The following is a 57,671-nucleotide window of genomic DNA, read 5'->3' on the forward strand; positions in this document are numbered from 1 at the left end:
CGTCCTGCACGTCGAAGCGCCCCGGCTCGCCCGAGGTGGTGAACTGGAAGGTCTTGCCGTTGAAGAGGATGTCGGCGTCGGTGATGCGACCGTCCGACACGAACCACAGGGGCGTGATCGCCACGACCCCTGACGAACCGGGGAAGTAGCCAGACGAGCCGGCCTCGTCGAACCAGACCAAGTGGATGTCGTCAGCGGCCCAGTCCGTGCGCGCCTTCGAGCCGGGGTTGGTGTTCTCGATCAGGTTCGCGCCCGAGCCGGGCACGACGTTCCAGGCGTCGATGGCGTTGCGCACCGCCGTCTCGTGGCTGCCGTCGAGGATGTCGTCGGAGCCGGCCGAGTTGATCGTCACCCCCACCGACGCGGGGTTGGCCCAGTAGAGGGGAGAGCCGTTGCTAGGGTGAAGGATGCGGATGTGAGCGCTGGCGGTGTAGCCGAGCGCGACTGCCAGCAGGCAGCCGAAGGCGAGACGACGTCCCATGGGCTCAGTCGTCCTGCGAGCCCGAGCCGCTCGCGCGGCGGTGGTTGACGGCGGCCTCGACCTCGGCCGACAGCTCGGCGTAGGGTCGCGACTCGAGTCCGAAGTCCGCGCTGCGACCGCCCAACAAGCGCGTCGCGTCGCCATCGCGCAGGGCGCGCCGCACGCCGTTGCGATCGGTCAGGAGCGAGTACTTGCCCTGGGTCAGGCCCACCGGCAAACGGCGCCCGTCGGGGCCGCCCTCGGTCAGGAACAGCAGCACCTCCTCGCCTTGGGCCAGGCCGGGCAGGCCGGGCACGATCATCCCGCTGCCGTCGGAGCGTTGGCCGCCGGGCAGGAGGAAGCTGCGCTGGCCGACGCCCTCGCCGAGGTAGTCACGGGCCAGGTCCACGGTGATCTCGGTGTCGATTCCGCCGTCCGTGCGCTCGACCGTGCGGCGCTCGACGACGCGCCCCTCGACGACCCAGTCCGAGCGGTCGACGAGATCCTGAATGTCGAGCCTCAGGACGGTTGCGGCGTCGGTCGTCCCGCTCGAGCGGGCGAGTCCCCAACCGACGAGGATCGAGAGGGCGATGGCGGCGGCGGAGGAGATCGGTCGCATGGCGTGCGGAGCGGAGGTGGGGAGATCCTCACACCCCGTGTCGATCGACCCCGCCCGAGCCTCGACTTGAGCGAGGCAGCGCGCCGATTCGCCGTCGGCGGCCGCCCTCGAGCGGAACGCTGCCCCGCGCCGTGGTCACCGCCGCCGAAGACGGAAGAGGCGGCCAGATGGCCTCAACCGTGGGCGCTGGGTGTGCCGATGTTCGCCGGGTCGCGGGCTTCAAGGCTTCATCGGAGCCGCCACGCCCTTCGCCGCCCTCCGACGTTCCGGTCGAGCATCCGGAGCCCGATCACCACTGACTCCTCCCCGCAGATGAGCTCCGAACTGGTTCGCAACATCCTGGCGGACAACGTCTCGATTCCGTCCCTCCCCTCCGTCGTGGTGCGTATCAACGCGCTCTTGGAGGACCCCAATGCGGGTACCCGCGAAGTCGGTGCCGAGATCGCCAAGGACGCGCCCCTGGCCTCCAAGGTCCTGCGGCTCGTGAACAGCGCCGCCTACGGCATGCGGCAGAAGGTGGTCTCGACCGAGCAGGCCTCGGCCGTGCTGGGCATGCGCGCCCTGCGGAACCTGGTCTTGCAGGTCTCGGTGGTCGGCCAGTTCAAGCACCTCGAACAGACCGGCTTCGATCTGGACGGGCTCTGGCGGCACGGGATCCTGAGCGCCCAGTTGAGCCAGAGCCTGGCCAAGCTCTCCGGCACCAAGGCCGTGCTGCAGCCCGAGGAGTTCTACACCTGCGGCCTGTTGCACGACCTGGGGCAGGTGCTGCTGCTCGAGCACGTCGGCGAGAGCTACCTGCTGGTGGTCAAGAAGGCCGTCGACGAGGGCCGCTCCCTGTTCGACGTCGAGAACGAGGTGATGGGCTTCTCCCACGCCGAGATCGGCGCTCGGGTGGCGCTGCGCTGGGGCCTGCCGGGGGAGATCGTGAGCGCGATCCAGTTCCACCACGGCCCCGAGGACGAGATCGAGGCCGAGCCCACCGTGGGCATCGTCGACCTGGCCAACCGCACCGCCCACGCGATCCTCGAGCAGCGCGACAAGGTCGAGGCCCTGGCTTGCCTGGACGCGGAGCGCGCGGCGCTCTTGCGCCTGGACCAGGACGCCTTCGCCAACCTGGTCGACAGCGCCTCCGAATCGGCCGCCTCGATCGAGGTCTGAGATCCAGGGCGGGCCCCCGACCCGGGGCCCGCGGCGGGGGTAGGGTTCGGGTGGACCGCGAGTCCATCCAAACCCATGAGAGCCCACGACACCCTCCACGTCCTCTGCCGCAAGCACGGCGTGCCGGCGAGCTACGGCCGGCGGCTGCTGCCCCTCCTGGAACGCGCCCACGCAGCCCCGCCGGAGGTCCGGGATCGTCTGGTCCGCCTGGTCGAACTGAATCTGGTGCGCGAAGCCAATCGCCGCCGCGAGCTGGCGAGCCCCGTCGACGACGGTGCGGAGCAGGCCCTGGTGGCCGTGGCCCGCGCGCTGCACCGCTGGATCCCGCCCACGTGGCTGGACGGCTTGGTCGACCGGCCCAGCTCCTGAGGGCCACTCGCCGGGCTAGTGTCCTGGATCAGAAATTCGGCGTCACTTCCCGGGCTCCGATCGCCGCTGGCGTCGCCAGCGCCTCCTCCGAGTATCGCAGCGGATACGCGTCGTCGGCGCGCCTAGCCAGCATCGATCGGACCTCCGGGCAGTGACGCCGAATTTCCGATCCAGGACACTAGGCGTTCGTACGGTGCCAGGCACGAAACCGCCGCCTAACGCAATGGCTCCGGGCGCCTTCGGCGCCCGGAGCCTTTGCGTTAGGCGGCGGGTTCGTGCCTGGCACCGTACGAACGCCTAGCCGCGTCCGCAGTGCCGAGGTGGCAGTGCCGGGCTGACTCAGTCCTCCGAGCGCAGCTCCTCGAGGTAGCCGATCAAGGCGCGCACCTCGGCCCGCAACTCGGCCACCTCACCGCGCACGCCGGACAGCTCCGCTTCGAGCTTCGCCGCGCGCGCCACCGCCTGGTCGCGTTCCCGAGCCATGCGCTCGAGCTCGGCCTGCAAGCCGCCGGAGCCCTGGGACCCCTCGAGCCTGCGCTCGAGTTGCTCGGCCATGCGGCCCGAGCGCTGGGCCATGTGGTCGGCCATGCGCTCCGCGTGGACCTCCATGCGCTGGGCGAAGTGCTCGATCGAGTTCCCGAACTCGTCCTCGAAGTCCTCGAAGGCGTCCTCGAGGCGCTCGCCGAAGGTCTCGAAGCGGCTCTCGAGGTGCTCGCCGAAGTGCTCCATCTCGTCGCCGAAGGCCTCCATTCCGCCGCCGAAGGCTTGCCGGTCGTCGTCCTCCCACTGGCCCATCTGCTCGGCCCAGTCTTCGAAGGCCTCGGCCCATTCCTCGTCGCCGTCCCATTCGGCACCGAAGTCGTCCATGGACCATTCGAGCTCGTCCTCGAACTCCATCGACTCGGCCCAGTCGGACTCGATGTCCTCGGCCCAGTCCTCGAACTCCTCGGTCCAGTCGCCGTTGAACTCGGCCCAATCCTCGGGGCTCATCTCGGTCCAACCGCCGGAGCCGTCGCCCATGAGGAAGCGGGTTCCGCCCTCGAGGTGCTCCGGACTCGGCGGCGGGATCTGGAAGTCGAAGGCCGACGCGGCCGCCGAATCCATCGGCCGCGCTCCGAGCACGACCTCGAACACGAGCGTGTCGCCGTCGCGCTGGACCTCGAGGCGAGTCTCATCGCCTACCCTGCGGTCGCCAATGGCGTCGATCAGCTCGGCGGTGGAACCGATCTTGCTGCCGTCGACACGGGTGATCAGGTCGCCTGTGAGCAGTCCCGCGCCCTGTGCCGCCGCGCCGTCCACGGTCTCGGTGATCAGCGCGCCCCCCTCGGCCTGTCCCAGGGAAACGCCCAGGAAGGGACGTCCCCCGAAGATCGGGGCGAGGGTCGGCGCGAGGGGTTGCGGCGGAGTCGGCTCGGCGAAGATCGGCTCGTCGCGGGTCCCGAGCCGGGATTCGACCAGGACGGCGTTGCCGCCGCGCTGGACGACCAGCTTCAAGGTGCCGCCCACGCCGGCCTCGGCGATGGCGTCGAGCAGGTTCTCGGGCGAGGTGACCTGGATCCCGCCGGCCATCTTGAGCACGTCGCCGGCGAGCAGGCCACCGGCCTCGGCGGCCGAGCCCTCGACTACCTCGTCGACGACCACGGTCCCGTCGTCGCCGCCGAGCACCACGCCCAGGAAGGGGCGCTCGTCCTGCCCCACTGCGGCGGGTTTGGCGGGAGCGGGGGCCACCGACACCTGGGCCGCCGGAGACGGGCTCGAGGCCTCCGAAGCCCCAGCCTGCGGGCCCAGGGGCAAGGATCGGATCCGCGCGAGCGCGGCCGGCTCGGCGGCCGTCGCTTGACCCGCGACGGCCGCTGGTGTGGCGACAACCACCGGTGCGGTGGCCGGGGCAGCGGCGAAGACGGGCGGCGGCGCCGGCACGGTCTGCTGGAGGGCCAGGGCGGCGGAGACGGTGAGCAGAGTCAGCATGGGAATCCCTCTCGATTGTCGGCGCCGGGCGGGCGTTCGACGGGGGGTCGGCCGCGGGGGCCGGGCTGCGGGCCGCTGGGGGTGGGTGCGGCCAGCCGGGAACGGAGATCCGGGCCTACGGAACGCGGGAGCGACCGTTGGGCTCGGGATGGGCGGGGAACGCCTTGGCGGCGCGGGTCCTTGGACCCGCGCGCGCCCGCGAAGCTATTCGGAATCCGACCCCGCTCCTTTCGGGTCGCCCGCGCTTCGAATCGCGCCGCCCCCCCCCCGATCCCCGGATCAGCCGATCGAGCGGTCGGTGAGGCGTCCCATGCGGGGCAACTTTCCGACCAGGGGCAGGGCGTAGTCCAGGAAGGCCGGACTGACGTCGTTGTCGCCGAGCAGGAACTCCTCCGGCAGGTCGCGGGTGTTCTTGGCCACGTCGGACAGGGCCGCGACCTCGTAGGCCACCTCGTAGGGCTCCTGGCTGGTCCGGCGGATGACGACGGTGCCGTGCTGGTGCTCGCCGTCCGTGGCCACGCGCACGGCCGTGCGACCGACCTCGCGCGCCTCGGCCGCGTCGACCTCGGAGACCAGGCCGGCGAAGGAGCGCTGCAGGTAGCCGAAGGTGTCGGCCCGCACGCGCAGGCTCGAGCCCAGGCGCTGCTTGATCGCACCGGCCAGGAAGTCGCCCAGGGCGCCGGAGCCGGAGAGCTGGGCGTTGCCGTGGCTGTCGACCTCGTCAGTCTTGAAGATCAACTCGCCGCCGGGGCCGTGGATGCCCTCGGAGACGGCGATCAGGCAGCGACCGAGGTCGGAGTAGACGCGGTCCACGTCGCCGGCGAAGCGCTCCAGGTCGAAGTCGCGCTCCGGCATGTAGATCAGGTGCGGACCGTCGTCGCTGAACTGGCGCGCGAGGGCGCTGGAGGCCGTCAACCAACCGGCATTGCGTCCCATCACGACATCCACCTTGATGCCGGGCAGGCTGCGGTTGTCCTGGTTGTCGCCCATGAAGGCCTGGGCCACGAAGCGCGCTGCCGAACCGTAGCCGGGGCAGTGGTCGGTCACGCGCAGGTCGTTGTCGATGGTCTTGGGGACGTGGAACAGCTTGACGTCGTACCCCTTCTCCACGGCGAGCTCGTTCAGCAGGTGCGCCGTCTCGGCCGAGTCGTTGCCGCCGATGTAGAAGAAGTAGCGGATGTCGTGGCGCTCGAAGGCCGCCAGGACCTTCTCACCCTCCCCGCGCGTGGGCTTCTTCCGCACGGACCGCAGGGCCGCGCAGGGCGTGTTGGCCACGGCCTCGAGCGTCTCGCGCGACTCGGCGCCGAGATCGATCAAGTCGTCGTCGAGGATGCCGCGCACGCCGTGGACGGCCCCGAAGACCCGCCCCATGGCCGGATTGGCCACGGCCTGCTCGACGATGCCGATGAGGCTTTGGTTGATGACGGCCGTGGGGCCGCCGGACTGACCGATGAGGACGTTGCCGGTCGCGTTCGCCATGGGGCTGCGGGGAGCTGGTTCGGGGGGGGTCGAGGTTGCGGATGGTCGGGACGCCGAGAAGTGGGCCTCGGTGGCCGCGACCCTAGCGCCCCGGAGCCCCGGCCGGGAGTCCGTCGACGCCCTAGCGCGCTGATTCCGAAGTTCGGCGGCAGATCGCTTCGGCAGGGGGCAGAGCCTTGCCTTTCGATCCGCGGTTGCTAACCTCTGCCGCTCGTCCCCTGCCCGGGTGGCGGAATTGGTAGACGCGCTAGACTAAGGATCTAGTGGGGCAACCCGTGCTGGTTCAAGTCCAGTCCCGGGCACCAATACATCAGGCCGCGGTGCTGGAAGCCCACGCTTCCGGCGCCGCGGCCTGTGTTTTTTGGGGGCGGCGTCCTGCTTCTTAGGGCGGCATGCTCGAGAGGGCCCGTCGAGTGAGTTGACCTCGAACCGACGGACGCCTGCGGCCCACGCGGACGGACGCCTGCGGCCCACGCGGACGGGCGCCTGCGTCCCACGCGGACGGACTCCTGCGGCCCACGCGGACGGACTCCTGCGGCCCACGCAAACCGTCCGGGCAAGCTGTCCCGGCCCTCCGTCAATCATCGAGGGGCGCGATCAGTCGAGCCTCGAGCTGGAAGTCCTTGAGCTCCAGCCGCAGTTGGACCAGGCCGTACTTGATCAACTCGATCGAGTCGAGCATGCGCTCGGCGTAGCCCGCCAGGGCCGGAACCCGCTGGGCTCGGTACTGCCTGCGAAACACCTCGATCTCCTCTTCAACCAGGGGATCGATCTGCTCCTGCACTCCGGGTGTCAGGGCGCCCCAGACCTCCTCGGGGTAGCGCTCCTTCAGCACCGACTTCTCGATCCGCTGGCGCTCCAGGGTCCAGTCCACGTCGCGGAAGGCGTTGTCCTCGGCCTTCTGTCGCTCGATCGCGCGCAGGCCCGCGCCGATCGCGCGCGGATTGATCCAGACCGCGACGGTCGCGCTGGGCAGGCCGGCGTTGACCAGCCCCTGGAAGGGGCCGAAGTCCGAGAGGCGACCGCTGCGCTCGCCGGACTGCCCGTACTGCGTCCCGTAGTAGGTCGCCAGGACCTGACCGAGCATGCGGAAGTTGTTGCTCACGATCAGGAAGTCCTGGTCGCTGGCGCTGGCGATGTGGCCGGTGCCGGGGACCAAGGGTGCCCAGTACTCGAAGATCGAGTTGCCCCCGTCGACCTCGTTGACGAACACGCCTGCGGACCCCGACTCGGCGCCGCGAATTCCGAAGCGGGCCTGGTTGCCGTTGATCTTGCCCCGGATCGCCTCGAGCTTCTCGAGGTTCTCGACCCACAGGACAAGGGTCCAGGCCATGGTCGGCAGGCCGTCGCTCGGCGGATCCGACTCGAGCGTGGCGTAATCGTTCTCGCGCATGAAGAACGCGAAGCGGTCGTCGAAGATCGTGGCCAGGTCCTCGACCCAGGCGTCGACACCGTCGAAGCCGAACACGGGCCGCAGGATCTCGGTCTCGAGGTTGCTGCGGGCGGCGCGTTCGATCGAAGACAGGTACGTGCCGAGCAGGGACTCGAGGTCGGCCTCACCGTAGAGGAACAGCCCCACGTCCTCGGGCGCGAAGCGCGCCACGTCGTCGAGCATGGCCTGCTGGTCCGCGTCCCGCTGGCGGTAGACCTTGCGCTGGAGCGGGGTCATGGAGTCCGAGTTGAACTCCCCCTCGATCTCGATCGAGAGGCCGCGCTTGAAGCCGATCAACCCCGTCATCTCGCGCATCAGCGAGTACTGGAACATGCGTCCCAGGAACGCGGTGGGCGCCTCGGGGCTGGTGGCGTTGGGCCCGTCCATGGGCCAGCCGAAGCGCGACGCCACGTCGGCGTAGTCGATCGCGAACTTGACCTCGTCCCCGTCGCGCACGTTGGTCGTGACGTTGTCGTGGAAGCTCGCGCTCTGCCCGAGGGAGTCCTCTCCCGCGCGTGCGTTGAGGTCGCGCGCCGCGACCACCAGGCGTGAAGCGTTGGAGACCACCAGCACGTCGCGCACGCGTGTGACGAACAGCGAGCCCTGGATTTCGCCGCCGGAGATGACGGTGTGGTCCTCGTTGCTCTCGACCTTGAGCCCCTGGGCGTCGAGCCCCAGCAGGCCGGGGTAGTCCAGCATCGAGACGCCCAGCTTGCCGACCCAGTTGGTCCGCAGGTAGGCAGCCCATTCGGACCGCTCGAAGGTGTCCGCGGTGGCGTAACCCGCCAGGGCCATCTCGCGCCCCCCCACCACGGCCAGGGGGTCGACCGGGATCGGCAGGGCCGCGAGCTGCTGCTCCAGATCGGTGAACCACTGGTCCAGCCCCAACTCTTGGGCGCGGGCCTGCCATTCGGGACTGGCCAGGATCCGCTGGCCGCGCTCGCTGCGCTCCATGCGCCGCATGAAGTCCAGCTTCGGGAAGCTCGAGAACTCCCCCTCCAGGTCGCTCTTGGCCGAGAAGTAGTCCACGTCCCGCGGGACGAGGGTCGCCAGGTCGAACTCGTAGTCGCTCTCGAAAGGGCTGAAAACGAAGGTCGAGAAGGCGAAGTAGCCTGTGAAGAGGAGCACCGCGGCGGCGATCCCGACGATCTTGATTATTCGGCGTTTCATGCGGCTCGAGCTCGAGGCGGGCGCCACAGGGTAGCGACGCGATCGGGGCCCAGTCGCGGACCGCCCGAGGGATGACGTCGCAGGGCCCTGAATCTTCCCGACTGGGGCGACGGCCGACCGTATCCTCCGCGCCATGCGACTGTCAGCGCGAGCCGAGGGCGTGGCCCTCTCGATCACCTTGGCCCTGGACGCCCGCGCCAAGGAGTTGGCGGCCTCCGGCCGAGACGTGGTCAACATGGCCGTGGGCGAGCCCGATGCCCCGGCGCCGGCGGTGGCCCGCGCGGCCGCCGTGGCGCGGGTGGAGAGCTGCGACGTGCGCTACACCCCCGCCGCGGGAACGCCGAGCCTGCGCCGCGCCCTGGCGGCGCACGTCACGGAGACCCGCGGCCGCCACCACGGTCCCGAGCAGATCGTCGTGTGCCACAGCGGCAAGCACGCCCTCTCGGGCGCCTGCACCGCCCTGTTCGATCCCGGCGACGAGTTGCTGATTCCCCAGCCCTCTTGGGTCTCCTACGTGGAGATCGCGCGGGTCACGGGCCTGGTCCCGGTGCCCACGGCGGGGCGCCCCGATTGCGGCCCCGACCTCGAGGCCCTCGCGGCCGCGTGCACGCCGCGCACCCGCGGGGTGCTGATCAACTCGCCCTGCAACCCGAGCGGCTACGTGTGGTCGCGCGGGGAGCTGGCGACCCTGGTCGAACTCGCCGAGCGCCACGACCTGTGGATCGTCAGCGACGAGATCTACCGCCGCCTGGTCTACGGCGAGCGCCCGTTCGTCAGCCCCGTCGAGCTCGGCGACGCCGCGGCCGCGCGCACGGTGATCGTGGACGGGGCCAGCAAGACCTACGCCATGACCGGCTACCGCATCGGCTTCGCGGCCGGGCCCGCCGCCGCCATCGCCGGGATCGCGCGGGTCCACAGTCAGATGACCGGCTCGCCCAACACGGTCTCCCAGGCCGCCTACGAGGCCGTACTCGCGCCGGAGCCGCCGGAGGTGGCGCACATGGTCGAGACCTACGCCCGGCGTCGAACGCTGCTGTTGGACGGGCTCGAAGCCCTCGGCCTGCGCACGCCGGTCCCCCACGGCGCCTTCTACGCCTTCCCCGACGTCAGCGAGCACCTCGGCGGCGCGGCCGACAGCGGCGAGTTCTGCGCGCGCCTGCTCGAGGAGCAGGGCCTGGTGCTGGTGCCCGGAGCGGCCTTCGGCGCACCCGCCCACGTGCGCCTGTCCTACGCCCTCGACGACGAGCGCATCCGCGTCGCCCTCGAGCGCCTGGCGACCTTCATCGGCCGCGCCTGAGCCCCGCGCGGGATCTCGGGCGCGGAAGCGTCACGGCCCCGGCGTCTGCGTCGCGAGCAGAGCCAGGAGCTCCGCTCGCAGGCTGGCCAGGTGTTGGGCCGCGACGACACTCAGGTTCGCTTCGCCGCCGGCCAACAGGTTGACCTGCTCGAAGGGATCCTGGCTCCGATCGAAGAGCTGCGCCTGGCCGCCGTGGGCGGTGATGATCAGCTTGTAGCCGTCCAGGTCCTCCACCGACTTGCGATCGAGGGTCGGGATCAACCCACCGACGGCGTTGCTGAAGACGTTGCCGAGGGGCTGGCTCGGGTCGACGATCACGGCCTGGGCCACGATCGAGTTGAAGCCGAAGCCGCTGAAGACGGCACCCACCACGGGCAGGTGCAGACTGCCGAGAGCATTCGTCGCCAGGGGCAAGAGCACCACCAGGGGCGAGGGCACCAGCGTCCCGCCCACCAGGGGAATCGGCTGGGCGCCGACCCCGACCACCAGCAGCCCCGGCGCCAGGGGCGGGGCCCCGTCGAGGGTCAACATCAGGAGGTTGCCGTCGACCAGTCCCTGGCCGCCCGCGCCGCACAGGGCCAGGACCGGCGGCGAGGGCCCCGGTCCCGCGAAGCCCAGGTCGGTCTGGCACACCGCGGGCAGGCTCGGGTCGGCCGCCACGAGCTCTTGGGGCGAGGGCACCCCCTTGCCGACGCCGTTGCCCCAGAAGCGCTCGCTGAAGAGCACGCTGCGCTCGGAGACCGCGGTCGGATTCGCGAGGTACGGCACCAGCGAGCGCGAGTCGATCGTCTTGCCGATCGTGGCCGGGTTGACCCCGGCGATCTCGGCCACGGTGGCGAACAGGTCGAGCACCTGCACCAGCGCCTGGCACTCGCCGGGCGCGGACACGGTCGGGCCACTGATCAAGAGCGGCACGCGCACGCCCCCGTCGAACAGGGTGTGCTTGCCGTGGGTGGGATCGAAGGGCGGCTCGATGCCGGGCCCCGCGGTGCCGTTGTCCCCCACCACGATCACGGTCAGGTCACCCGCGGGCGCGCCGACACCGCTGAGCAGGCGGCCGATCTCCGTGTCCAGGGCCTCCACCATGGCGCGGTGCTGCCAGTGGGCGGGGTTGCCGGGCGGGATACTCGCGGGATTGACCGAGTGCAGCGCCGCCGGCGGCCAGTGGAAGGGCGAATGCACCGCGTGGAAGGCGACGTAGGCGAACCAGGGCTCGGTCTGTTGGGAGATCCAACCGAGGGCCGAGTCGACCGTGGCCGAGGTCAGGTACTGGGTCGAGACCGATTCGACGCCGTCCACGACCCGCGGCCAGTTGGTGTAGGACGCCGGATTCGAGGCGACGATGTCGAGGTTGCTCAGACAGCCGTCGTAGTGGCCGAAGCCGGCGTTGTTCGGCGCCAGGGCTCCGTCCGCAGCGCCTCCCAGGTGCCACTTGCCGAAGGCCGCGTGGACGTACTGGCCGCCCGTGTCGAGCAGCTCGGGCAGGATCGTCTCGGAAAGGGGCAGGCCGGTCTCCGTCGCGCCGCTGCCGATGGCGTTGCCGACGCCGGTGCGGAAGCCGTGGCGCCCTGTCATCAGGGCCGCCCGCGTGGGCGAGCAAACGGGATTCGACCAGGCCTGCCGGAACAGCACCGACTGGGCCGCGAGGGCGTCCAAGTTGGGCGTGGGCGGCGGGTTCGTGGCCTCGGCGTAGACGCCGAGTTGGTCGACGCCGACGTCGTCGAGGACGATCAGCAGCACGTTCGGCGGCGTCGTTCGCTGGCCCTGGATGGCGGAGGCGGACGGGGCGACGACGAGGGCCAGGAACACCGCGCTAGCGAGCGCGCGACGGGGGTCGATCATCTTGGTTGGATCGGGCGGGCGGTAGCCGACCGCGCAGTCGTCCGGTTCACTCGGTACAGACGCGCGGGATCAACTCGTGGGCCAGATAGTCGCCCACGATCGCATGGCAACGGGCATTCGGGTGGCGGTCGTGGGGATGGACTTGCAGGGATTTTCCGTCCTGGCCCAAGAGGGGCTCGAGGAGGTCGAAGAAGGGCACCCCGCGCTCGGCACACATGGCCCCGAGGGTGCGGGCCTCCTCGGCGAAGGGGTAGTGCTCGTCGAGCTGCACCAGGGTCGGGTACATGGATCCGACCAGGTCGAAGCCCTGCTCCCGCGAGAGCGTCACCAGCCGATCGAGGGAGCGACCGACCATCTCCCGACCGGGCGAACCCTCGCTCCAGTCCAGCTTGTAGCTCTCGTACATCAGCCCGCCCCGCAGCCAACCGTGCAGGCGGTGGGCGATCATGTCGACCAGCACCGACCGCCGGCGCAAGGCCATGGTGCGCGCGCGGGCCGGGGTCAGCCCCTCGGTCTCGCCCGCGTCCCAGACTCCCGAGGTCAGCCCCAGGCGCTCGATCCACTGGGCCCGCTCGGAGGGCTCGTCGCTGCGACCGGGCGCCGCTTCGATGTTGCGGCCGGAGGCGTCGGGGATGGTCGAGACCAACAGCACCAGGTCGGGCTCGAACCGCGCCACGTTGAACTCGAACCAGGCCACCTGCTGGCTGGTGTTGTGGGCGAACACGCCGCAGTTCATGACCTCGACCCGGCAGTCGAGGCCGGCCGCGGCGAAGCGCCGCTCCATCACCTTGGGCAGGCTGTCCTCGAGCTCCACGCCGGTGCCGTAGGTGACCGAATCGCCCAGCACCGCGATCCGGAACACGCCCTGCGGCTTGGGCCGCGCGTAGGACTCGGCCCGATCGCGGAAGCCGTCGCGGTTGATGGCGTAGTGGACGGTCCGGTCCGGCACGTCGCCGAAACCCGGGTACAGCACCTCGCCGCTGGTCGACGGCTTGAGCGTGTCGTACAGCCGCGGGGCCTTGTCCGGCGCCACCAGCGTGCGGATCGGCAGGCGGTTGTTGGGCCCCCGCGGCGGCACCCCCAGCCCGGCCACGCGGGCGCCGATCTCGAGCAGCACCAGGGCCACGACCAGGGCCGCGGTCCAGCGCAGGAGGGCCAACCCGGCGCGAATCGGGAAGGGACGATGGCGCGCCGGCGCGGCGAGCGGGGACGGAGAGTCGGAGGCGTGATCGGCGGGCATCGTCCAGGGGGGCTCGGGGCCCCAGACTCTACCCCGTGCGCCCCGCCGCGGCCCGGGATAGAGTTAGCGGCCGGAAGGCCCCCCATGCGATTCCTCCGCAACGTCCTGATCATCTTCGTCCTGCTGGTCGCCCTCTTGTTCCTCGTGAACCTGCTGGGCGGCAGCGACTACCTGCCGTTCGACTACGGCGGGTTCTGAGCCGGAGTCGCCGCGCGCCATGCGTCCCAGCCTCGCCCGACGATTGGGTGGTGCCGCCCTGTCGCTGCTCGCGGTGGTGGCGCTCTTCGCGGCGCTCGAGTTCGGGCTGCGCGCCGCCGGGATCGCCGAGCCGCCGAGCTCGACCCTGCGCTACCAGCAGGTCTACCCGCCGCTCCTGCGCCCCGACGAGCTGCCCGACGGGCGCCAGGTCCTGGCCACGGTCGACCCGCGCCTGCCCTACCAGTGGATCGCGCCCGGCGACGACGTCTTCCGCGTGGCTGTCTTCGGGGGTTCGGCGGTGGCCGGCCTCGGCTCCGCCCCCGGCGCGACCTTCGCGCGCGAGCTGGAGACGATCCTGCGCGCCGCCTACCCGGACACCGCCGTCGAGGTCTTGAACCTGGGTGTGGTGGCCCTGGCCTCGGGCCAGGTGCTCGAGTTGGTCGAAGACCTGGCCGCCCACGGCGAGCTGGACCTGGCCGTGATCTATTCGGGCAACAACGAGTTCCTGGAGCTGCACAGCCGCGTCTTCGCCGAGCACACAGGCGCCGCCCCCGGTCCGCTGGCCGCGGCCCTACGCAGCTCGCGCCTGGCGTCGCTCCTGCGCGGAGGGCGGCGCGAGCCCAGCCCCGAGGAACTCGAACGCAGCGTCTCGACCCGCAACCTGGCCGCCAACGACGACCGCGTCGAGCACAGCGACATGTTGGCCGAAGTGCGGATCGACGCGGCCCAGGTGACGGCCGTCGAGCAGGCCTACGAGGACAACCTGCGCGCGATGGTCGCCGCCTGCCGCGAGGCCGAGGTGCCGGCGGTGGTCTGCACCGTCGCGACCAACTGGCGCTGGACCGGCCTCGAAGACGAGGACGACAGCCTGTGGCGCGACGAACTGGGCCTGGCGGGCGACGCCCTCGTGGCCGCCTGCGTCGACCGCGCGGCCCGGGCCGACGACCCCGTCGAGCGCTGGCACTGGCTGGATCGCGCGGCGCGCACGGCCGAGGGCGGTGGCCAGGCTGCGCGGGCAGCCGAGCTGTTCCGCTCCGCCCTCGACTCCGACCCGCACCTGCGGCGCGCCACCTCGCGCCTGGCCGAGCGGGCCCGCGCGGTGGCCGCCAGCGAAGCGGGCGCGTACCTGTTCGACGCCGATGCCGTCCTCACGGCCCTCTCCACCGGCGGAGTGATCGGCTTCGAGACCTTCTACGACTACGTGCACTTCACCCCCGGCGGGGCTCTGACGATGGCGCGCGAGTTGGCGCGAGCCGCGGGCGCCGCGGGGCTCCTGCCCGGCCCCTACGAGGCGCCGCGAGGGGAACTCGAGCAGCGCCTGGCTTTCATCGAGGCCGACGGTCCCGACGCCCTGGCCGTGCGCGACTTCCTGGGCTTCGGCTTCGACCGCACCTTGCTCGAGAGCCGCGACCTGTGGCGCTACGACGCCATGCAGGACGACCTGGACGCACGCATCGACGCCGACCCGCAGGACTGGCGCGCCCGGTGCTACCGCGGCAACGTGGCCTTCTTCCGCCCCGGCGGCGCCGCCGACGCCGAGCGCGACTACCGCGCCGCGCTCGCGATCCAGGAGCAAGAAGCGGTGCGCGGGAACCTCGAGCGGGTAACGACCGACCGACGCCCCTGAGGACGACCGCGACTCCGGCGGCCGCCGTTACTCACTCGGCCGCCATGCTCTCGGCCGCCGCGCTGGCTCGGTCGACGGCTTCAGCGGTGCTGTCGCACAGGAGGAGCTTGCCCGCCTCCTCCACGACCCCGGCGCGGCGCAGCACTCGCTTGACCCCGGAGCCCATCCCGGCCAGCACCACCACCAGGCCGTCGCGGTGCAAGCGCGAGATCGCCGAGCGGAGGTTGACCAGGCCGGTCGCGTCGATGACCGGAACGGCCGAGAGGTCGAGCACCACGACCTTGGCGTCGCTGCGTGCGCGGTGCAGGGCGCTGGTGGCACGATGGGCGGCGCCGAAGAACAGGGGACCCGCGATCTCGTACCAGACGATTCCCTTCGACCTGAGCTCCGGGGGAACCGCCTGCTGCTCGTCGACCAGGCGGACCTCGGAGACCTCGATCATCCGACGCATGAAGAGGATCGAGGCCAGCACCAACCCGGCGCCGACGGCGATCACCATGTCGAACAGGACGGTCAGGCCGAGGCAGGTCAAGAGCACGAGGCTGTCGCCCCGGGGCGAGGTCCGCAGCACCATCGCCACGTGCCTCACCTCCGCCATGTTCCAGGCGACCAGCGTGAGCAGCGCCGCGAGGGACGCCATGGGCAGGTAGCCGAGCACGGGCGCGAAGGCCAGCACGGCCGACAACACGACCAGTGAGTGGACCACCGCCGCGATCGGCGTGCGCCCCCCCGCCCGCACGTTGGTGGCCGTGCGTGCGATGGCCCCGGTGGCGGCGATACCACCGAAGAGCGGGCAGAGCACGTTCCCGACGCCTTGCGCGAACAGCTCCGCGTCGGGGTCGTGGTTGTCCCCCATCATCCCGTCGGCGACCACCGCCGAGAGCAGGGACTCGATCGCACCGAGCATGGCGATCGCGAAGGCCGAGGGCAGCAGCTCGCGCACCAGGTCGAAGGTGATCCCGATCGGGGCGCCGTCCGCTCCCGCGAGGTTCCAGGGCATCACGAGTTGGGGGGCGAGCCTGGGGATCCCCAGTCCGATCCCATCGGCCGTTTCAAAGGCGAAGCGGTCGCGAATCGTCGCCACGTGGAAGCCGGGCACCAGCTGCTCGAGCGCCCAGGCCACGAGCGCCGCCACTGCCAGGGCCACCAGCGGGGCCGGGATGCGCCGACTCACCCGGGGCCACAGGACCAGCATGAGCAGCGTGGACAGGCCCGTCGCGAACTCCGGCCAACGCGCGGTGGGAAGGGCTCGCGCCAGCGCCTCGACGCGGTCCAGGTAGTGCTCGGGACGCCCCGCCACCGCCAAGCCCAGCAGGTCCTGGACTTGAAGCGTCGCGATCACGACGGCGATGCCCGCCGTGAAGCCGACCGTCACCGGGTAGGGGACGAGTTGGATCAGACGCCCCGCGCGGGCCAGGGCGAGGCACGCCTGCAGGAGTCCGGCCAACATCGTGGCCAACAGCAGTCCCCCCAGGCCGTGGCGAACCACGATCGGGGCCAGGATCACCACGAAGGCCGCCGTGGGCCCGGACACCTGGACCTTGGAGCCCCCGAGGACCGCGATCACGAAGCCCGCGACGATGGCCGTGTAGAGCCCGTGTTGCGGCGGCACGCCGACCGCCACGGCCAGGGCCATGGAAAGGGGCAGGGCCACCACCCCCACAACCACGCCCGCCAGGAGGTCCGCCCGCAGCGTGGAGGCGTTGTAGCCGCTCGCGATCGCGCCACGCAGCGCGGCGGCCACGCGGATCTTCCCGGACGGTTCCGCCGCCGGCAGCGGGGACTCTTGCGACATCGTGGGGCGCAGGGATGTCCTGCCGCCCTTCTCTTCCGTGGTGTTGGTCGTGAAATCGGACAGACGGGCAGAGCATCCGTCTCAGGACCGGAGGGTGTCAAGCAAGCGGGCCGATGCCCGGGCCTCCCCGTCAGAGCCGGTACGCGTTGACCGCGCCCGGGAACTCGCCGATGGCGACCTCCTGGACCTTGGCCAGCACGGCCGGGTCGCGCGCGTCCGCGAGCACGTAGAACTTCCACAGGTCGCGGTAGGAGCGCTCCAGGTCCGCGAGGCGCGGGACGCGGTCGGAGAACTCCGCCAGGGGGCGCGGCTCGTGCACGCCCGGCCAACGCACGTGGGTGGCGACCTCCTTGAGCTGCATCCGCGCGGCCGGGCAGTAGACGATCACCTCGATCTCCTTGCCGGTGGCGAAGCGCACCAGGTCGGCGATGCGTGCCTCGACGGCGGCGCGCTCGGCCCCGCGCCCGCGGGCGAAGTAGCGCTCGACCAGTTCCTTCTGGGTCTGCTCGTTCTCGTAGCGCGGGAAGACGCAGGCGCGCTTGAACAGTCGACGGCGCTCGAAGCCCTCGAGCAGGTGGCTCACGCGCGCGCGCAGGCGCGGATCGCCCTGGTGAACCGAGCGCCGCAAGAGGTCGACCAGGGAATGGTCGGTCTGCATGTAGAGGTCCGCGTCCTCGATCAGACCCGCGCCCAGGCACAGCTCCGCGGCCCGGGCGATCAGGGCCCCGGCGGAGACCTTGGCGTGGTGGTAGTAGACGCGTTCGGAGAAGTAGTAGCGCGCCTCGAGGATCCGCACGATCTCGCTCAGGATGTCCTCGCGCAGGAGCTCGCGCTTCTGCAGGTCCAGATACAGGTTGCCGCTGGCTCGATCGACCTTGAAGTAGCGCACGATGCGCTCGTCCACCTGCAGCCGCAGACCGGTGAAGTAGGCGTCGCGGGCGAGGTAGTCGAGGATGTCGGAACAGATCGTGTCCGACATGATCTGCGACCAGTAGGGCGGGATCGGCGCGCGACCTTCGGTGCCCTGGGGCAACAGGATCGTGAGCACGTCGTCGCGCACGCCCAGCTCGTCCAACAGGCGCCCCAGCTCGGTCGAGACCGACAGCATCCCGCGGTAGCGCGCGGCGGAGTCGTGGCGCTCGAGCAGCCCACTCTGGTCCTCGATGTTGTGCCCGAAGGGCACGTGGGTGACGTCGTGGATCAGGGCCGCGAGCCGGATCAGCCGGGCCTCCTCCTCGCTGATCCCGAGGCAGGCCCGGGGCTCGAGGTCGGCGTTCTGGTTGATCGCCTCGATCATCGAGCGGGTCACGTGCAGCGTGCCGATCGAGTGCTCGAAGCGCGAGTGGACCGCCCCCGGGTAGGCCAGGTAGGCGGTGCCGAGCTGCTTGACGCCCCGCAGCCGCTGCATCTCGCGCGTGTCGAGCACGGCGAGCTCCTCGTCGGTCAGATCGATGTCCCCGTGGACGGGGTCGCGCAGGACGCTGAATCGTTTACGGCCGGACAAGAAACAGGGCTGTGGTCGGGAGTCGGGGCGAAGGGCTGGAGGGGTCATTTCGGGCCGTACGGCCCACGGTTACGGCTCACCACCGCCCTGCTAAGCTCTTCCCGCCCCCCCCGGCGAGCGACCTCCACCCCACGGACGAGCATGACCCGACCCCGAGCTTTCCGCCGGGCCCACCGCCGGGTGGTCCTCCTGGCGGCCGTAATCGGCCTGATTCCCTGCGCCGCGATTCTCGCCCGACCGAGCGCGGCCTCCGCGAGCGCTGCCGCTCCGTTCCGCGGCGACGACGACGCTCCGCCGACCCTCGGGTTGGCCCTCGACCGAGCCGAGAGTCTGCTCGAGCTGGGCGACCTGGACCGCGCCCGGGCCCAGATCGAGCGCGCCCTGGAGCGCGACGCGCGCTCCCTGCGGGCTTGGGACCTGCGCGCGCGCTGGGCCGAGGTGGCCGAGGACCGCGACGACCTGGTGCACACGCTCCACCGCCGGCTCGAGCTGACCGTGGCCCAGGACCGGCCCAAGGCCGAGCGCGCGGAGGTCCGCGAGCGGCTCTACGCCGTCGACCCCCTGGCCCGCGACCTCGAGCTGCTGCGCGAGGAGTTCGTCGAGGAGCTGGTCAAGCTGGCCGAGGGCTACACCAAGGAGAAGCGCCCCCACTCCGCCATCCGGACCCACAAGGAGGTCCTGGCCCTGGATCCGTCCCGGATCGAGAGCGAGGCCGCGATCGAGCTCCTGGCCGCCGCGCCGGACCCCAGCCTGGCCGCCGACGCCAACCCGCCGGACCTGTTCGCCGACGTGACCGAGGAGTGGATCCGCGAGCACGACGAGAAGCACGGCGACTGGGGCGACCGAGCCAAGCTGACCCGCGACAACTACGTCACCCAGACCAACGCCGGCTACGAGCTGATGGTCCGCGCGGGCGAGGCCATGGAGCAGATGAACGCCTTCTACCGGGTGTTCTTCGAGTACGGCACCGAGGACTCGCCCGGCGGCGTGTCGCGCATCGACCTTTTGATCTACAAGGATCGCCAGGAGTACCTCGACGCCGGCGCGATCGAGTGGTCGCGCGGCTTCTTCAACGGCGGCGCGGTGGTCACCTACGCCGGCGAGGACAGCTTCGAAACGATCGTCGGCGTGCTGTTCCACGAGGCGGCGCACCAGTTCGTGTCCCTGGCCACCAACGCGAGTGGCTGGCTGAACGAGGGCCTGGCGTCGTTCTTCGAGGGCTGCCGTATCCTGGCCAACGGCACGGTGATCATGAACCTGCCGGCCAACCACCGGCTGTTCCCCCTCGCCAGCCGCATGGAGCAGGGCTGGATGGAGCACGTCAACGACGGCGTGGATCCGGCCGACCCCAACAAGACGCCGGAGACCGCGCCGACCTTCGCGATCGTGCTCGGCGGTCGCTACCCCTGGGGCCCACCGTGGTACGCGCCGACCTGGGGCGTGGTGTACTTCTGCTACAACTACCAGGACCCTGTCGACGGCCGCTACGTGTACCGCTCGGCCTTCCGCGGGTTCATGGACTCGCTCAGCTCGCGCCTGGGCGACTCGGCCATCGAGCACTTCGAGGAGGTCGTGCTCGGTCAACCGTCGAAGCCGACCGTCAAGGTCGACTACACCGGCCAGGAGCGCCTGCCCCTGCCGAAGACCGTCGACGAGCTGAACGAGATCTGGAAGGACTGGATCCTGCGCCTGCGCGACGAGCAGAGCGGCAAGCTCGAGGTGGAGCGCCCGTGGCGCGCCTGGGCCCTTTACGCCATCGATCGCGGCGAGAAGGACGTGGCCCTCGAACACTTCGAGAAGGGCATCGCGGCCACGCCGGCCGACGTGGGCCTGTTGCAGGACTTCGCCGCGTTCCTGTCGACGACCCTCAAGAACGACGACCGCGCGTCCAAGCTCCAGTTGCGCGCAGTGCAGCTGCTCGAGAACGAGGACCCGATCGACGAGAAGGCCCTGGCCTCGGCCCGTCGCGCCCTCTCCAAGTACGACCCCGATCGCAAGGACGTCGAGGAGATCCACGACAAGCTGCGCTCGGCGGTGCTGGGCCTGGTGCAGCGCTACGTGGCCGACGGGCTGTACCTGCAGGCCATGGACCTGTCCTGGCGCTTCGGCAACCAGCTGGGCGAGCAGCGACTGTTCGAGCTCTACGCCCAGGCCCTGGCGGCCGGCGGACGCTCGACCGCGATCTGGAAGCTGGCCTACGACGAGCGCGGGCTCGACGGCTGGGTCTCGGGCGAGACCGGGGGCTGGACCTCCGAGGGCGTCAACCTGCTGGGCAAGCTGGGTGAGTACCGCGCCGACAGCTTCGACTACCGCTTCCTGACCTTCGACACGGTCACCTCCGGCGACTACTCGTTCGAGGCCGAGGTCAAGGTCGAGAGCGGCAAGGGCGCCTTCGGAGGGCTGGTCTTCGGGCGCAAGAGCGACACGACCTTCCACTCGATGATCCTGTTCCCGCCCAAGCGCGGGCGCGAGGGCGCCGCCGAGACGGGCTACGTCGACCTGACCAGCTTCTACGGCGGCGACTTCAAGATCTGGCGCCACAACACGGTGCAGGTCGACAAGGGCGAAGCCACCAGCGCCACCACCAGCTTCCACAAGCTGCGCGTGGACGTGGTCGGCACCACCGTCGACGTGTGGTTCGACGGCACCTTCATCGCCAGCCAGGACTTCGGCACGGCGGACGTGCTGCGCGGCGGCTTCGGCCTGGTCATCGGCCCCGGCGAGAGCCTGTTCCGCAACGTGCGCTACCTGGCGCGCCAGCCCAACGACCCCGCCTCCGCCCTCGAACGCGAGCGGCGCATCGAAGAGCTGATGGCCCAGGGTCAGGGGCTGAACGGCAGCTACCTGGGCTACGTGCCGCCCTTCCCGCGCGTGGAGCGCTGGGTCCGCGACCCGCTGGCCGATTGGGACGAGATCGGACCCTCGCCGACGCTGCTCGCCTTCTGGAACATCGACGTGAACGAGATCATGCCCCTGGACGGCTGGCTCGATCACCTGATGGACGAGCACGGCAAGGCCGGCCTGAAGATCGTCAACGTGGTCTCCCCCAACGACTCCGAGCGCATCGAGGAGTACCTGGCCGGGACGAAGTTCCCGGGCTCGGTAGCGCTCGACCGGCGCGAGGGCTTCGGCATCGGCGACACCTTCGAGGACTTCTCGATCGACCGCTTCAACCTGCCGCGGATGTTGCTCTTGGATCTCGACCACCGCGTGGTGTGGGAGGGCGATCCGGGCTTCAGCATCGGCACCGGGTGGGTCCCCGCCGAGGGCAGCTTCGTGGACGCGCCGATCGCGGAGCTGGTCGCCAAGCGCAAGCTCGCGACCCTGGTGCCCTGGCGCGAGCAGTGGACCGCCACGGGGCAGCCGGCCCTCGCGGCGGGTCGCTTTGCCGAGGCCGCGCCGCTCTTGATCGCGGCCGAGGGCTTCGACGCGCGCTTCGATCCCCAGGTCCGCGAGGCCAAGACGGCGCTCGACTCGGTGCGCTCATCCATGGCCAGCATCTCGGTCACCGCCGAAGCCATCGCCCGCGACGGGGCCGACCCGGCCCTGGACGTGCTGCTCGACTGGGGTCGCGAGGTCGGTGCCGAGCTGACGCCGCGCGAACGCAAGGAGCTCAAGGACGTCCTCGAGGGCCGGCTCGACAAGGCCTGGGATCGCGCGGAGAAGGCCGTGGCCGACTGGCTCAAGCGCAACCGGCGCGACCCCGCGGCGGCAGCGATCGACGAGTTGGCCGGCGAACTCGAAGCCCTCGAGGGGCGCTTCCCGACCGAGCTCGCCGCGCTGATTCGGACGGCCTGGGACGAAGGCGGCTACGACGCCGTGGGCGCCGAGGCCGAGTCGGCCGCGCAGCTCCCGGCCCGTTGGCTCGCCCGGGAGTACTTCCGCTGGTAGAGCGAGCACGTCTTCGCGCCGCGGCCCCCGCGTTGCTGCTGCTGCTCGGCGCCTGCGCGCCGAGCGGCGGGGAGCAGCCGTCGCCGCCCCCGCGCCTGGTGCTGTTCCTGGTGGACACCCTGCGCGCGGACCGGCTCACGCCCTACGGGCACGACCGGCCCACTTCGCCCAACCTCGAGCGCCTGGTCGCCCGCGGGGCGGTCTTCGACCAGGCCTGGTCCCCCGCTCCCTGGACCCTGCCGGCCACGGCCTCGCTGCTGACCGGCGTCGACCCCGACCGCCACGGCGCGGGGCTGCACGGTTCGTGGCGCGACCTCGCCAGCCAAGTCCCCGACGGCCTGGCGGCGGACGTGCCGACCCTGGCCGAGCGCCTGGGCGACGAGGGCTGGCGCTGCGAGGCCTTCGTCACCAATCCCTTCGTGGGCTTCGGTCTCGAGCGCGGCTTCGAGTCCTTCACCCTGCGCCAGACCGAGGCGGCCGAGGTGCTCGACTGGACCCTCGAGCGCCTCGACGTGCCCGGCGACGAGCGCCCCACTTTCCTGCTCGCGCACCTGATCGACTGCCACGACCCGCTGCTGATCCCGGACGAGTTCGTGCTCGACGCCAGGCCGCCCGGCGACAGGCTGCCCGTGCCCGACATCTCCAACCGCACCTTCTCGACCCTGGCGATGACGCCCGAGCACCGGGCCGCGCGCCTGCGCCTCTACGACGGCGCTGTGCGCTACGTGGACGCACAACTGGGCCGCCTGCTCGACAGCCTCGAGGCCGACGGGAGCATCGACGACACCTACCTGGTGTTCACCTCCGACCACGGCGAAGAGGTCTTCGAGAGCGCGGCCCTCGCCCGCGGCGCCGGCTACGTGCAACCCGAGACCGTGCGGCCCCTCGGCCATGGGCACACCCTGTTCGAAGAGGTCCTGCGCGTGCCGCTGGTGATCGCGGGGCCGGGCGTCGAGGCGCGAGGCCTGCACGTTCCGGGGGCCGTCGCGACCCACGACCTGGTTCCGACCCTGCTCGAGCTCCTGGGCGTCGACCACGACCCGGCCGAGCTCGACGCGCGTTCGCTGGTGGGCACCCTGCGGGGTGAGCACGCCGACGCACGGGCGGTGGTCTCGCGCGGCATCGCCTTCGGTCGCGACCGCTCGGCGCTGCTGCGCGACGGCTGGTCGCTGGTCCGCGGCGGCGAGGGCGAGGCCACGGTCCTGTTGCGCGTGGGCGACCCCGAGCACTTGGATCGCTCCGCCGAAGAGCCCGACCGCCTGCTCGAGCTCGGGGCCGACCTCGATGCCCTGAACAGCCTGGCCCAGAGCCGGCGGGGCAGTGCGACGCAGATCGACCCGGCACAGCGCGCGCGCCTGCGGGCCCTGGGCTACCTGGACCGCGACCAGGAGTAGGCGCGCGACGATCGGCGCGCCGCCGGGGTCGCGGGCGGGGCTCGATCGGACTCCACCCACCCGGCGGACCCCTCCGGGACGCGCCAGGGCGCCACGAAAACGCGCCGGATCGCCAAGAGGGCAAACCCCAAGCGCCGCTCTCCATTGCACATTGGTAGCCGGCCGTTCAGCCCTCCATCCAGCTCGACTGGCCGCCGCTCTCCCATGACAGCCCCCACGCCCTCCCCCAGGGCTGCGATCGCGTTGTGCGCAGTCGCAGCCGTGATGCTCTCGTCGGCCTCGCTGCAGTCCGGGTCCCCGGCTCGCGAGGGGCGGATCCCGTCGGTCCCGGTCGCGAACGAGCCCGAGGCGCCCCTGGCGGTCGAGATCCATCTGGATCCCCTACAGGGTGGACGCGCCCGCGTGCGGTACGAGGTGTCGCCACTCGTCCAATGCCTCGACGCGTCGGTCGAGCTGCGCCCCTCGAGCGCCGCCCGCGTGGTCGAGCACGTGGCTCCGCCCGCGGGGCCACGAGCCCGACGCGAAAGCGTCCAGGGACTGGCCCTGGTCGAAGTCGACGGGCCCGCGAGCCTGGAGCTGGTCTTCCGCATCGCCCTCGCCGACCCGGGCGGCATCGATGGCCGATCGACCTTCTCGATCGAGCGACAGGTCCTGTGGGGCGAGCTCCCCGTGGTCGACTCGACGCAACTGGTGTACGAGGCGGGCGAAGTTACGGCGCAGGTGCCGTCGATCCTGCGGCCGCGTGCGGCCGTCGCGGGCGGAGGTGAGCGGTGATCGCGCTCGCGCGCCTACGGCTCGCGTGGGCAGCACTGGCCCTGCTGGCGGCACTGGTCGCCCCGGCGCAGGCCGACCTGGTGATCAGCGGCAGCGCCCGCTACGTGGACCGCGAGTTCAGCTTCGACAGCGGCTTCACGGGCGTCGAACCCGAACTACCCGTGCGCTTCGCCACGGTGCGCGTGATCGAGGCCGCGAGCGGCGCGATCCTCGCCGTGAGCGCGACCGACGCCAGTGGTGACTTCTCGATTCCGATCGTCGGTTCGGGCCAGATGGACGTGATCGTGCGTGTGGTCGCGCGCTCGGAGGCCTTCGGCGCGGCGGTGCGCGTGACGAACGTCGCCAACCAGGTCTACTCCATGGCCACGCCGACCTTCGCCGGTTGGGACCTCTCCACCGACCTGGACATCGGCACCCTGGTGTCGCCCAAGGTCTTCGCCGCGGGCCGCTTCGGTAACCCGTTCAACCTCCTGGATCAGTTCGTCGTCGGCGTCGGCGCGGCCCAGGCCATCGGCGCGCCGTCGATCCCACAGGACCTGCAGATGACCTGGCCCGCGGGGCCGGTGTCCTTCTCCAGCGGGACCGAATCGTCGATCGCCGCCGACGACGGCTACGACGATCTGGTGGCGCTGCACGAGCTCGCCCACCTGCTCTACCACCTGTTCGTGGACGAGGACCAGCAGGGCGGGTCGCACTCCTTCGGCGAGTCCGACCAGGATCCGCGCTTGTCCTTCACGGAGGGCTGGGCCACGGCCTTCGCGGCCTTGGCCCGCGACTTGGCCGGCTTCGACGACTCCGGCTTCTACCTGGACGCTTCAGGGACGGGCGCCACTGGGCCCGCGTCGATCCAACTGCGCCTGCGCCTCGAGGACGGCTCGCCCTTCATCGGCAGCACCGAGGGCGAGGCCAACGAGGGCGCGGTGGCCTGCACCCTGTGGGACCTGGTGGATGGCGCCGAGACTCGGGGCCCGGTGCCCGGCGGCGACGACGATCCCGTGGACGGCTCCTTCGAGTTCGAGGGCGGGCTCGACGGGGCGCAACTGTTGTGGCGCGCCCTGGAGGGAACCGTGGCCGCGGCCCAGGACGCCACCGTGCTCGACCTGTGGCACGGTCTGTTCGCGCCGAGCGATCCGGGCCACGGTGCGGAGTTGGTGGAGGTCGTCACGGCCTGGAAGCTGGGCTTCGCTGCAGACGCGGCCGAGCCCGATGACGGCCTGGCTGCGGCGCGGCTGCTGGACGTCGGCGGCGGCTGGAGCGTCACGCGCACCCTCTATCGTCCGCCGCCCGGCGCCTACGCCCCGGGCGACGGCGACGGGGACTTCCACCGCTTCACCCTCAGCCAGGGCCAGGGCTTCGAGGTCTCGACGCGCTACCCGGGCGGCAACCCCGACGCGGGCACCTTCGTCGACCCCCTCTTGCGGGTGCGCCGACCCGACGGCTCGCTCTTCGGCCAGGACGATGATTCCGGCGTCGGACGCAACGCGCTGGTGGCGGGTATCGCGGATGCGGACGGCGAGTGGTACGCGGAGGTCTCGACCCAGCACCCCTTCCGGCGCGCGGGCTCCTACGAGGTGCGCGTCGACCTGGCCGGCAGCGACTGCAACGGCAACGGCATCCCCGACGAGCAGGACGTCCTCGCGGGGACCTCCCTGGACTTGGACGGGGACGGCGGGCCGGACGAGTGCCAGCCCCTGTCGGCCGACCTGGGCAGCCTGCCGCTGCTCTTCGGCGGCACCCAGACCCTGTCCCTCGACGCGGGGGCAGCCCATGCGGGGCAGCTCTACTGGATCCTGGGTAGCACCACCGGCACCCGGCCGGGCATCGCCGTGGACGGCGTGCTGCTACCGCTCAACGTCGACGCCTACACCGGCTTCACCCTCGCCAATCCCGGCTTCGCGCCCCTGATCGGGGGACTGGGCAGCCTCGACGCCGAAGGAAAGGGAACCGCGCAGTTCGCCCTGCCGTCCGGAGTTTCCCTGAGCCTCGTCGGCACCGTCGTGAACCACGCGTTCTTCGTGGTCGGCGGCTCGCAATCGCTGGTCTTCGCCAGCAACCCCATCCCGATCACCTTCACGCTCTTCTGAGCGCGTCGGAGGTCGCCCGTCGCCTCCCCACGCTCGCCGTCCCACGGCGGGTGGGCGTCCCGTTCCCCACCCATGACGATCCGCCCCCTCATCGTCGGCGCTGCTGCGCTCGTCGCTCTCCCCGCGTACGCCGTCCAGGACACCGCCCCCGCGGCCATCGACCTGTGGCGCGCGGATCCCGACGAGACCTCGCCCGCGGCCCTCGCCGCCCTGGCAGAGGACTCGACGGTGCTGCGCTGGCGACCGATCGAGCTGATCGGGGCAGAGGCCCTTGTGCCGGTGAGCAACGCCCGGATAGCGCTCGAGTTGTTCGATGGCCGTCGCGTGGAGGTCGACCTGGAGCGGCGTGCCCAACCGCGTCCCGGTTCGGCGAGTTTCCTTGGCGCGATCGGCGCGGCCGGCGACCACCTGGCCCTGGCGCTCGTCGACGGCGCGGCCGAGGGCACCCTGTGGCTGGACGAGCACCTGTTCGCCGTGACCAACCTGCCCGATGGCCAGGCGGTGCTGGTCGAGCGCACGTTGACCGCTCCGGGCACCTGCGCCCTGGGACCGGAGCACCACGTGGATACGCTGCCCACACAGGGCGCCGCGCGCCGCCTGCGCCGGGCCGAGGACCCCTCAACGGATCCCGGCGGTCCGCTGACCGACACCCCCGACTTCAACTTCGTCGACGTGGTCACGGCCTACACCCCCGAAGCCCGTCAGGCCCAGGGCGGCACGGCGCAGATCCTGGCCCTGATCGACCTGGCCGTGCTCGAGACCAACGTCGCCTACGACAACTGCGGAGCCGACCTGGTCCTGCGCCTGGCCTACTCGGGCGAGGTCGTCTACACCGAGAGCGGCTCGATGAGCACCGACCTCTCGCGCTTGCGGTCGAAGACCGACGGCTACATGGACGAGGTCCACTCCTGGCGCGACGTCTACGGCGGCGACGCCGTGGCCCTGATCGTCAGCGGCGGCGGCGCCTGCGGCGTGGCCTACCTGATGACGAACGTCTCGCCCGGCTTCCAGTCCTCGGCCTTCAGCGTGACCGCGCGCGGCTGCGCGACGGGCTACTACTCCTACGGCCACGAGCTGGGCCACAACTTCGGCTGCGCCCACGACCGCGACAACGCGGGCAGCTCGTCCCATTCGTTCGGCTACGGGTACCGCACGCCGAACAACCTGTACCGCACGGTCATGGCCTACTCGCCGGGCTCGCGCAAGCCGATCTTCTCGAGCCCCGACCACTTCTGGAACGGCTACGTGATGGGCGCCGCGGGCACCGAGGACAACGCCCAGGCCCTGACCCTGAACGCCCCCACCGTCGCCGCTTGGCGCGACGCCGTGATCGAGGTCGCCGACTGCAACAGCAACGGCATCCCCGACGGGATCGAGATCGCCGACGGCCTGGTCGCCGACATCGACGGCAACGAGATCCCCGACACCTGCCAGAGCCTGACGGTCGACAAGCTGGAGCTGAGCCTGGTCCTGGGCGGCACCCAGACGCTCAGCTTCGACGCCGGTCCCGCCCGGGCGGGCGACATCTACTTCGTGCTCGGCTCCCTGGCCGGCACCGACGTCGGCTTCCCCCTGGGATTGGTCACGGTCCCCTTGAACCAGGACGTCTACTTCGACCTGACCCTGGCCTCACCAACCGGAACCCTGGTCCAAGGCGGCGCCGGCGTCCTCGACGGACTCGGCCGAGCCACCGCCGCCTTCGTCCTGCCCCCCGGCGTGGGCCAGTTCCAACTGACCCTGACTCCGGTCAACCACGCCTTCGTCGTGGTCAACGACCAACTCGTGCCCGACCTGGCCAGCAACCCGGCTCCGGCGCAGTTCATCGTGTTCTGAGCGGCGCGGGATTCCGAACTTCGCGGCGTCTCGAGTTGCGCGCCAAGCACTGGGCTCGCGGAGCGTCAGAATCCCGGGGGCAGGCCTGCTTCGCGAACTCACCTGAATCGCGAAGTGCGCTGATCGACAAGGTCCGTCGAGCGGCGAACTCTGCCGATTCGCGGGCTTCGCTCGCCCCGCGTCGGAGTGTCCTGCGACACGGGGCGGTCACAGCACTCAGCCCTCGTAGGCGCCGCGGTCGACCACGGCGCCAAGGGTTCCGGCGACGCCGGTGTCGGGGGCCAGGGGGTCGTTGACCACGCGCGGGTTGCCGCCCAGGTCCAGGGGCAGGGGCTCGGACTTGTCACCGTCGCCGTCCACGTCGAACACGTCCGTGGGGACGATGATGCTGTTGCCCGAGTCGCGGGCGGGCGAGCCGGGGGCCAGGCGTAGGTTGTCGTCGGCGTTGCCGGCGATGCCGTCGAGGCCGTCGATGTCGACGAACAGCGGGTTGTTGCCGTCGCTCGAGATGCCGAACAGGGAGCCGTTCCAGCCTTCGATCGTCGTCCACTGGATGTTGGGCAGGCCGCCGGCGGACTGCATCTGCTCCGCCTGTCCGCCGACGCCGCCGGCGCCGCGGTTGCCCCACAGGATCGAGTTCCGCAGGGCGACCGAGGAGCCGAAGGTCGAGAACACGCCGCCGCCGGTGGTCTGGGAGCGGTTGTGGACGACGGTCGAGCCCACCAGGTTGATCGAGGCGACTTCCGCGTAGGCGGCGGCGCCGCCCTCCGCGCTGTTGTTCCCGATCAGCAGGCAGTCGATCAGCAGGGGCCCGGCCGACGCGATCCCGGTGGCGAAGATCCCGCCGCCGAACTGGGCGTTGTTCTGCCGGAAGACGCAGTCCTGGAAGGTCGGCTTCGCGCCCACGTCGCTGTAGACGCCGCCGCCGCGGATCGCCACGTTGGCCACGAACTCGCAGTCGATGAAGCGGGTGTCCCGCAGGGTGTAGGCCCCGCCGCCGTGGTGGCCGCCGAAGTTGGACTCGAACACGCAGTGGCGGATGGTCGGCGCGCCCTCGCTGTAGAGGCCGCCGCCGCGACAGCTCGAGAAGTACACCGCGAAGACGTCGCAGCCGAGCACCTCGACCGCGTTGCCGCCACTGATCCGGAAGCCATCCAGGACCGCCGTCGGTCCGGCGTTCGTGCCGGCCCCGACCACGTTCCAGGAGTTGTCCAGGATTCCTCCGCCGGGGGCGAAGTCGTCGAACAGCACGTCGCCCGAGAGGGTCGGCGCGAAGTTCACCCAGTCGCGCTGGGAGAGGCTGGTCTCGCCGCCGACGAAGCCGCCGTACACGCCGACGGTGTCGCGCAGAAGGAAGCTCGCGCCGTGGTTCTGGTCGTTGGGCCAGGGCGTGTAGGTGCCCACCGCGACCCACACCTGCGAATACTCGGGCGCCAGGCTCATGGCTGCGCGCAGGTCGGTGTAGGCGTTGGCCCACGAGGTTCCGTTCTTCGCTCCCGTCGCCGAGGCGTCGACGTAGACCACCGACTGGCACACGTCGAGGATGCCATCCAGGTCGACGTCGGCTCCCGCGACCAGCAACTCACACTCGTCGGGCAGGCCGTTCTGGTTGCAGTCGATCGAGGTGCCGTCGGCGATGTCGCAGGCATCGAGCTGCCCGTTGCCGTTGCAGTCCCCCAGACCGCCGACCGCCACGCAGGTGTCGGTCTCGAAACCCAGGGGCACCGCGTTGCTGACGGCAGTGGTCGGGAAGCCCGGCGTGCCCATGTCGAGGGTCGCCCAGGCGTAGTTCAACTTGACGCCGACCAGGGACGGCGAGGTGCCCGCGGGCAGGAAGATCGAGGCCTGGGCGTGGGTGCCGGCGCCGAAGAAGCCGAAGAAGCCGCCCAGCTCGGGCGCCTGGCTGAGGGTGTAGTTGGTGTAGCCGTCGAAGTTGATCGGCAGCACACCTGCGGGCGTCGGCAGCCCGGGCGAGGTGCCGCTGGCCGTTCCAAGCAGCACGTACAGGTGCCCGATCAAGCTCGGCGTGCCCTGCAGGTCGAAGTGGACCGTCCCGCCGTCGTTGACCGAGAGGCTATGGCGGTCCGCGGTCAGCCGCAGTTCCTTGGACGAGACGACCTTGGCCAGGCCGTAGCCCTCGCCACCGTCCCGCGGCTGACCGACCACCAGGTCGAGCTCCCCGTCGCCGTTCACGTCGCCGCTGGCCAGGGCCACGCCGGTCAGGGAGCCGGCGCCTCCGCCCTGGGCGAAGAGCTCGGTGCCGTCGATCCCCGAGAGCACGCGCGCCGCGCCCCCATTGGTGACGTTGCCCGTGCGCGGCGCGCCGACGCCCACGTCCGCGATCCCGTCGCCGCCCATGTCGCCCAGGTTGCGGGCGCGGTATCCGAAGCGGTCCAGGGCCGTCGTGCCTTGCACCACCCAGAGAGTCGGCGTGCCCGCGGGCGAGCCGCCCTGGGCGCTCTGACGCAGCCAATCGCCGGAATAGAGCTGCACGCGGCCACAGTCCTCGCCGGCCACGCCGTCGAACCATGGCGATCCCACGGCCAGCTCGTCCAGCCCGTCGCCGTCGACGCTCGGGATACGCGCCAGAGACGTGCCCAAGCCTGCGCCGGCCTGGCTGCCCTCGATGCGGTAGAGCAGGGTTCCGGTGGAGCCGGAGTAGATGTCGATCGCGCCCGCGTCCGGGAGCAAGCCGCCCAGGGCGTCGAAGGCCGGCGAGCCCACGGCGAACTCCTCGGAGCCGTCGCCGGTCAGGTCACCCAGGCCGGCGATGGACGTGCCGAAGCTGCCGGGCCCCGAGACCACCAGCAGCACCTCGCTCGCGCTCGGTGCCTCGGCGATGGCCGTCGAGCGCAACCACGCGCCGGAGAAGCCCACCGCCGCCTGGGTTCCCGGCGTGCTCGCCACCAGGTCGTCGCGCCCGTCGCCGTCCAGGTCCGCCAGGGCCAGGACCGCGCCCAGCCGCTCGCCGGGCAGGCCCACGTACTGGTGCAGCTCGAGTCCGTCGAGGCCGGAGTAGACGAAGACCGAGCCCGACTCCGCGCCGTTGTCGTCGTCGCGCGGAGCCCCCACCGCGAGGTCGGCGATGCCGTCGTCGTTGATGTCGGGCACCACCGCCAGCGCCTCGCCGAAGCGGTCGCTCAGCCCGTCCGCGAGGGTCGGACCGTCGATGCGGTAGTAGGGCGCGCCGGTCGCTCCGTCGTAGACCTGGACGTAGCCCACGGTGCCGGTGATCGGCCGCGGCGCGGCCACCACGACCTCCGCCCGGCCGTCGCCGTTGAGGTCGCCGAGCACGGCCACGGAACTGCCGGCGTGGTCGAGCAGCGCCTTGCCGCGGAAGGTGAACAGGTGCTGTTGCACCAGGTCCTGGCCCAGCCCCGCTTGGGGCGCAGCCAGGATCAAGCCGGCGACGAGGGTCGATCGGATGGGGAGGATCATTGCAATCACCGGCTCAGAAGTAGACGTGGCTGGAAACGTTGCTCATCACGCAGTTCCCGAAGTCGACCACGTGGAAGAGCGCGGTCTGGCCCACCGAGGAGGCGTCGACCGGGAAGGTCCAGGTGCCGACCCCGGCCGGCGAAGCCGGCGCGGTTCCGAGCAGGGTGAAGTCGGTGATCTGACCCTCGAGGTTCGGGCAACCGGGCATCGGGAAGGTGCCCGCGGTGGTGCCGGTGTAGTAGGCCAGGGTGGCGCCGGCCTTCGCGCCGAAGACCGTCAGGGAGATGTCCCCGCCGGTGCTGCCGACCATGCCGGTCGGGGGCACCAGCCACAGGCCATCGAAGTCCGCCGCCAGGCGCTTGACGGCCCAGGCCACGATGGCGCCCGTGGCGTCGGGCATGGACGAGATGTCGATCGAGCTCGAGCGCTGCCCGAACTCGCGATCGCCGGTCAGCTCGACGAAGTCCTCGATGGCCTCCAGCATCACGTCGCCGAACAGACCGCTGTGGACGTCGGTCACCTGACCGCAGACGTCCGTGTGGGCTGCCTTGTAGACGACGCACATCGGCGGCGTGCGCTGACGGTCGTAGAGGTGCGGGTTGAGCAGCGACCAATAGGCCGACTCTTCCAGGCGCTGTTCGGGTGTGCCCTGGTCGAAGGTCTGACCGGGGAAGAAGAACACGCTCATCGTGCTGTCCCAGGGCCCCGCCTGGGTCGAGAAGCACGTCAGCGTCGACGGCCCGAGGCGCGGGATGTAGTAGTCGGGACGGCTGGACTGCACCAACACGGGATCCGCCGAGCCGGGCACGGCGAAGTCCTCGCGCAGGGCCACCGGGTACATGGCAATGGTCCCGAAGGAGCGGCTCTGGATGAAGATCTGCTCCGGGTTGATGTTGTATTCGGCCGCGTTGCCGCGCAGCCACTGGATCATCAGCCCCAGACCGGCCGAGGCCACGTGGTAGTCCTCGGTCGGCCCCACGAGCGGGTAGTTGCAGTCCACGTGCAGGAACCCGAAGTCGTTGGACAGGTTGGTCAGCTCGTCGGGATTGCCCGTGCCCACGGTGATGTTGTTGGTGTTGCCACCGCGCACCGAAACCATCACCGGCAGCGGCTCGACCGGAAAGCCCAGGGCGGGCAGTCCCTTCGCGGCCGGATACCACAGGTTCGCCAGGGTCTCCTCGTAGTCGGGGTCCGAAGGCTGGGCGCTTTGGTCGTAGTTGATCTGCGCGTCGTAGTTCTGAGCCGCGGCGGTGGAGCCGAGGGCGCAGAAGCAGGCACCGACGAGGGCCGCGATCGGGGAGAGGGCGACGAGGGGCCGCAGGAAGCCGCGGAGCTGCTCCGCGGGCCGGCGCGATTGGTCGTTGAACATCGCTTTCGAGGTCAGGGGCAATGGGGCTCGGTCTGCGCCCGGATGGAGTCCATCAAAGCTACTTGCTAGGCGGCGCAAGCGGCCGTTTTCGGAAGGGTTACTCGCAGTGCCAGCCCGGGCCGTCCCCGTCCGAAGGACTCGTCTGCCGAGGGCCCGAGCTCGGTCGCGGGGGGAGGGCCAGCCCCTCCCCCCCCCTCAGCCCGGCTCACTCGCCGAGACCCAGGTGCTCGAGAAAGGCGTCGCTGTTCGGCTCCCGGCCGAGGAACTCGCGCACCAGGTCGATCGCGTCGACCGTGCCCCCGCGGGCCAGGACCGTGTGCCGGTAGCGCTGACCCAACTCCGGATCGAGCAGGTCCCCGTCGGCGAAGGGAGTGAACATGTCCTGGGCGTAGACCAGCGACCACAGGTAGCCGTAGTAGCCCGCCTGGTAGCCGTTCAAGTGCCCGAAGGAAGCGTAGCCCAGCGACCCCTCGACCCAGGGCAGCAGGCACGAGCGCGCGTAGACCTCGTGGGCCACCGCTGCGGTGTCGACGTCCCCGTCGGGGTCCATGTGGAACGCCATGTCCATCTGGCCCAGGTAGAGCTGGTACTCGTTGCTGTAGCCGGAGCCCAGGTTCTTGGCCGCGATCAGGCCCTCGAGCAATTCCGCAGGCAGGGGCTCGCCGGTCTCGTGGTGGCGCGCGAAGCGGTTCAACACGTCGGCGTTCCAGATCCAGTTCTCGAGCATCTGCGAGGGCGCCTCGACGAAGTCGCGCGCCACCTGGGTGCCGGCGAACCAGGCCAGGTCCACGTCACTCAGGATCGAGTGCATGCAGTGCCCGAACTCGTGGAAGAAGGTCTCCACCTCGCCGTGGGTCAAGAGCGACGGTGCGTCGGCCGTGGGCTTGGTGAAGTTGCAGACCAGGGCCACCACCGGCAGCTCGACAGTGCCGTCCGGATGCACCTTGCGCAGGGTCAGCGGGAACTGGGCCGCGTGGCTGTACTTGCCCGGGCGCGGGTAGAGGTCGATGTAGAACTCGCCCAGCTTCTCGGCCGAGGCCGAGTCGAACACGTCGAACAGGCGCACGTCCGGGTGCCACAGGGGCCGCCCGCGCTCGGCGGCCAGCTCGGTGACCTCGACAAAGCGCAGGCCGAAGATCTCCTGGGTCAGGTCGAAGATGCCGCCCAGGACGGCCTCGATCGGGAAGTACTGCTGCACTTCGCGCTGGTCCACCGCGTAGTGCGTGCGCATCAAGTAGTCGTGGTAGAAGCTGCGATCCCAGGGGTTCAGCACGGCTTCGGGGTCCCCGGTGTCCTCGCGCTTGGCGGCGGTGTACTCCGCCACGTCCTCGATCGACTTGCGGCGCAGCTTGGGCGTCAGTTCCGCGTAGAAGGCCATCACCGTCTCCGGGTCCTTGGCCATGCGGACCTCGGTCTCGTAGTGCGCCGTGGTCGGGTAGCCCAGAAGTTGCGCGCGCTCGTGGCGCAGGGCGATCATGCGCTCGATCACGCGCACGTTGGCCTCGCCGCCGCGGCGCGAGAAGGCCAGGGAGACCTTGTGCCGCGTCTCGGGCACCGTGCAGCGCTGGAAGATCGGCAGCACGCTGGGGTAGGCCATGTCGACCAGGTACAGGTCACTCGAGCGGGCGTAGCTCGCCAACACGTCCGCCGGCACGCCGGCCAGCTCGTCGGCCGTGAGCGCCACCAGGGTCTCGTCGCCGGCGATGTTCTCCTGAAACTCCTGCCCCACTTCGACCAGTTGGCGATCGAGCTCGCCCACGCGCGCGCGCTGCGCCTCGTCCAGCTCCATCCCCGCTCGACGGAAGTCGCGCAGGAACTCCGACAACAGGCGCGCGCGCTCGCCCTCCAGCGCCGGCTCGGTGTCGGCGTAGGCGCGCACGGCGTTGTAGAGGCCCTCGTTCAACATCAGTTCGTTGAACCAGTTCGACAGGGCCGCATCGACCTCGTTGCCCTCCGCGCGCACCGCCGGGTCGGGGTGCACGTCCTTCATGAAGCCCGTGAAGCGCACCTCGCGGAACAGGGTCGCGATGGTCGCGTCCACGGCGTCCAGGGTGTTCTCGAAGGTCCGCCGATCGTCGGGTAGGGCGGCGATGGTGTCGATCGAGGCCTTGGCCCGCTCGAAGGCCGCGGCCATGGACGGCTGGAGGTCGTCGGCCGCCGAGGCCATGGCGCGGGCCTCGGGCCCCTCCCCGACGGGAGTTCCGGCGCAGGCGGCCGCGAGGGCCAGGCTCGAGAGGATGAAGACGCGGGACAGGGGACGTCGCATGGCAGGTGGAGACGGGGGGCCTGGACGAGAGTGAGTGGGAGGCGGTGCTCCGCGAGGGACGATTCTAGGCGGCCCTCGCGCAGCGCCAGCGGGGCCATGGACGGCCCCCGGCGGAATTCGCCGCTCGGCGCGAAGGATTCGCGGCGGCAGGGTCACGTTGGAGGGGTGCAGCCCCCCGCCCCCACTCCTGGCGCGTCCCCGGACTCGCCCGCAGCCGCGCCGGACGCGACCCACGCCGATGACCTGCGCCTGCGGGACGCGGTCGTCGGTGGCGATGCCCAGGCCGCCGAGGACCTGTTCCGGCGCCACTTCGACGCCCTGCACGACTTCGTGCACTTCCGCGCCGGATCCGACCGGGGCGCCGTGGAGGACCTGGTCCAGGAGACTTTCCTGGTCGCTCTGGATCGCCTGGATCGCTACGACGGGCGCTCGTCCCTGCACACGTGGATGTGCGGCATCGCCAAGAACAAGCTGCGCGAGCTGCGCCGGCGGCGGCGACCGCGGCCGATCGCGGACTTGCTCGAGGAGGCCGACGACGAGATCGACGCGATCCTGAGCCGGATCCACCACGAGGAGCTGCCCGAGTCCGTCCTGGAGCGCGCCGAGACCGCCGAGCTGGTTGGCGCGACCCTCTCGTCCCTGCCGCCCGACTACCGCGAGGCCCTCACGGCCAAGTACGTCGACGGGCTCAGCGTGCGCGAGATCGGGGCCCGAGGCGGGCGCAGCGAGAAGGCCACCGAGTCCCTGCTCACGCGCTCGCGCACCGCGTTCGGACGGGTCTTCTCACTGCTCGCCAACCGGCGGGGAGGGCTGGCGTGATGGCTCGGGGCGCATCTGGCGATGGGGATCGGCGCGGGGGCGACGTCCTGGAGCGCAACGTGGAGCGGCTGCTGCGGCGCGCCTGGCGGCCCGTCGAGGTCAGCCCCGACTTTCGCGCGTCGCTCGAGCGGCGCTTCGTGGAGCGTGCGGCCCAGCGCTGGGCGCCGGTGGTCGAACGGCCGCGGTACTCCGCCGTGGGCTGGGCGATCCTCGCAGCGGCGGCGGCCCTGGCCCTGCTGCTGGGTGCTGGCGCGCTGCTCGATGGCGCGGCGGCTCCGGGGGGCGTGGGCTCCGGGAACGACCTGGCCCTCTCCGACCCGGGGTCGACCCTTGGCGACGGACAGTCCGCGGGCTCGCCCGCGGAGGCTGCCGACGAGGCTGACGAGATCGGCTCGCCCCGGGACTTCCTCGCGGGCCTGCTCGACTCCGTGGGCGACCGACGGCGCCTGCCGGCGATCCCGGGGATCAACGCCGACGGCGCCGACGAAGCGACCGATGCCGCCAGCGGGGAGGCCGAGGATCCGGCTCGTCTGTCGATCGAGCTCTCGCTGCCCCAGGGTGGCCCGCAGCCCTCGTCGGTGCGTGCGGTGCTTCTGCGCTCGGCCCAGCTCCCGGACGTCGTCGACCCGATTCTGCTGCCGGCTTGGGGCGGCGACGAGGGCTCCGAAGCGCCGGACACGACGCGCCGCCGGACCTTCTCCGAGTTGGACGCCGGCCGCCACACCCTGCACGTCTTCGCCGGGGGCTATGCGCCCTGGCGCGGCGAGGTGGATCTGCGGCCCGGCGGACTGTTGGAGGTCGACGTGCAGCTCGAACTCGGCGGCAGAGCCCGGGGCGAGGTGCTGGACGCCGCGACCGGCGCGCCGATCGAGGGCGCTCTGATCCTCAGCGAGGAGGACCTCCCGCTGCAGGTGATCGACGCCGGGCTAGACCGCGAGCGCGACCGCGAGGTCCCCGCAGTCGTCGCCCGCAGCGACGCCGCCGGTGCCTTCGAACTCGCGCCCCTCTCGACTGGCAAGCACCGCCTGCGCGCGACAGCTCCCGGCCACGCGCCGGTCTGGATCGAGGTCGAGATCGGCGCGCGGGCCGCGGAGGACCTGCGCTTCGAGCTGCCGGCCGGCGGCACCGTCTTCGGTCGCACGGCGGACGAGTTCGGTCGGCCCCGCGTCGGCGCCGTGGTCGTCTCGAGCTACTTCGAATCACCGGGCGGCACGCGCAAGGGCTTCTACGGCGCGGCCATCACCGACGAGCGCGGCGAGTACCGCATCGACGGCCTGCCCGCCGGGATCCACGTGGTGCTGCTGTTCGAGACCAGCGAGCCCGAGGCGCCCTCGGCCATGTTGCCGCTGGTGCTGCCAGCGGGCGGCCAGCGGCGGGTGGACTTCGTTCCGCATGACAACGGTGTCGCTTTGAGCGGGATCGTCGTCGACGCCCTGGGCGCTCCACTCGCGGGCCACGTGATCACCCTCAGTCGCAGCCACGTCCTGGAATCGGACGCTGCCGTGGGCGACGACGACGGGATCGCTTCCTGGTCGGCGGTGACCACCGATGGCGAGGGCCGCTTCCGCTTCGAGCGCGTCGCTCCGGGCGAGTACGCCCTCTACGGCGCACCCAAGGCCGGGTCCGAGATGGTCCTGTACGACGAGGTCGATCTGCGCGCAGGCCTCGACCGAAGCGTACGCATGTCGGTGGGTTCGGCCTCCCTGGGCGGGCGCGTCACCGCCGCCGACGACGGCAGCCCGGTGCCCGACTCGACCCTGCTCCTGTTGTGCGACGACGACCGGGGCCGCCTGGTCTTCGCCGGGCGCCAGCTCACCGGCGCTGACGGCCGCTTCGCCTTCGACGGTGTCCGACCGCGGGACTATCGCCTGCTGGTCGTGCCCGCGCGCCCGGACCTGGCGGCGACCCTGGTCGAGGATGTGCGGGTGGAACTCGGCGTCGAGCGGACGACGCTGGAACTCACGCTCGAACCCGGCGGCACGATCGAGGTCGAGTGCCGCGACCTCGAGGGCCGACCGATCGCCGACGTCGACGTGGACCTGATCGACGCCGGGGGTCTCGAGGTCTTCGACGACGGCCGGTTCCGGACCGGTCCCGACGGGCTGTCGGTGATTGAAAGTGTCGCGGACGGCCGCTGGACCGTGCGTGTGCAGGCGCCGGGCTTCGCCCGCGCGGAACGAACCATCCTCGCCGTCGCCGGCCAGACCCGGCGGGTGGAGGTCACCCTTGTCCTGGATGAATAGACCCATGAATCCCCTCTCGATCCTCGGTTTGGGCGCGTTGACCGGCGGCCTGGCCGCGGCCGGCGTCGTGCTGGTCCTGCGCCCCAGCCCCGTGGTGGAGTCCAGCTCCCCCGACGAATCGGTTCTCGCACTGCGCGCCATCGAGCAGCGGCTGGGTGCGATGGAGTCCGCCCAAGCCGAGCGCGACGCGGCCTTCGCGTCGCTCGAGGCCCGGGTCGACATGCGCCTGGCGTCGGCCGCCCGTCAGGTCGTGCCCGTCGCGACGGCGGGGCCGGCTTCCGCCGACGAGCCCGCGGCGGGGCTCGCGCCGCCCGCGGTCGCCGTCGACAGCGAGGCCGCCGTCGACGCGCTCATGGCGCAGATCCTCGCCGCGAACTTCGGCGACGTGGAGACGGCCGAGCTGTGGAAGCGCGCCATCGACGAGGGCCTGATCGACGAGCTGGTGGCGCGCTTCGAAGCCCGCGCGGCGGCCGACCCCGACAACCCGGACGCCCAGGTGGAGCTCGGCGGCGCCTACATCCAGAAGATCCAGGAGGTCGGCAACTCGCCCCTGGCCGGGGTCTGGGCCACCAAGGCCGACGGAGCCTTCGACCGGGCCCTGGAGCTGGACGAGGACCACTGGGGCGCGCGCATGTCGAAGGCCGTCTCGCTCTCCTTCTGGCCGCCGATCTTCGGCAAGCAAGCGGAGGCCGTGAACCAGTTCGAAGTGCTGATCGACAAGCAGAAGCAGATGCCCCTCGACCCCAGTCACGAACAGCCCTACCTGCTGCTCGGCAATCTCTACTGGCAGCGCGGCGACTCGGCCAAGGCGCTCGCGATCTGGGAGGAGGGCCTGGGTTTCTTCCCGGGCTCGAAGGACCTCAGCGGCGCCCTCGCCAACCACCACGACTGAGATTCCCGGCGCGGCTGCCCCCCCGCGACGGGGGGGCGGCCGCGGCTCGCTCACTGGCCGTAGCGCACGCGGAGGGCGTTGCTCAGGGTCAAGCCACCCGGACCCGCCGGGTCGACGACGAGGACCTGCTTGAAGAGCTCGAAGCCCGCGAAGCTCGGCGGCACGGAGAAGGGGAACTGGAACTGCCCGGCGCCCGGCGCGCCGAGCGATCCCGAGAGCACCTGGACGATGGGCGGGAAGAAGTCGCCGATCAGGACCGTGAGCCCCGGCGCGGGGAAGTCCGCGAGCAGGGCTGCGCTGGTCCCGTAGAAGTAGAACGCGGGCGCGCCACCGGTCCCGTTGACCAGGCGCGTCGTGACCGTCTCGCCCACCACCGGTACGCCGTCGTAGCCCAACAGGGGAGTCCAACCGCCGGTGCCAGTGGCCCCGGACCCGTACTGCTCCGTGAGCGGCGCCGTCGCGCCTTGGACCGTCCGCCCGAGGTAGAGGTGCTGGCCCGCCAGGTCCACGTCGCCGTCCGCATCCAGGTCCGCGACGAGGCGGGTGTAGGGCACCGCGAAGCAACGCTGCGGCTCGAAGCCAAGGGGACTGGCGGTGGGGATCCCACGGTAGACGCCGAGGGTGCCGTCCACGCTCGCGACGGACGGATTCAGCAGGTCGAGGGTGCCGTCCCCGTCCACGTCGGCGGCGTAGTACTCCGAACCGAAGCTGGTGCTGGGGCAGGCCGCGCCGGTCGCGAGGAGTTGCTCTGCGCCGAAGCTGCCGCCCTGGTTGAGGCGCCCGACCAGGAGGTCCGCGCCACCGGTCTCGATTCGGCGCGCTACGAGGTCCGGGTCGCCGTCCCCGTCCAGGTCGACGAGGTCCACCGTGGTCGCGCTGATCAGGAGCTCGCTCGCGAACCTGCCGCCACCTTGGTTCCGCAGCAGCGAGAAGAGAGCCGAGGGCGTGCCGTTGGTGCCGCGCGTGACGAGGTCCGCGAGACCGTCCCCGTCGACGTCCACGACCTCCTGCAAGTAGGCGTCGGCGATGGCTTGGATCGGCCCGAAGCCCCCGGCGCCGTCGCCCGCCGACCAGTAGATCGTCGGGAGCTGGAAGGCGCCGAGGAGCGCCTGCAGCAGGTCGAGCCGACCGTCGCCGTCCACGTCCAAGAGGCCCTCTTCCTGGGCCACCAGTGGCAGCGGCACGGTCGACGTCGCGGCGGGGTCCTCGGTCCAGGTCCCAGGCGCGGTCTGGCGCAACAGGACCCGCCGCACGAAGGCCGGGGGAATGAAGGGGTGCGGGGTCGCTCCGACGTTGCAGACGAACTCCAGCCGACCGTCCCCGTCGAAGTCCGCCGGTCCGACAGCCGCCGTGAATTGCTCGTTGGGCGCCAGTCCGGGGAACGACGGATCCGCCGGCGCGAATTCCGCTGACGCGTCGTTCTCGAGCAGCGCGAGATCGCCGGCGTAGACCGCCTGGTCGAAGCCCGGCGCGAGCAGGTCGAGGTCGCCGTCGCCGTCGAGATCGAAGGCCCGGTCGACGTGGTCCAAGAAGGCGTCCGGGCCGAGGTCGAAGGTGCCGTCCCCCACCATCAGGCGCCCCGCGGCCAGGTAGTCGGCCAGGCCGTCCCCGCTCGCGTCGGCGACGGCCACCGGCGCGTTCAAGGTCGGCACCGAGGCCGCGACCGCGAAGCTCCCGCCCAGGTTCTCGAACATGCCCCGCGGCCCGACCGCGTCGGAGTCCCCGTCGCCGTCCCAGTCGCCCGTGGCCACGACCAAGCCATCGAGCTCGCCAAAGAAGCTGGCGGGGGTCAGTTGGAGCGATCCGCTCCCATCGTTCCGCAGCCACTGCAGCGCCGAGCCGAAGCCCTGGGGTCCGGCGGACGCGGACAACACGTCCAGGTCGCCGTCGCCCTCGCGGTCGCCCAGGTGCAGCTCCGTGCTCACGAAGGCGCCCAGGCCCGTCGCGACCGGAGCGAGGAGTTGACCCGCGTTCGAGGTGAAGACCAGCGCCTTGGACTGCGAGGCCTCGAGCGCGGCGACGACGACGTCCGCGCGCCCATCACCGGTCAGGTCGCCGCAGATCAGGGGCACGCCGAACGTGTTCAGGAAGGACCCGAAGGACTGGGACGGGCCGGGTACGAGCTGGGCCCCGTCCCAGTCCCAGGGGGTCAGGGTCCAGACGCCCGAGGCCTCCGTCAGCACCGAGACCACCTCGTCGTCGCCGTCCCCGTCCAGGTCACCGGCCGCCAGGTAGGTGTATTCGGGGTGGGTCTGCGGCGCGAGCGGCGCCGTCCCTGACTCGACGAACGGACCCGTCGGAGCGCTCCACAGGGCGACAACCAGGACGCCCGAGGCAGGCGTCTCGCCACCGCGCGCGACGCAATCGAGGTCCCCGTCCCCGTCCAGGTCGGCGAGGACGGCCCGCGAGATCGCAGCGATCGAGGGCACCGACATCTGCACCGGCGCGAGGAGGTCGCCGTCCCCGTCGTTGAGGGAGAGTCGGATCGACCCGGCCGATGTCTCGAACCGATCCAGGTCCCCGTCCCCGTCCACATCGCCGAGCTGGTGCCCCACGTCGAGCAGGGGCTGGAGGGGCACGGCGCCGAAGAGCCGGGGCGCCCTGAAATGATCTCGAGCGGCGAGGGGCGCGGAGAGGACGGGAAAGGCGACCGCCAGGGTCGCGAGCCGGAGCGACGTGGTTCGGGGCATGGATCTCACCGGAAGCAAGGATGCGGGTTGGGTGGAAGCACAATTCGCCGGGGGTGATGCTCGCCGGGTGGGTCGCTTTCAGAAATCTGACATCCGGCCTCGGCCCGGGCCCCATCACCGGTTCCCGGGGCCCCCTCTCGGACGACTCAGTCCCGCGCTGCGGCAGCACGTCGCAAGGCCCGGGCGGCGGCGACGGCCACCAGCCGATTGCCTGCTGGATTGAGGTGAACCTCGTCGCTGGTCAGCACCCCCTGCGCCGCGTCATCGAGGTTGTGAAGAGCCAACTCGTCGGCGAAACGGCGGGCCAGGTCGCACAGGACCAGGCCCCGCTCGGCGGCGACCAGGCGGGTGCGCGCCGCGTAGTCGTCCAGCTTGCCGTCGTGGCGGTTCGTTCCCGCGCGGCGCTCCCCGATCACCGATGGCGTCGCCAGGACGACCGTCGCCCCCGATTGCTCGAGGCCGTCGACGAGCTCGCGCAGGCCGGCTTCGAAGTCTTCGATCGACGTCCCGCCGCCCCACTCCTGGTGCCAGACGTCGTTGATCCCGATGTAGACGAAGACCAGGGTCGCGCCCTCGTCGACCACGTCCTTCCGGTAGCGCGCCAGGAGGTCGGGGACCCGGTTGCCGCTGATGCCCGCCGGGATCACCTGGGCTTCGGGACGGTGCTCGGCCAGGGCCCGACGCAAGAGGTCCACGTAGCCCTCCTCGGCGTTGCCCGCCTCGGTGATCGAATCGCCGAGGAACGCGACGCGCTCGTCCGGAGCACAGGCTTCCGCGAAGAGCCGCGCGGCCGCCGCCAACTGCGCCTTTGGATCGCGCACCTGGGCGAAGATCCAGTCCAGGCAACCCTCGCTGCCATAGGCCTGGTTCCAGACGTCGTGCCCGACGCCCGGCAGCTCGTGGTAGTCGACCTCGGCACCGGCGGCGCGCAGGGCTTCGACCATGCGCTGTGACTGCCCCACGGCCACCATCGGGTCGTCGGCGCCGTGCCAGATCGAGAAGGGCAAGCCGGCCATGTCCGGGGCGTTCTCGACCAGCCCGCCGCCACACAGGGGCGTCGCGCTGGCGAACCAGTCCGGTCGGCGCGCGGCCAGGTCGAAGGTGCCGAAGCCGCCCAGGGAGAGGCCGGTCAAGTGGATGCGGTCGGTGTCGATCGGCTGTGTGCCCACGACTTCCCGCAGGGCGGCCATCGCGCCGCGCATCGCCGGAGTCGCCGGTGCGCCGGGCTCGAGCGCGCGGAAGCCGTCGGTGAACGTGGTCCAGGCCTGGCCCTCCGGGCACTGGGGCGCGAGGACGAAGCACGGGTACTTCGCGCGGTTCTCGGCCTTGGCCATGCGCTCGGGGAAGTGGTGCTGTTGGTTGCGGTTGTCGTCGCCGCGCTCGCCGGCGCCGTGCAGGAACAGGACCAGGGGGTAGCGCCGGCCCTCGACCAACTCGGCGGGCGGCAGCAGCAGGTAGGGCGTGCGCACGCCATCGACCTCGACCGCGCCCTCCAGGTAGACCGACTCCGGGACCGGGATCAGCGCGGGCGCCGGGTCCTGGGGCGAGCAGGACGCGAGCACGAGGGCGAGGGCGGCGATTGTCATGGGCGTGTTGCGTCCGCTGGGGGGATAGCCGTGGGAGTGGAGCAGGAGGCTATGGTCGCGGCATGAAGTCCCACCGCCAAGAGCTGACCTTCGAAGTGCCCGAGCGCCGGGGCTTCCTCAACATCACTCCCCAGGTCGAAGCCGCGGTCCGAGCGAGCGGGGTGCGCGAGGGCCTGTGCCTGGTCAATGCCATGCATATCACCGCCAGCGTCTTCATCAACGACGACGAGGCCGGCCTGCTGCACGACTACGAGCGCTGGCTGGAGCAGCTCGCGCCCCACGCCCCCACCTCCCACTATCGCCACAACGACACCGGCGAGGACAACGGGGACGCCCACCTCAAGCGCCAGGTCATGGGCCGCGAGGTGGTCGTGGCGATCACCGGTGGCCAGCTCGACTTCGGGACCTGGGAGCGGATCTTCTACGGGGAGTTCGACGGACGGCGCCCCAAGCGCGTGCTGATCAAGGTCATCGGCGAGTAGTCGACATCGGGGCTGGAGTCGGGCCCCCCCGCCGACTAGACAGGACGGCCGAAATCCCGCTTCGGTGGTCCGGATCCCCGCGGATCCGGCCGCCGGGCGGACGGCCGTCACGGCTCGCCCTCCGAGGGCGTACTCGGGCTCAGCCCGAGTAGAGCCGACCGATCGGCCCCTGGCGGCCCCGACGGCCCCGTCGATTCCCGTCCCACCGCTTCCCGTCCCACCGCTTCCCGTCCCACGAAGTCCCGTCCAACCATGCTCAACCGTCTCCTCCTCGCCGGCGGCGCCCTTGTCGCGACCGCCGCCGCACTGCTCATCGCCCCCGCCCCGGCCGTCGCCGTCGCCCCGGTCAACACCGAAGGCGCGACCTACGACATCGACGCCGGGCACAGCTCGATCCACTTCGACGTCGAGCACCTGGGTCTCTCCCGCGCCTGGGGCCGCTTCAACGAGTTCGAAGGCAGCTTCACGTCCGGCGAGAAGGCCGCGGACATGTCGGTCGAGCTGACGGTCAAGACCGCCACGGTCGACACCAACAACCCCAAGCGCGACGAGCACCTGCGCTCGGCCGACTTCTTCAACGCAGCCCAGTTCCCCGAGATGAAGTTCGTCTCGACCGCGGTCAAGAAGAAGCGTGACGGCCAGTGGGACCTGGAGGGCAACCTGACCATGCTCGGCACCACCGCGAAGGTCGCGGCCGAGCTGACCATGGTCGGCAGCGGCGAGGACCCCTGGGGCGGTACCCGCGCCGGTTACACCGCCACGTTCACCGTCGATCGCACTGACTTCGGAATGGACGCCTACGAGGGCACCCTGGGCAACGAGGTCAACGTGCGCGTGGACCTCGAGGGCGTGCTGCGTAAGTAGGACCCACGGGTCCCTCTCGAGGGTCCAGTGTCCTGACCGGCGTCGGGTGCGAGCTGCTCGCTCCCGGCGCCGTTTTCAAAGCCGCGCAGCTCGCCGCTGGCGTGCTGACCGACCGTTGAACCCTTCCGCCGACCCGCGAGAGCGATGCCGACCTTCGAACAACTGCTGCAGGGAGTCCCCACGGGCGACGCCCTGATCTGGGCTTCGATCCTGCCCTTCCTGTTGGGGCTCTTCCTGGTCGCGCTCGCCCTGCGGCGAACGGCGCCCGGCGGTTCAACGGCTTGGGGCGCGAGCCTGGCCCTGCTCGGCGCTTGGATCGCGATCCACATCGCCGTGTGGGGTCCGCCGCCGATGCCGCCGGTGATGGCCTACGACTGGTTGATCGTCGGTGTCCCCTTGGCCGCCCTCGCAGCACTGTGGACCGCAGCCAATCGCGACCGCCGCAAGCTCGGCCTCGCGATCCAAGTGGTCGCCGCCGTGACCCTCGCCGGCCTGACCCTCTGGCCGCGCCTGCGCGTCGCCGGCTGGGGCCCCTGGGAGAACACGTGGCGCAGCGCCGTGCTCGGCGGAGCGATCCTCGTGGCCTGGCTCGGCGCCCTACGCGGTGCTGCGCGCCGACCCGCGCGCGAGAGCCTCGGACTCCAGCTCGCCACCGCCAGCTGCGCGGCGATCGCCGTGGGCATGTCCGGGACCCAGAACATGGCCCAGGCCGCCGGAGGCGTCGCCGCCTGCCTGGCCGGCGCACTCCTGGCCTCCATGCGCCAGGCCGACGGCGCCGGCCGCCTGGCCCTGGGCTCCGCCCCCATCGCCGCCGCCGCCGTGGGCGGCCTGCTGCTCAACGGGCACCTCTTCGCCTACGTGGAGTTGCGCGTGTTCCTGCTCTGCCTGGCGCCCCTGCTCCTGGCCCCCGCCGGAGCCCTGCTGTGGCCGAACAAGCGCGGCCTGATCGCCGACGCCCTGCGGGTCCTGGTCCTGGCCGCCCCCGCGTTGCTCGGCGCCGCCCTGGCCGTCATGACCTTCCAAGCCGAGGCTGCCACCGACGGCAGCGCCGGGTACTACTGAGCGATGAGTCCATCCCTGCCGCAGGCCCCCGCCCTGGCCATCCCGCCGCAGCCTGATGGCCGACCCCCTCTGCGTGGTAGCTCCTACCCGCCCCCGCCACCCGAGCCGCCATAACCCTCCAAGCTGAAGCAGCGACCGACCCAAGCGCTGGCAACGTCCGAGTCCGGTGAGCCCATCTCGCAGGGCGTCCGCAAGGGCCGCGTCGGCTCAAGCTCGGCCCACCGGCCCCGCCTCTACCTCGAACTCTGTGGCACGGAACTCGCCACGACCGATTCCGCTTCCTCGATCAGGCGAAGAAGGCTCTCGTCGTCCCCATCCTGATGATTGCGCGCCGCGCGCCGCGCACGATCGAGCGCATCCACGGCCTCCGTACCGAGACCGAGCCGTGCCGCGGACATTGCCAGGAAGAGCTCGATTCGAGGACACGGTTCAGACGCTGACGCTCTCAAGGCGAGGAGACCCTCCATCGCTTCGTCGAAAGCGCCACAGCGATAGTCTGCAGCCGGCCATGCCCACCGATCTGCAGGGTCCAAGAAGGCATCCCGCGCCTTGAGCGTCGCCATCGCGCGTCGCGCCACGTCGTAGTCCTCGGGCGAGCCGTTCGGATTCGACAGTCGCTCCCCCGCGACCCAGCTGAGCCCGACGCTCGAGAGGCCGCCGACGCTCGAGGCGATCCGCAACGCTTCCTCGCGCACCTCGACCGCGAGCGCACTATCATTTTCGATCGCCGTGATGACGTCCGGTTGAAAGAAGAGTTCTTCGCTGAGGGCCTGCACAAGACAGGCGGCTTCGCGAACGATCTCGTTCAATCGAGTCGAAACCTCGTCCGAGGCGGCGTCCGAGACCTCTCTGGGCAAGTCAACAGTCTTGAGGAGCGCGAGAATCTCTCGCCACGCGGATCCGTTGGCACGTCGCGCCAGGATCCACTCGACCGCGATCGCTCTCGACTCCTCGAAATCCTTGCGCTCGGAGTACCGCCCGCCATACCACTGCGAATCCAAGATCCTCAGCTCGCCCGTCTCCGACTGAATCGCCAACCGCGATCCGTCAGGACTGAACTGAATCGAACGGGGCCCTTGAAATCCCCACCATTCGAAAGCCTTCACCTGGAACGACTGGACGACCTGCGACGTTCGGAGGTCGATCATCTTGACGACGCTGTACTCCGGCTCCGTCACGACTCGCTTGCCGTCGGCGGTCAAGGCCAGCACAGGCCATTGCTCATGCTCCGGAACACGTGCAGGCACGATCGTCCTCGATTCGAGATCTACCAAGGCTGCCTCACCCAACTCGTGTTCAAAGACGAGCAGCCATCGACCCGAGGCATCGAAAATCGCACCGTCGGAACGAGCCAGCGGACTCGGTTGCGAGAAACCGATCAAACGGACTCCCGCGCCCACATCCCAGACCTCGACGCCTCTCGAGGAATGAACTACCGCCAGCGATCGACGGCCATCTACGTGCGCCGCCAAGACTGACCCGTCCCAAGGCGGCCCCTCGGACCCTTCCAGTCGCTCTCCAATCTCAGCGGCTCGCCCGTACAGCGGGTCGATCAAGGCAGGCCCCGACCGCTCAGACCATTCGATTCCTACGAGCGCCCCCACTCCCTCTGCACAGTAAGTTCCGATATCGCATTCGAAATCATACTGAAGCCGCCTCAGCATCTGCTTCGAACTCAGGTCCCAGACCTCGCCGACCCCATGGGACGGCCTCAGTGTCGCTAGCCTGGACGATCCTCCATCAAATGCCACGGGATACATCTCTTCGACCATGCTCCCATCGCCTTGGATCGGGGGGTCGTCGATCCAATTCAGAACCGCCACTGGTGCTCCGTCGCCTAGATCGAAGACAAGAGTTCTTCCGTAAGCCCCATTGACGGCCGAAAATCTTCCATCCGGACTCAGAACGAGCGCTGCCTCCGACATCCATGTAATTCCATGCTGGGTACCATCCACCTCGAACCGGAGGCGGCAGTTCCCATCGACCAAGCGCCAGACCTCGCCCATCAGATTACCTTCGCCTCCAGAATCCGATATTGCGACGATTTCTCGACCATCCGGCGTGAAGGCAAACGCCTTAACAGGACGCTCATAGCCACCGATCGTGGACAGTCGGGCATCACATACGTCCCACTCGACCATCAGGCCAGAAAGCCCCGACCCTACGAGCTCAGTCCCTCCAGGACTGAATGAGAGATCATTAAGAGGCCCCTCCAATCGACGCAGTTGCGTGTCTGTGTCGACCTCGACGATCACCACCCCCTGAGATTCGTCCGAAACGGCGACAAGGCGCCCATTGCAGGAGACAGCCTCTAGAGCGACGGGTTTCTCGACAGCGAACAGCCGTCGAGCCGCCGCTTCGCTCGTTAGATCTCTGACGAATAGCTCCTGATTTCCAGCGAGCGTGACGGCAAGCTCGGCATCATCGCTCAGCAGCGAGTCTATCGCGGATCGCTCGCCCTCGACGAGGTCGACCTCCCGCCAGACTTGTGCCCCACTGGACAGGACCTGAGCCGATCGCCCGCCGGCAAGGACGACAATACGCGAGTTGTCCCCTGCGAACTGCACTCGATCGATGTTCCACGCCTCAGCCTCACCCACTGCGATCGGACTCGAGAAATCCAGATCCTGCGCCCGGAACCTCACGCAATAGCCCCCCTCACGGAGCTCGGGTTTCCCCTCGATCACCGCAGTCGGCGAGAAACTGTCGGCGCGCTCGAGGTAGCCACAGCCGGCGACTCTCTCGCTTCCGGCGTCCAGCCCTAGTGCTCCAAGGCTCTGGCCGGTGATCGCGTCCCAACGCCTGACTCCGTGGCTGTCCCAGACCAGCAACTCACGACCATCCGGTCGAAACGAACATCGGGTCGGTCCCTGCCTCTCCTTACGATCCGTCGCGCTCGTCTCCGGCTCCGACGCCGGCCCGATCGCTAGATCCAACCACAAGGGACCGCGGTCATCGCGAACTGACCAAACCAAGACCCGGCCGTCCTTGGCGGCGACGGCGAGCGTCGACGAGTCCGAGCTAAAGGCGAACTCTCCGTCTGACAGCACCGGCACCTCGAAGTTCGCGAGCAGATTGCCGCTGTCCACATCCCAACATTGGATCCCGTCGTCGGTCCGACTTGCGATCAAGCTGCCATCTGGGCTGTACTCGATCTGCCGCGCCGGCCGGGCGCCCCCGAAGGAACGGCGATAGTCCTCGATGGCCGCGTCGAGGAAGTCCCACTCCCACCCCCGTAGCTCCTGCGGTGCGGCGTCCAGCAGGCGACGGACCTCCTGTGATCCGAAACCTCGCTCGAGCGCTAGCCCGGCAGAGTTGACGAGCGCCACGTACTGCTGCTCGCGCAGTCGGCTCTGGCGCTCCGCGGCGAGCTCGACCAGGGCGTCCGCGCGGTGCTTCTGCAGGGTCGTCAGCGTGAGGCCGACGGCCACGGCGACCAGACTCAGTCCGATCGCGGCCGCCAGGGTGCGGTTGCGCAAGAGCCACTTGCGCGACTCGGCCCAGGTGCCGCTCTCGAAGGCGGCGACGACGCGGCGCTCGAGGAACGCGCGCAGGTCCTCGGCGAGGGCCTGGATCGTGGGATAGCGCTCGGCGGCGTCGCGGGCCATCGCCTTCTCGCAGATGGCGACCAGCTCGAGGGGCGCGCGCGGCGCGACCTCGGCGAGGGCGCGCGGCGGGCCCTCGAGGACCCGCATCAGGACCGTGTAGGGCGAGACGCGGGCGCCGGCGGGGACGAAGGGCACCTGGCCGGCGATGAGCTCGTAGAGCATCGCGCCGACGCCGTAGACGTCGGAGCGCGGGCCGATGGCCTCGCGCTCGCCGCGGGCCTGCTCGGGGGACATGTAGGCGGGCGTGCCGATCACGTCGCCGTCCATGGTCAGGAGCGGGGAGTCAAGGGGGGTGTCAAGCTCGGGCCGGCGCAGGGAGTCGACGGCACTGGCATGTGGACGTCCGGTTGCGTTCGGACGCACGTCACGCACGTCGGGCTCCCCGAGCACCCGCGCCAGGCCCCAGTCCATGACGTAGACCTCGCCGTGGCGGCCGACCATTACGTTGGCGGGCTTCAGGTCGCGGTGGATCACGCCCTTCTCGTGGGCGAAGGCGAGGCTCTCGCAGACACGCAGGAGCACGCCGAGGGCGCGGGGCTGGCTCCAGCCGTGGGCGCCGGACCGGACGTGTTCGAAGACGGTCGCGAGGTCCTCGCCCTTGACCAGCTTCATGGTGAAGAACGCGCGGCCGCTCTCGTCGGCGCCGAGTTCGTGGACCGGGACGATGCCCGGGTGGTTGAGCTGACTGGCGATGCGCGCTTCGTCGACGAAACGAGTGAGGGTCCGACCGTCGACCCTCGGTGTATCGCCCTCGGGGCTCTCCTCGCCGCGTCCGAGGACGACCTTCATGGCGAGCGGACGATTGAGCTTCGTGTCCCAGACCTTCAGCACGACGCCTCCCCCACCGCGGCCGATCACGGCGCGGAAGCGGTAGCGGCCCGAGTTGGGCGCGTGGATGCCGAGGCGGTCGAGAAGCTCGTCCGACGGGGGCTGACCGCTGTCTCGATCGTCGTCGCCCGCACCCGAGAGCGGCGACAAGACGATCCCCGCGCCATCTCGCACGAGGCCGGGGACCGCGCGGCCGAGCAGCGGAGCGAACAGCTTCCAGTCGGCGTGGTACCGCGTGAGGTCGTCCGCGAGCGCCGGATGCTCGGCGAGGACTTCCTCGAAAGCCGGGGCTTCCCCCGCCTCGGCGGCCACCGCCCATGACGCAAAGATCAACTCGGCGTCGTCGGGCTCGTCTATGTCATCCGTCGGCATGGGCTCGATCTTTCACGTCAGGCGTCTCGCTCTCTCGGTTGCAATCGGGGGCGCAACGCCCGTCGGAGTCGAATCCAGGCGCGCTGGTGGAGTTGACGTGCAGCGCCCTGCTCCCGACCGAGCTCGGCCGCGATCCGATCCCAGTCCTCACCGACGTAGTCACGCAGGACGACGACGCGGCGTTGGTCCTCCGGGAGTCGGGTAACCTCGTCGTCGAGCAGCTCGCGGACCTCGGCCAACATCGCCTGCTCGTCCGGACGCTCGTCACCGGCGCCGAGCCGCCCGCACGCACTCTCGGCGAGCGGGACCTCGCGCCTGACATCTCGCTTGCGAGTCGTGCGCGCGGCATAGGCATCGCGGATCTGATTGGTCGCGATCATCGCGAGCCAGTTGAGGATCCCCGCGTGGTTGCGCGGATACAGGTCCGCAATGCGGGGCAGCGCCGCGCGGAACGTGCTCTGGACAATGTCCATCGAATCGTGGTCGCGGCGCAGGAAGCTCTCCCCGAGTTGGATCCGCACGATCCGGCGCAGGCGATCCTGGTAACGCGCGACCAGGTCCTCGAGCGCATTGCGGTCACCTGCCCGTGCCAGCGCGAGCAGCTCGAGCGATGCTTTGGGTGTAGGCAGGTCACCCGGGGAGAGCGAGCGTGCCAGGAGATCGTCGGGGTCGGTCATTCGGTCGAAGCGCTATTCTGCTCCGCTCTCGCGGATCTTGGGAGTGGGGTGATCGAGGCTTCGGCCCTGCGCCCACCAACGACCTCGAGACAGCGCTAGGGGTGCCTGGCCACTCGAAGGCCGTAGGGGCGGATGACCGGGTCGCTGTAGCGGCGCTGGCGCGCGGAGGCGCGAGCCTCGGACATCGGTCGGCTGTACGCTCCGCCGCGCAGGACGTGCCCATTGCTGGGATTGGACGAGCCCGCCGGGTCGACGCCGAGGTCGGGAGCGGCCGCGATCCGCTCGTATTCGGCGGGGTCGTAGTGGTCAGAGCACCACTCCTTGACGTTGCCGAGCATGTCGTGGAAGCCGAGCGCGTTCGCCTTCCTCGTCCCGACGACGCGCGCTCTGTCGCCCGCGTTGTCGCGGTACCAGGCCACGCTCGACAGGCTCTTGCCGTAGACCGGCCCGTCCGTGCCAGCCCGACACGCGTACTCCCATTCGGCCTCGGTCGGGAGTCGGAGTGGGCTCGACTCGGTGTCGTCGGCCTGGTTCGCCCTTCGCAGGTAGGCCACAACGTCGTCGAAGCCGAGCCCTTCCTTGGGTAGCCCCGGGCGATTGGAGAGCTCAGCACCGTCGACCAGATGGTCCCACTCGTGCTTCTGTACCTCATATCGACCCAAGTAGAAGGGCGCGGTGATGGTGACGGTGTGCCGCGGTTTCTCCTCCATGCCGGCGAGGTCGTCGCCCCTGCTCGCGCCGCGTTCGTAGGTGCCGGGCGGCACGAGGAGCAGCTCCACTCCGGTCGTCCGATCGCGCACTCGCCAGGCGAGCCCCGTTTCGGTGATTCGCCGGCGGAGGTCAGCATCCTTCACGACCGCTCTCGATGGCTTCGCGTCGAGGAGCTCGGCCCAGATCGGGACGGTCGGTCCCTCGGGCATCGCGAGCGAGGTGGCGGAAGGGAGGCAGTGGGCCAAGAGCACCAGGGCCGTTTCGAGCAGCATGGAGAGTCCTCCTGAGGATCATCGGAATCGCAACAGCCAGCGGGTCCGGCCATTCGGTCCATCGACGGCTGTCTCCTTTGGGTGTCACGCGGAATTCTTGGGAATCCGGCATGAAGCCCTGGCGAGCCACCGGTCAGCCTGACCCCTCTGACCGCGGCTTCATGTGGTCGGCTGGGGCCCAGGGAGAACACCTGGCGCTGCACCAACTTCGGGGGCGCCATCCTCACCCTCTGGCTCGGCACCCTACGAGGGGCCCCCGCCCGAAGCCTTCCTGTGGCCGGACAAGCGCGGCCTGATCGCCGACGCCTTGGCCGTCATGACCTTCCAGGCCGAGGCCGCCGCCGACGGCAGCGTCGGGTACTACTGAGCCCCACCGCCCACCGAACCGATCGGAGCAACCGAGGCGGTTGAAACGACCACCGTCCCGTCCGCATCCCAACACCGACGCGAACGCAAGACGCCCCGCGCCCGGACCGATCGTCCGAGCGCGGGGCGTCCTGCTTCTGGCCGTTCCCGGGCGGCAGCCGTCGGTCCGCACCAAGGACAGCCAACACTCCAACGGCGCCAGCCGTTGGGCCAAAGGCAGGTTCTAGCTGCCCTTCGGGCAGCTAGAACTCCTCGTCGAACCCGACATCCCCGCTGACCGCCACCTGGTAGGCGGAGACCCGGCGCTCGAAGAAGTTCGACAGCTCCTGCACGTCCTGCAGGTCCATGAACGCGAAGGGGTTCTTGGCCTCGAAGCGCTTGGCCATGCCCAGGTTGCCCAGGCGCTGGTCGGCGATGAACTCGAGGTACTGGCGCATGTCGCGCATCGACAGGCCCGACACGCCCTGGTTGAGCAGGTCCTCGGCGAAGGCGGTCTCGCACTCGACCGCTTCCTCGAGCATCTGGACCACGCTGTTGCGGAGCTCGTCGTCGAAGAGCTCGGGCTCTTCCTTGCGGACCGTCTCGACCACTTCCAGGGCGTAGGCCATGTGGCAGGACTCGTCGCGGAAGACCCAGTTGGTCCCGGCGGCGAGCCCGTTGAGCAGGCCCCTGGAGCGCATGAAGTAGACGTAGGCGAAGGCTGCGAAGAAGAACAGGCCCTCGATGCAGGTCGCGAAGCAGATCAGGTTCAGCAGGAACTTCCTGCGGTCCTCCGGGGTGCGACAGGCCTCCATGGACTGGACCGTGTCCATCCACTTGAAGCAGAACTCGGCCTTCTTCTTGATCGACGGGATGTTGGTCACCGCCTGGAAGGCCTCTTCGCGCTCCTTGAGGTCCGGGATGTAGGTGTCCAGCAGGGTCAGGTAGAACTGGACGTGCAGGGCCTCCTCGTAGAGCTGCCGCGACAGGTACATCCGCGCTTCGGGGGCGTTGATGTGCTTGTAGAGGTTGAGCACGAGGTTGTTGGCCACGATCGAATCACCGGTCGCGAAGAACGCGACCAGGCGGTTGATCATGTGCCGCTCGGCCGGCATCAGCCGGTGCTGCAGGTCGACCAAGTCGGTCGAGAAGTCGACCTCCTCCACCGTCCAGGTGTTCTTGATGGCGTTGCGGTACATCTCGTAGAAGACCGGGTAGCGCATCGGACGGAGGGTCAGGTCCATTCCGGGGTCGAGCAGCATCGTCTCTTGTTCCTTGGATCCGCTGAGTAGCAGGTCGGGCTCGGTGGCGGTTCGGGCCAGTTGTCGTGGGTACTGGCGGCAGTTGGGTACTGGCGGTAGCGCAGCCCGGTTGTAGTCCGGGCCAGCGGTGATTCAAGTCGAGCTGTGGGTCGGCGTTGGTGCCGCCTGGCGGCGCGCTCGCCGATCGGCGCCAGGCACCGATCGGCTCGTCAGCGCACGATCACCGCGCGAGTGATTCGCACACCGCTCGTCCTGCCCTGTCGCCTCGCAGCGACTACTGGCAGGCTTCGCAGCTCTCGGGGTTCTCGAGTGAGCAGACCACCGCGTCGTTGTCGCTGTAGTCCTTCACGTCGCTGTCGGCTTCTCCCGGCTGGGCACTGACCGAGCTGTCGGTCTGGCGAATGCGCGTGGCCGGGCGCGAGCGCAGGTAGTAGGTCGTCTTCAGACCCTGCTTCCAGGCGTAGAGATACATGGAGCTCAGCTTTCCGATGGTCGGCGTCTCCATGAAGAGGTTGAGCGACTGGCTCTGATCGATGAAGGCCCCGCGCTCGGCGGCCATGTCGATCAAGGAGCGCTGCGGCACCTCCCAGGCCGTGCGGAAGACCGCACGCAGCTCCGCCGGCAGTTCCTCGAGGCTCTGGATCGAGCCCTCGGCGTTCTTGATGCGCTGACGCATCTCCGGCGTCCACTTGCCCAGCTTCTTCAGCTCGAGCACGAGGTAGTTGTTGATCTGCAGGAAGTCGCCCGAGAGCGTCTCGCGCTTGAACAGGTTCGAGATCTGGGGCTCGATGCACTCGTAGCAGCCGGCGATCGAGGCGATCGTGGCCGTGGGAGCGATGGCCAACATCAGCGAGTTCCGCAGGCCGTGGGTCTTGATCCGCTCACGCAGGGCATCCCAGCGCGCGGGGTCCTCGACCTCGACGCCGTCCCACAGCTCCCACTGGAACTTGCCCACCGCGGCGCGGGTCTCGTCGAAGGCGGGGTGCGCCCCGAGCTCCTCGGCCAGCTCGCAGGACATGTCCAGCGCGGCGAAGTAGATCTCCTCCTGGACACGGCGCGAGAGGGCCCGCGCGCGCTCCGAGTCGAAGGGCAGCCCGAGCTTGAAGAAGACGTCCTGCAGCCCCATCAGCCCCAGGCCCACCGGGCGCCAGCGCTGGTTCGAAGACTTGGCCTCGGCCGTCGGGTAGTAGTTGATGTCGATCACGCGGTCGAGGTACCGCATGGCGATGCGCGCCACCTGGCGCAGTCGCACGTAGTCGATCTCGCCACCGACCACGAAGCGCCCGATGTTGATCGAGCCCAGGTTGCAGACCGCCGTCTCGCCCTGGCTGGTGACCTCGATGATCTCCGTGCAGAGGTTCGACAGGTGCACCACGCTGGGCTTGCCGTCGGTGCGCTCGGCGCCGGTCTGGTTGCACTTGCGGTTCGAGGCGTCCTTGAAGGTCATCCAGCCGTTACCGGTCTGGGCCAAGGTCCGCATCATGCGGCCGTAGAGTTCGCGCGCGGGCACCTTGCGGCTCGCGAGCCCCTCGGCCTCGGCCTGCTCGTAGGCGCGCTCGAACTCCTCGCCGTAGATGTCCGTGAAGTGAGGCACGACCTTGGGGTCGAACAGCGACCAGTCCTCGCCCGCCTCGACCCGCTTCATGAACAGGTCGGGCACCCAGTTGGCCAGGTTCAGGTTGTGGGTCCGACGCGCGTCGTCACCGGTGTTGTCGCGCAGCTCGAGGAAGTCCTCGATGTCCGCGTGCCACGACTCGAGGTAGACGCAGGCCGCGCCCTTGCGCCGACCGCCCTGGTTGACGGCCGCGACCGAGGAGTCGAGCGTCTTGAGCCACGGCACGATCCCGTTGGAGTGGCCGTTGGTGCCGCGGATCAACGAGCCCTTCGAGCGGATGCGGTGGTAGGCCAGGCCGATGCCACCGGCGAACTTCGAGAGCTGGGCGACGTCGTTGTAGCGACGGTAGATCGCCGTCAGGTCGTCCTCGGGCGAGTCGAGCAGGTAGCACGAGCTGAGCTGCGTGCGCTGGCTGCCGGAGTTGAACAGGGTCGGCGAGCTGGGCAGGTAGACCAGCGAGCTGATCAGGTGGTAGAACTCGATCGCCTCGGCCGGATCCTGGGCCAGGCCGCAGGCCACCCGCATGAAGAAGTACTGCGGCGTCTCGAGCACGTCGCGACTGTGCGGGTCCTTGAGCAGGTAGCGGTCGTAGACCGTACGCAGCCCGAAGTACTCGAACAGGGCCACGCGCGAGGGGTCGATCGCGTCGTTGAGCTTGCGCTGGTTCTCCTGCACGAACTCGGCCACTCGCTCGGAGATCAGACCGGCCTCCACGCCGGCCTTGATCGACTGCGAGAAGCTCATGATGTCCTGGTTGGCGACCTCCTTGTCGATGTAGGTCCCGAGCAGGCGCGCCGCGAGCTTGGAGTACTGCGGTTCCTCGGCGATCAACGAGGCCGCGGTCTGGATCGACAGACGGTCGAGCTCGGAGGTCGTCGCGCCGTCGTACAGACCGCTGATCGTGCGGGTCGCGACCCGCAGGGGATCGACTGCGTCGAGGCCGGCTCCGCAGCGCTGGACAGCGCGCACGATCTTGTTGACGTCGACGGGTTCGGAGCCCCCGTTGCGTTTGCGCACCCGCATGCCCACGGCCTCCGGGGTAGTGACTCCCGCGGAGCCCTCACCGCTACCCATCGAGCCCGTGCCGGGATCGGGGGTCGGGAGGGCGTACTGAATGGCTTGCTCGGGGTCGGCGAGGCTAGGTTCGTAGGCGCGATCCATGGCAGTCGGAAGCGTCGGTCCAGACGGGCGGGGGGTGGGGCTCAGCCGAGGACGGCTGCGCGGAGGACAACTTCGTCCGCCGACCGCGGTGGGCGGTCGAGCGGATGGCGCTCGAAGCGAGTTCGAGCGTGGCCCGCGATCGCGTCCGGCCGGGCCGGCGCGCGTCGCAGTCGAGTTCAGGTCGCGGCGCCGGCGAGCGGCGAAGCGTTGGATGGGTGGCGAGTCCCGGCGGGTATCCGCTAGGGCTCGTTCCGGAGCGCGGCGACCGCGCCCGGTGACGAATCAAAGTTGTTGACGATTCCCGGCCGAGCCCTCTGGCCCCGCCCGGTCGGGCCATCCAGCCCAGCCGGAATGACCCGGCCGATGCGGAGGGCCAATGGGTCGGAGGACAGCCGGACTGGAAGACCTCCACGCCCGCTCGCCGCCAGTGCGCCAGCGCGGCTCGCCGCCAGTGCGCCAGCGCGGCTCGCCGCCAGTGCGCCAGCGCGGCTCGCCGCCAGTGCGACTGGCCGCCAGTGGGAAGGTCTCGTCGGATCGAGCAGTTCGAGAGCGAGCCGCGCGGGCCCCGGCAGTGGGGCGGCGTGGACAGTTGTTCTGGGCCGGGCGCCGAGAATCTCGGGCGCCGGTGGAGCGGGTCAGCGACCCGAAGCGGAGCAGAGGGCACCGGAGACGAGCAGAGCGGAGCAGAGGGCACCGCGGCCATTCGCCCGCCCGTCGACCGCCCGCCCGTCGACCGCCCGCCCGTCGACCGCCCGTCCGTCGACCGATCGGACCGACTTGACCGCGCTGCCCCGAGGAGCCACGCCCGGCGTCGGCCACCGAATCCCTTCGAACCGTCTCCCGGCGCCCTGGCCGGAGGGGAGGTTCAGAGGGGCGGTTCAAGGGTTCAGCGAGTCCTGCGCGGGGCGATTCGGAGGCTGGCGGCGGTGTCCGGCCGGGATCGTCGGATGGGTCGGCCGCACGCCCGTCGGATCC

At 70.4% G+C, this 57,671-nt stretch carries 35 protein-coding genes and 1 tRNA gene (1 of these 36 running past the window's edge); 17 read left to right on the forward strand and 19 right to left on the reverse strand.

Going from position 1 to position 57,671, the window contains the following annotated elements; all coding sequences use genetic code 11:
* Positions 1–481, reverse strand: the 5' end (the start) of a protein-coding gene (locus tag Pla133_RS18300) for an IPT/TIG domain-containing protein (protein ID WP_419191702.1). It extends 1,709 nt beyond the left edge of the window; only the first 481 of its 2,190 coding nucleotides appear in the window; it begins with the start codon at positions 479–481; the stop codon falls past the left edge of the window.
* A 4-nt stretch (positions 482–485) separates the two neighbouring features.
* Positions 486–1,079 (reverse strand): hypothetical protein, encoded by a 594-nt coding sequence (locus tag Pla133_RS26500; RefSeq protein WP_419191703.1) that lies wholly within the window; start codon positions 1,077–1,079, stop codon positions 486–488.
* A 312-nt stretch (positions 1,080–1,391) separates the two neighbouring features.
* Between Pla133_RS26500 and Pla133_RS26505 the strand changes: the two genes are divergently transcribed.
* Together Pla133_RS26505 and Pla133_RS18310 are read left to right on the forward strand one after the other, a co-directional pair.
* Positions 1,392–2,237, forward strand: a complete 846-nt coding sequence (locus Pla133_RS26505; protein ID WP_419191704.1) for an HDOD domain-containing protein — start codon at positions 1,392–1,394, stop codon at positions 2,235–2,237.
* A gap of 75 nt (positions 2,238–2,312) precedes the next feature.
* A complete protein-coding gene (locus Pla133_RS18310) occupies positions 2,313–2,606 on the forward strand; it encodes a hypothetical protein (RefSeq protein WP_145067893.1) in 294 nt (97 codons plus the stop codon).
* Between the two features lie 339 nt (positions 2,607–2,945).
* Here the strand turns inward: Pla133_RS18310 and Pla133_RS18315 are convergent, their stop codons facing one another.
* Positions 2,946–4,574, reverse strand: a complete 1,629-nt coding sequence (locus tag Pla133_RS18315) for a PDZ domain-containing protein (RefSeq protein ID WP_145067895.1) — start codon at positions 4,572–4,574, stop codon at positions 2,946–2,948.
* 279 nt (positions 4,575–4,853) lie between these two features.
* Complete coding sequence (locus tag Pla133_RS18320; protein WP_145067898.1) at positions 4,854–6,053, reverse strand: 6-phosphofructokinase; 1,200 nt, start codon at positions 6,051–6,053, stop codon at positions 4,854–4,856.
* A 220-nt stretch (positions 6,054–6,273) separates the two neighbouring features.
* On the opposite strand from Pla133_RS18320, the gene Pla133_RS18325 reads away from it, so the two are divergent.
* Positions 6,274–6,358: transfer RNA gene (locus Pla133_RS18325), tRNA-Leu, on the forward strand.
* A 272-nt stretch (positions 6,359–6,630) separates the two neighbouring features.
* Here Pla133_RS18325 and Pla133_RS18330 read toward each other — a convergent pair.
* The gene (locus Pla133_RS18330) at positions 6,631–8,655 is read right to left on the reverse strand and encodes a hypothetical protein (protein ID WP_145067900.1); all 2,025 of its coding nucleotides are present in this window, start codon (positions 8,653–8,655) and stop codon (positions 6,631–6,633) included.
* A gap of 133 nt (positions 8,656–8,788) precedes the next feature.
* Between Pla133_RS18330 and Pla133_RS18335 the strand changes: the two genes are divergently transcribed.
* Entirely contained in the window at positions 8,789–9,952 is a 1,164-nt protein-coding gene (locus Pla133_RS18335) for a pyridoxal phosphate-dependent aminotransferase (protein ID WP_145067902.1), read from the forward strand.
* 30 nt (positions 9,953–9,982) lie between these two features.
* Here Pla133_RS18335 and Pla133_RS18340 read toward each other — a convergent pair whose 3' ends face one another.
* A complete protein-coding gene (locus Pla133_RS18340) occupies positions 9,983–11,794 on the reverse strand; it encodes a sulfatase-like hydrolase/transferase (RefSeq protein WP_145067904.1) in 1,812 nt (603 codons plus the stop codon).
* Positions 11,795–11,840: 46 nt separating this feature from the next.
* Positions 11,841–13,034, reverse strand: coding sequence for an SGNH/GDSL hydrolase family protein (locus tag Pla133_RS18345; RefSeq protein ID WP_145067906.1), 1,194 nt, complete (start codon positions 13,032–13,034; stop codon positions 11,841–11,843).
* Between the two features lie 217 nt (positions 13,035–13,251).
* On the opposite strand from Pla133_RS18345, the gene Pla133_RS18350 reads away from it, so the two are divergent.
* Positions 13,252–14,859, forward strand: coding sequence for a hypothetical protein (locus Pla133_RS18350; RefSeq protein WP_145067908.1), 1,608 nt, complete (start codon positions 13,252–13,254; stop codon positions 14,857–14,859).
* Between the two features lie 31 nt (positions 14,860–14,890).
* On the opposite strand, the gene dauA is transcribed toward Pla133_RS18350, so the two are convergent.
* Positions 14,891–16,654, reverse strand: a complete 1,764-nt coding sequence (dauA, locus tag Pla133_RS18355) for a C4-dicarboxylic acid transporter DauA (RefSeq protein WP_419191705.1) — start codon at positions 16,652–16,654, stop codon at positions 14,891–14,893.
* A gap of 130 nt (positions 16,655–16,784) precedes the next feature.
* Positions 16,785–18,158 carry an HD domain-containing protein gene (locus tag Pla133_RS18360; protein ID WP_419191706.1) on the reverse strand — a complete coding sequence of 458 codons (1,374 nt, stop codon included), beginning with the start codon at positions 18,156–18,158 and terminating at the stop codon, positions 16,785–16,787.
* Positions 18,159–18,299: 141 nt separating this feature from the next.
* Here Pla133_RS18360 and Pla133_RS26510 point away from each other — a divergent pair, with 141 nt between their 5' ends.
* The 5 genes from Pla133_RS26510 (at position 18,300) to Pla133_RS18380 (ending at position 28,134) form a co-directional block, all read left to right on the forward strand.
* Positions 18,300–22,049 (forward strand): hypothetical protein, encoded by a 3,750-nt coding sequence (locus Pla133_RS26510; RefSeq protein ID WP_419191707.1) that lies wholly within the window; start codon positions 18,300–18,302, stop codon positions 22,047–22,049.
* A 32-nt stretch (positions 22,050–22,081) separates the two neighbouring features.
* Complete coding sequence (locus Pla133_RS18365; protein WP_419191708.1) at positions 22,082–23,443, forward strand: sulfatase; 1,362 nt, start codon at positions 22,082–22,084, stop codon at positions 23,441–23,443.
* Positions 23,444–23,686: 243 nt separating this feature from the next.
* A complete protein-coding gene (locus tag Pla133_RS18370) occupies positions 23,687–24,217 on the forward strand; it encodes a hypothetical protein (protein ID WP_145067914.1) in 531 nt (176 codons plus the stop codon).
* Positions 24,214–26,301 carry a hypothetical protein gene (locus Pla133_RS18375; protein ID WP_145067916.1) on the forward strand — a complete coding sequence of 696 codons (2,088 nt, stop codon included), beginning with the start codon at positions 24,214–24,216 and terminating at the stop codon, positions 26,299–26,301. Before Pla133_RS18370 ends, Pla133_RS18375 begins: the two co-directional genes overlap by 4 nt.
* Before the next feature lie 72 nt (positions 26,302–26,373).
* Positions 26,374–28,134 carry a reprolysin-like metallopeptidase gene (locus tag Pla133_RS18380; protein ID WP_145067918.1) on the forward strand — a complete coding sequence of 587 codons (1,761 nt, stop codon included), beginning with the start codon at positions 26,374–26,376 and terminating at the stop codon, positions 28,132–28,134.
* A 216-nt stretch (positions 28,135–28,350) separates the two neighbouring features.
* Here the strand turns inward: Pla133_RS18380 and Pla133_RS18385 are convergent, their stop codons facing one another.
* The 3 genes from Pla133_RS18385 to Pla133_RS18395 all read right to left on the reverse strand — a co-directional run bounded on the left by Pla133_RS18385 (position 28,351) and on the right by Pla133_RS18395 (position 35,207).
* The gene (locus tag Pla133_RS18385) at positions 28,351–31,572 is read right to left on the reverse strand and encodes a right-handed parallel beta-helix repeat-containing protein (RefSeq protein WP_145067920.1); all 3,222 of its coding nucleotides are present in this window, start codon (positions 31,570–31,572) and stop codon (positions 28,351–28,353) included.
* Positions 31,573–31,585: 13 nt separating this feature from the next.
* On the reverse strand, positions 31,586–32,941 hold the full coding sequence (locus Pla133_RS18390) for a hypothetical protein (protein WP_145067922.1): 1,356 nt from the start codon (positions 32,939–32,941) through the stop codon (positions 31,586–31,588).
* 205 nt (positions 32,942–33,146) lie between these two features.
* Positions 33,147–35,207: a M3 family metallopeptidase gene (locus Pla133_RS18395; RefSeq protein WP_145067924.1), complete on the reverse strand. Its 2,061-nt coding sequence runs from the start codon at positions 35,205–35,207 to the stop codon at positions 33,147–33,149.
* Between the two features lie 165 nt (positions 35,208–35,372).
* Between Pla133_RS18395 and Pla133_RS18400 the strand changes: the two genes are divergently transcribed.
* The 3 genes from Pla133_RS18400 to Pla133_RS18410 are packed head-to-tail and all read left to right on the forward strand — an operon-like array spanning position 35,373 to position 39,161.
* The gene (locus Pla133_RS18400; protein ID WP_419191709.1) at positions 35,373–36,026 is read left to right on the forward strand and encodes an RNA polymerase sigma factor; all 654 of its coding nucleotides are present in this window, start codon (positions 35,373–35,375) and stop codon (positions 36,024–36,026) included.
* The gene (locus Pla133_RS18405) at positions 36,026–38,269 is read left to right on the forward strand and encodes an MSCRAMM family protein (RefSeq protein WP_145067928.1); all 2,244 of its coding nucleotides are present in this window, start codon (positions 36,026–36,028) and stop codon (positions 38,267–38,269) included. Before Pla133_RS18400 ends, Pla133_RS18405 begins: the two co-directional genes overlap by 1 nt.
* A 4-nt stretch (positions 38,270–38,273) precedes the next feature.
* Positions 38,274–39,161, forward strand: coding sequence for a tetratricopeptide repeat protein (locus Pla133_RS18410; RefSeq protein WP_145067930.1), 888 nt, complete (start codon positions 38,274–38,276; stop codon positions 39,159–39,161).
* 50 nt (positions 39,162–39,211) lie between these two features.
* Here the strand turns inward: Pla133_RS18410 and Pla133_RS18415 are convergent, their stop codons facing one another.
* Positions 39,212–41,740: an FG-GAP repeat domain-containing protein gene (locus Pla133_RS18415; RefSeq protein WP_419191710.1), complete on the reverse strand. Its 2,529-nt coding sequence runs from the start codon at positions 41,738–41,740 to the stop codon at positions 39,212–39,214.
* Positions 41,741–41,997: 257 nt separating this feature from the next.
* Complete coding sequence (locus Pla133_RS18420; protein ID WP_145067934.1) at positions 41,998–43,437, reverse strand: GDSL-type esterase/lipase family protein; 1,440 nt, start codon at positions 43,435–43,437, stop codon at positions 41,998–42,000.
* A 62-nt stretch (positions 43,438–43,499) separates the two neighbouring features.
* Here Pla133_RS18420 and Pla133_RS18425 point away from each other — a divergent pair, with 62 nt between their 5' ends.
* The 3 genes from Pla133_RS18425 (at position 43,500) to Pla133_RS18435 (ending at position 45,845) form a co-directional block, all read left to right on the forward strand.
* A complete protein-coding gene (locus tag Pla133_RS18425) occupies positions 43,500–43,919 on the forward strand; it encodes a secondary thiamine-phosphate synthase enzyme YjbQ (RefSeq protein WP_145067936.1) in 420 nt (139 codons plus the stop codon).
* Between the two features lie 252 nt (positions 43,920–44,171).
* Positions 44,172–44,783: a YceI family protein gene (locus tag Pla133_RS18430; RefSeq protein ID WP_145067938.1), complete on the forward strand. Its 612-nt coding sequence runs from the start codon at positions 44,172–44,174 to the stop codon at positions 44,781–44,783.
* A gap of 144 nt (positions 44,784–44,927) precedes the next feature.
* Complete coding sequence (locus Pla133_RS18435; RefSeq protein WP_145067940.1) at positions 44,928–45,845, forward strand: hypothetical protein; 918 nt, start codon at positions 44,928–44,930, stop codon at positions 45,843–45,845.
* A gap of 233 nt (positions 45,846–46,078) precedes the next feature.
* Here Pla133_RS18435 and Pla133_RS18440 read toward each other — a convergent pair whose 3' ends face one another.
* The gene (locus tag Pla133_RS18440; protein WP_419192454.1) at positions 46,079–50,455 is read right to left on the reverse strand and encodes a WD40 repeat domain-containing serine/threonine protein kinase; all 4,377 of its coding nucleotides are present in this window, start codon (positions 50,453–50,455) and stop codon (positions 46,079–46,081) included.
* On the opposite strand from Pla133_RS18440, the gene Pla133_RS26515 reads away from it, so the two are divergent.
* Entirely contained in the window at positions 50,345–50,602 is a 258-nt protein-coding gene (locus Pla133_RS26515; RefSeq protein WP_419192482.1) for a hypothetical protein, read from the forward strand. The two genes, Pla133_RS18440 and Pla133_RS26515, sit on opposite strands and share 111 nt — an antisense overlap.
* Before the next feature lie 68 nt (positions 50,603–50,670).
* Here the strand turns inward: Pla133_RS26515 and Pla133_RS18445 are convergent, their stop codons facing one another.
* The 4 genes from Pla133_RS18445 to Pla133_RS18460 form a co-directional block, all read right to left on the reverse strand.
* Positions 50,671–51,330: an RNA polymerase sigma factor gene (locus Pla133_RS18445; RefSeq protein ID WP_145067944.1), complete on the reverse strand. Its 660-nt coding sequence runs from the start codon at positions 51,328–51,330 to the stop codon at positions 50,671–50,673.
* A 95-nt stretch (positions 51,331–51,425) separates the two neighbouring features.
* Positions 51,426–52,313, reverse strand: a complete 888-nt coding sequence (locus Pla133_RS18450) for a formylglycine-generating enzyme family protein (protein WP_419191711.1) — start codon at positions 52,311–52,313, stop codon at positions 51,426–51,428.
* Positions 52,314–52,921: 608 nt separating this feature from the next.
* The gene (locus tag Pla133_RS18455; RefSeq protein ID WP_145067946.1) at positions 52,922–53,920 is read right to left on the reverse strand and encodes a ribonucleotide-diphosphate reductase subunit beta; all 999 of its coding nucleotides are present in this window, start codon (positions 53,918–53,920) and stop codon (positions 52,922–52,924) included.
* 274 nt (positions 53,921–54,194) lie between these two features.
* Positions 54,195–56,609, reverse strand: coding sequence for a ribonucleoside-diphosphate reductase subunit alpha (locus tag Pla133_RS18460; RefSeq protein WP_419192455.1), 2,415 nt, complete (start codon positions 56,607–56,609; stop codon positions 54,195–54,197).
* Positions 56,610–57,671 lie beyond the last annotated feature (1,062 nt).

Origin of the sequence: Engelhardtia mirabilis, assembly GCF_007748095.1 — a bacterium.
Taxonomy (GTDB): Bacteria; Planctomycetota; UBA1135; order UBA1135.

Excerpts from the sequence above, each read along its gene's own strand:
- Pla133_RS18330 (WP_145067900.1), bottom strand. The coding sequence starts at position 8,655 with ATGAAACGCCGAATAATCAAGATCGTCGGGATCGCCGCCGCGGTGCTC.
- Pla133_RS18450 (WP_419191711.1), bottom strand. The coding sequence starts at position 52,313 with ATGCTGCTCGAAACGGCCCTGGTGCTCTTGGCCCACTGCCTCCCTTCC.
- Pla133_RS18335 (WP_145067902.1), top strand. The coding sequence starts at position 8,789 with ATGCGACTGTCAGCGCGAGCCGAGGGCGTGGCCCTCTCGATCACCTTG.
- Pla133_RS18390 (WP_145067922.1), bottom strand. The coding sequence starts at position 32,941 with ATGTTCAACGACCAATCGCGCCGGCCCGCGGAGCAGCTCCGCGGCTTC.
- Pla133_RS18410 (WP_145067930.1), top strand. The coding sequence starts at position 38,274 with ATGAATCCCCTCTCGATCCTCGGTTTGGGCGCGTTGACCGGCGGCCTG.
- Pla133_RS18345 (WP_145067906.1), bottom strand. The coding sequence starts at position 13,034 with ATGCCCGCCGATCACGCCTCCGACTCTCCGTCCCCGCTCGCCGCGCCG.
- Pla133_RS18435 (WP_145067940.1), top strand. The coding sequence starts at position 44,928 with ATGCCGACCTTCGAACAACTGCTGCAGGGAGTCCCCACGGGCGACGCC.
- dauA (WP_419191705.1), bottom strand. The coding sequence starts at position 16,654 with ATGTCGCAAGAGTCCCCGCTGCCGGCGGCGGAACCGTCCGGGAAGATC.
- Pla133_RS18420 (WP_145067934.1), bottom strand. The coding sequence starts at position 43,437 with ATGACAATCGCCGCCCTCGCCCTCGTGCTCGCGTCCTGCTCGCCCCAG.
- Pla133_RS18385 (WP_145067920.1), bottom strand. The coding sequence starts at position 31,572 with ATGATCCTCCCCATCCGATCGACCCTCGTCGCCGGCTTGATCCTGGCT.
- Pla133_RS18380 (WP_145067918.1), top strand. The coding sequence starts at position 26,374 with ATGACGATCCGCCCCCTCATCGTCGGCGCTGCTGCGCTCGTCGCTCTC.
- Pla133_RS26510 (WP_419191707.1), top strand. The coding sequence starts at position 18,300 with ATGACCCGACCCCGAGCTTTCCGCCGGGCCCACCGCCGGGTGGTCCTC.
- Pla133_RS18425 (WP_145067936.1), top strand. The coding sequence starts at position 43,500 with ATGAAGTCCCACCGCCAAGAGCTGACCTTCGAAGTGCCCGAGCGCCGG.
- Pla133_RS18445 (WP_145067944.1), bottom strand. The coding sequence starts at position 51,330 with ATGACCGACCCCGACGATCTCCTGGCACGCTCGCTCTCCCCGGGTGAC.
- Pla133_RS26500 (WP_419191703.1), bottom strand. The coding sequence starts at position 1,079 with ATGCGACCGATCTCCTCCGCCGCCGCCATCGCCCTCTCGATCCTCGTC.
- Pla133_RS18395 (WP_145067924.1), bottom strand. The coding sequence starts at position 35,207 with ATGCGACGTCCCCTGTCCCGCGTCTTCATCCTCTCGAGCCTGGCCCTC.
- Pla133_RS18315 (WP_145067895.1), bottom strand. The coding sequence starts at position 4,574 with ATGCTGACTCTGCTCACCGTCTCCGCCGCCCTGGCCCTCCAGCAGACC.
- Pla133_RS18340 (WP_145067904.1), bottom strand. The coding sequence starts at position 11,794 with ATGATCGACCCCCGTCGCGCGCTCGCTAGCGCGGTGTTCCTGGCCCTC.
- Pla133_RS18455 (WP_145067946.1), bottom strand. The coding sequence starts at position 53,920 with ATGCTGCTCGACCCCGGAATGGACCTGACCCTCCGTCCGATGCGCTAC.
- Pla133_RS18310 (WP_145067893.1), top strand. The coding sequence starts at position 2,313 with ATGAGAGCCCACGACACCCTCCACGTCCTCTGCCGCAAGCACGGCGTG.
- Pla133_RS18405 (WP_145067928.1), top strand. The coding sequence starts at position 36,026 with ATGGCTCGGGGCGCATCTGGCGATGGGGATCGGCGCGGGGGCGACGTC.
- Pla133_RS18350 (WP_145067908.1), top strand. The coding sequence starts at position 13,252 with ATGCGTCCCAGCCTCGCCCGACGATTGGGTGGTGCCGCCCTGTCGCTG.
- Pla133_RS18460 (WP_419192455.1), bottom strand. The coding sequence starts at position 56,609 with ATGGGTAGCGGTGAGGGCTCCGCGGGAGTCACTACCCCGGAGGCCGTG.
- Pla133_RS18320 (WP_145067898.1), bottom strand. The coding sequence starts at position 6,053 with ATGGCGAACGCGACCGGCAACGTCCTCATCGGTCAGTCCGGCGGCCCC.
- Pla133_RS18430 (WP_145067938.1), top strand. The coding sequence starts at position 44,172 with ATGCTCAACCGTCTCCTCCTCGCCGGCGGCGCCCTTGTCGCGACCGCC.
- Pla133_RS26505 (WP_419191704.1), top strand. The coding sequence starts at position 1,392 with ATGAGCTCCGAACTGGTTCGCAACATCCTGGCGGACAACGTCTCGATT.